Annotated in this window: 55 protein-coding genes and 1 other RNA gene (2 of these 56 cut by a window edge); 26 read left to right on the plus strand and 30 right to left on the minus strand. The window is 64.6% G+C overall.

Features of this window, described 5'->3' with window-relative positions; genetic code table 11:
- Together WCJ41_RS02345 and WCJ41_RS02350 are read left to right on the plus strand one after the other, a co-directional pair.
- Positions 1-65 carry the end of an L-serine ammonia-lyase gene (locus WCJ41_RS02345; RefSeq protein ID WP_336904287.1) on the plus strand. Its footprint begins 1,324 nt before the window's first position, so 65 of the gene's 1,389 nt are visible here — the last part of the coding sequence; its start codon lies off the left edge, out of view; its stop codon occupies positions 63-65.
- 10 nt (positions 66-75) lie between these two features.
- Positions 76-1,845, plus strand: a complete 1,770-nt coding sequence (locus tag WCJ41_RS02350) for an acyl-CoA dehydrogenase C-terminal domain-containing protein (protein WP_336904214.1) — start codon at positions 76-78, stop codon at positions 1,843-1,845.
- A gap of 112 nt (positions 1,846-1,957) precedes the next feature.
- Here WCJ41_RS02350 and pgi read toward each other — a convergent pair whose 3' ends face one another.
- The 11 genes from pgi to WCJ41_RS02405 all read right to left on the minus strand — a co-directional run bounded on the left by pgi (position 1,958) and on the right by WCJ41_RS02405 (position 14,240).
- Positions 1,958-3,574, minus strand: a complete 1,617-nt coding sequence (gene pgi / locus WCJ41_RS02355; RefSeq protein ID WP_336904215.1) for a glucose-6-phosphate isomerase — start codon at positions 3,572-3,574, stop codon at positions 1,958-1,960.
- A gap of 4 nt (positions 3,575-3,578) precedes the next feature.
- Complete coding sequence (pheT, locus tag WCJ41_RS02360) at positions 3,579-5,972, minus strand: phenylalanine--tRNA ligase subunit beta (protein WP_336904216.1); 2,394 nt, start codon at positions 5,970-5,972, stop codon at positions 3,579-3,581.
- Positions 5,969-6,391 carry a DUF559 domain-containing protein gene (locus WCJ41_RS02365; RefSeq protein WP_336904217.1) on the minus strand — a complete coding sequence of 141 codons (423 nt, stop codon included), beginning with the start codon at positions 6,389-6,391 and terminating at the stop codon, positions 5,969-5,971. The genes pheT and WCJ41_RS02365 overlap by 4 nt, the downstream gene beginning before the upstream one ends.
- 135 nt (positions 6,392-6,526) lie before the next feature.
- Positions 6,527-7,597: a phenylalanine--tRNA ligase subunit alpha gene (gene pheS / locus WCJ41_RS02370; RefSeq protein WP_336904218.1), complete on the minus strand. Its 1,071-nt coding sequence runs from the start codon at positions 7,595-7,597 to the stop codon at positions 6,527-6,529.
- Between the two features lie 105 nt (positions 7,598-7,702).
- The gene (gene rplT, locus WCJ41_RS02375) at positions 7,703-8,059 is read right to left on the minus strand and encodes a 50S ribosomal protein L20 (protein ID WP_336904219.1); all 357 of its coding nucleotides are present in this window, start codon (positions 8,057-8,059) and stop codon (positions 7,703-7,705) included.
- Between the two features lie 18 nt (positions 8,060-8,077).
- Positions 8,078-8,281 (minus strand): 50S ribosomal protein L35, encoded by a 204-nt coding sequence (gene rpmI, locus WCJ41_RS02380; protein WP_336904220.1) that lies wholly within the window; start codon positions 8,279-8,281, stop codon positions 8,078-8,080.
- Between the two features lie 182 nt (positions 8,282-8,463).
- Positions 8,464-9,204, minus strand: a complete 741-nt coding sequence (locus WCJ41_RS02385; RefSeq protein ID WP_336904221.1) for a hypothetical protein — start codon at positions 9,202-9,204, stop codon at positions 8,464-8,466.
- A gap of 684 nt (positions 9,205-9,888) precedes the next feature.
- On the minus strand, positions 9,889-10,443 hold the full coding sequence (gene infC / locus WCJ41_RS02390; RefSeq protein WP_336904222.1) for a translation initiation factor IF-3: 555 nt from the start codon (positions 10,441-10,443) through the stop codon (positions 9,889-9,891).
- A 121-nt stretch (positions 10,444-10,564) separates the two neighbouring features.
- A complete protein-coding gene (locus WCJ41_RS02395; RefSeq protein WP_336904223.1) occupies positions 10,565-12,034 on the minus strand; it encodes a HAMP domain-containing sensor histidine kinase in 1,470 nt (489 codons plus the stop codon).
- Positions 12,031-13,440, minus strand: a complete 1,410-nt coding sequence (locus tag WCJ41_RS02400; RefSeq protein ID WP_336904224.1) for an FAD-dependent oxidoreductase — start codon at positions 13,438-13,440, stop codon at positions 12,031-12,033. Before WCJ41_RS02400 ends, WCJ41_RS02395 begins: the two co-directional genes overlap by 4 nt.
- Positions 13,437-14,240, minus strand: coding sequence for a VTT domain-containing protein (locus WCJ41_RS02405; RefSeq protein ID WP_336904225.1), 804 nt, complete (start codon positions 14,238-14,240; stop codon positions 13,437-13,439). Before WCJ41_RS02405 ends, WCJ41_RS02400 begins: the two co-directional genes overlap by 4 nt.
- A 241-nt stretch (positions 14,241-14,481) precedes the next feature.
- On the opposite strand from WCJ41_RS02405, the gene rpmH reads away from it, so the two are divergent.
- The 9 genes from rpmH to dapE all read left to right on the plus strand — a co-directional run bounded on the left by rpmH (position 14,482) and on the right by dapE (position 21,737).
- Positions 14,482-14,616 (plus strand): 50S ribosomal protein L34, encoded by a 135-nt coding sequence (gene rpmH, locus WCJ41_RS02410; RefSeq protein WP_111198758.1) that lies wholly within the window; start codon positions 14,482-14,484, stop codon positions 14,614-14,616.
- A 19-nt stretch (positions 14,617-14,635) separates the two neighbouring features.
- Positions 14,636-14,992, plus strand: a complete 357-nt coding sequence (rnpA, locus tag WCJ41_RS02415; protein WP_336904226.1) for a ribonuclease P protein component — start codon at positions 14,636-14,638, stop codon at positions 14,990-14,992.
- Positions 14,989-16,776: a membrane protein insertase YidC gene (yidC, locus tag WCJ41_RS02420; RefSeq protein ID WP_336904227.1), complete on the plus strand. Its 1,788-nt coding sequence runs from the start codon at positions 14,989-14,991 to the stop codon at positions 16,774-16,776. Before rnpA ends, yidC begins: the two co-directional genes overlap by 4 nt.
- Complete coding sequence (gene yihA / locus WCJ41_RS02425) at positions 16,773-17,405, plus strand: ribosome biogenesis GTP-binding protein YihA/YsxC (RefSeq protein ID WP_336904228.1); 633 nt, start codon at positions 16,773-16,775, stop codon at positions 17,403-17,405. Before yidC ends, yihA begins: the two co-directional genes overlap by 4 nt.
- Before the next feature lie 59 nt (positions 17,406-17,464).
- A complete protein-coding gene (gene argB, locus WCJ41_RS02430; RefSeq protein WP_336904229.1) occupies positions 17,465-18,355 on the plus strand; it encodes an acetylglutamate kinase in 891 nt (296 codons plus the stop codon).
- On the plus strand, positions 18,352-19,068 hold the full coding sequence (locus WCJ41_RS02435; protein ID WP_336904230.1) for a pyrimidine 5'-nucleotidase: 717 nt from the start codon (positions 18,352-18,354) through the stop codon (positions 19,066-19,068). The genes argB and WCJ41_RS02435 overlap by 4 nt, the downstream gene beginning before the upstream one ends.
- A 52-nt stretch (positions 19,069-19,120) precedes the next feature.
- Positions 19,121-19,957, plus strand: coding sequence for a 2,3,4,5-tetrahydropyridine-2,6-dicarboxylate N-succinyltransferase (gene dapD / locus WCJ41_RS02440; RefSeq protein WP_336904231.1), 837 nt, complete (start codon positions 19,121-19,123; stop codon positions 19,955-19,957).
- An 86-nt stretch (positions 19,958-20,043) separates the two neighbouring features.
- Entirely contained in the window at positions 20,044-20,397 is a 354-nt protein-coding gene (locus WCJ41_RS02445) for a DUF805 domain-containing protein (protein WP_336904232.1), read from the plus strand.
- 167 nt (positions 20,398-20,564) lie between these two features.
- Positions 20,565-21,737 (plus strand): succinyl-diaminopimelate desuccinylase, encoded by a 1,173-nt coding sequence (dapE, locus tag WCJ41_RS02450; RefSeq protein ID WP_336904233.1) that lies wholly within the window; start codon positions 20,565-20,567, stop codon positions 21,735-21,737.
- Here the strand turns inward: dapE and truA are convergent.
- The 4 genes from truA to WCJ41_RS02470 are packed head-to-tail and all read right to left on the minus strand — an operon-like array spanning position 21,716 to position 24,338.
- Entirely contained in the window at positions 21,716-22,468 is a 753-nt protein-coding gene (gene truA / locus WCJ41_RS02455) for a tRNA pseudouridine(38-40) synthase TruA (RefSeq protein WP_336904234.1), read from the minus strand. The genes dapE and truA overlap by 22 nt on opposite strands.
- Positions 22,468-23,379, minus strand: a complete 912-nt coding sequence (fmt, locus tag WCJ41_RS02460) for a methionyl-tRNA formyltransferase (protein ID WP_336904288.1) — start codon at positions 23,377-23,379, stop codon at positions 22,468-22,470. The genes truA and fmt overlap by 1 nt, the downstream gene beginning before the upstream one ends.
- Positions 23,376-23,894: a peptide deformylase gene (gene def, locus WCJ41_RS02465; RefSeq protein ID WP_336904235.1), complete on the minus strand. Its 519-nt coding sequence runs from the start codon at positions 23,892-23,894 to the stop codon at positions 23,376-23,378. The genes fmt and def overlap by 4 nt, the downstream gene beginning before the upstream one ends.
- Before the next feature lie 42 nt (positions 23,895-23,936).
- Positions 23,937-24,338 carry a BA14K family protein gene (locus tag WCJ41_RS02470; protein WP_336904236.1) on the minus strand — a complete coding sequence of 134 codons (402 nt, stop codon included), beginning with the start codon at positions 24,336-24,338 and terminating at the stop codon, positions 23,937-23,939.
- Positions 24,339-24,467: 129 nt separating this feature from the next.
- Between WCJ41_RS02470 and ffs the strand changes: the two genes are divergently transcribed.
- The 4 genes from ffs (at position 24,468) to recR (ending at position 27,212) form a co-directional block, all read left to right on the plus strand.
- An RNA gene (gene ffs, locus WCJ41_RS02475) (signal recognition particle sRNA small type) lies at positions 24,468-24,564 on the plus strand.
- A 29-nt stretch (positions 24,565-24,593) separates the two neighbouring features.
- Positions 24,594-26,300: a DNA polymerase III subunit gamma/tau gene (locus WCJ41_RS02480; protein ID WP_336904237.1), complete on the plus strand. Its 1,707-nt coding sequence runs from the start codon at positions 24,594-24,596 to the stop codon at positions 26,298-26,300.
- Positions 26,284-26,607 carry a YbaB/EbfC family nucleoid-associated protein gene (locus WCJ41_RS02485; protein WP_336904238.1) on the plus strand — a complete coding sequence of 108 codons (324 nt, stop codon included), beginning with the start codon at positions 26,284-26,286 and terminating at the stop codon, positions 26,605-26,607. Before WCJ41_RS02480 ends, WCJ41_RS02485 begins: the two co-directional genes overlap by 17 nt.
- On the plus strand, positions 26,607-27,212 hold the full coding sequence (gene recR, locus WCJ41_RS02490; protein WP_336904239.1) for a recombination mediator RecR: 606 nt from the start codon (positions 26,607-26,609) through the stop codon (positions 27,210-27,212). The genes WCJ41_RS02485 and recR overlap by 1 nt, the downstream gene beginning before the upstream one ends.
- 178 nt (positions 27,213-27,390) lie before the next feature.
- On the opposite strand, the gene rmuC is transcribed toward recR, so the two are convergent.
- The 3 genes from rmuC to pip form a co-directional block, all read right to left on the minus strand.
- Positions 27,391-28,515 carry a DNA recombination protein RmuC gene (rmuC, locus tag WCJ41_RS02495; protein ID WP_336904240.1) on the minus strand — a complete coding sequence of 375 codons (1,125 nt, stop codon included), beginning with the start codon at positions 28,513-28,515 and terminating at the stop codon, positions 27,391-27,393.
- Positions 28,516-28,817: 302 nt separating this feature from the next.
- Complete coding sequence (locus WCJ41_RS02500; protein WP_336904241.1) at positions 28,818-28,955, minus strand: hypothetical protein; 138 nt, start codon at positions 28,953-28,955, stop codon at positions 28,818-28,820.
- A gap of 116 nt (positions 28,956-29,071) precedes the next feature.
- Positions 29,072-30,025, minus strand: a complete 954-nt coding sequence (gene pip / locus WCJ41_RS02505; protein WP_336904289.1) for a prolyl aminopeptidase — start codon at positions 30,023-30,025, stop codon at positions 29,072-29,074.
- A gap of 114 nt (positions 30,026-30,139) precedes the next feature.
- Here pip and mscL point away from each other — a divergent pair, with 114 nt between their 5' ends.
- The 4 genes from mscL to WCJ41_RS02525 all read left to right on the plus strand — a co-directional run bounded on the left by mscL (position 30,140) and on the right by WCJ41_RS02525 (position 33,204).
- Positions 30,140-30,595: a large conductance mechanosensitive channel protein MscL gene (mscL, locus tag WCJ41_RS02510; protein WP_336904242.1), complete on the plus strand. Its 456-nt coding sequence runs from the start codon at positions 30,140-30,142 to the stop codon at positions 30,593-30,595.
- A 93-nt stretch (positions 30,596-30,688) separates the two neighbouring features.
- Positions 30,689-31,882: a pyridoxal phosphate-dependent aminotransferase gene (locus WCJ41_RS02515; RefSeq protein ID WP_336904243.1), complete on the plus strand. Its 1,194-nt coding sequence runs from the start codon at positions 30,689-30,691 to the stop codon at positions 31,880-31,882.
- 657 nt (positions 31,883-32,539) lie between these two features.
- Positions 32,540-32,911: a DUF4112 domain-containing protein gene (locus WCJ41_RS02520; protein WP_336904244.1), complete on the plus strand. Its 372-nt coding sequence runs from the start codon at positions 32,540-32,542 to the stop codon at positions 32,909-32,911.
- Positions 32,908-33,204: a hypothetical protein gene (locus tag WCJ41_RS02525; RefSeq protein WP_336904245.1), complete on the plus strand. Its 297-nt coding sequence runs from the start codon at positions 32,908-32,910 to the stop codon at positions 33,202-33,204. The genes WCJ41_RS02520 and WCJ41_RS02525 overlap by 4 nt, the downstream gene beginning before the upstream one ends.
- On the opposite strand, the gene WCJ41_RS02530 is transcribed toward WCJ41_RS02525, so the two are convergent.
- From WCJ41_RS02530 to WCJ41_RS02540, 3 genes are all read right to left on the minus strand, one after another.
- Positions 33,179-33,820 (minus strand): MarC family protein, encoded by a 642-nt coding sequence (locus WCJ41_RS02530; RefSeq protein WP_336904246.1) that lies wholly within the window; start codon positions 33,818-33,820, stop codon positions 33,179-33,181. The two genes, WCJ41_RS02525 and WCJ41_RS02530, sit on opposite strands and share 26 nt — an antisense overlap.
- 41 nt (positions 33,821-33,861) lie before the next feature.
- Positions 33,862-35,415 carry a trimethylamine methyltransferase family protein gene (locus WCJ41_RS02535; RefSeq protein WP_336904247.1) on the minus strand — a complete coding sequence of 518 codons (1,554 nt, stop codon included), beginning with the start codon at positions 35,413-35,415 and terminating at the stop codon, positions 33,862-33,864.
- An 87-nt stretch (positions 35,416-35,502) separates the two neighbouring features.
- Positions 35,503-36,399 (minus strand): LysR substrate-binding domain-containing protein, encoded by an 897-nt coding sequence (locus tag WCJ41_RS02540; RefSeq protein WP_336904248.1) that lies wholly within the window; start codon positions 36,397-36,399, stop codon positions 35,503-35,505.
- A 236-nt stretch (positions 36,400-36,635) separates the two neighbouring features.
- On the opposite strand from WCJ41_RS02540, the gene WCJ41_RS02545 reads away from it, so the two are divergent.
- From WCJ41_RS02545 to WCJ41_RS02565, 5 genes are all read left to right on the plus strand, one after another.
- Positions 36,636-38,276: an amino acid permease gene (locus tag WCJ41_RS02545; protein ID WP_336904249.1), complete on the plus strand. Its 1,641-nt coding sequence runs from the start codon at positions 36,636-36,638 to the stop codon at positions 38,274-38,276.
- Complete coding sequence (locus tag WCJ41_RS02550; RefSeq protein WP_336904290.1) at positions 38,276-39,043, plus strand: SDR family oxidoreductase; 768 nt, start codon at positions 38,276-38,278, stop codon at positions 39,041-39,043. Before WCJ41_RS02545 ends, WCJ41_RS02550 begins: the two co-directional genes overlap by 1 nt.
- Positions 39,044-39,114: 71 nt before the next feature.
- Positions 39,115-40,470, plus strand: coding sequence for an NAD(P)/FAD-dependent oxidoreductase (locus tag WCJ41_RS02555; protein WP_336904250.1), 1,356 nt, complete (start codon positions 39,115-39,117; stop codon positions 40,468-40,470).
- Complete coding sequence (locus WCJ41_RS02560) at positions 40,457-41,323, plus strand: FAD/NAD(P)-binding oxidoreductase (RefSeq protein WP_336904251.1); 867 nt, start codon at positions 40,457-40,459, stop codon at positions 41,321-41,323. Before WCJ41_RS02555 ends, WCJ41_RS02560 begins: the two co-directional genes overlap by 14 nt.
- A complete protein-coding gene (locus tag WCJ41_RS02565) occupies positions 41,320-42,741 on the plus strand; it encodes an FGGY family carbohydrate kinase (protein WP_336904252.1) in 1,422 nt (473 codons plus the stop codon). The genes WCJ41_RS02560 and WCJ41_RS02565 overlap by 4 nt, the downstream gene beginning before the upstream one ends.
- 30 nt (positions 42,742-42,771) lie before the next feature.
- On the opposite strand, the gene WCJ41_RS02570 is transcribed toward WCJ41_RS02565, so the two are convergent.
- The 9 genes from WCJ41_RS02570 to WCJ41_RS02610 form a co-directional block, all read right to left on the minus strand.
- Positions 42,772-43,296: an N-acetyltransferase gene (locus WCJ41_RS02570; RefSeq protein WP_336904253.1), complete on the minus strand. Its 525-nt coding sequence runs from the start codon at positions 43,294-43,296 to the stop codon at positions 42,772-42,774.
- 100 nt (positions 43,297-43,396) lie between these two features.
- A complete protein-coding gene (locus tag WCJ41_RS02575) occupies positions 43,397-44,533 on the minus strand; it encodes a type III PLP-dependent enzyme (RefSeq protein ID WP_336904254.1) in 1,137 nt (378 codons plus the stop codon).
- A 319-nt stretch (positions 44,534-44,852) separates the two neighbouring features.
- Positions 44,853-45,458, minus strand: a complete 606-nt coding sequence (locus tag WCJ41_RS02580; RefSeq protein ID WP_336904255.1) for a CDP-alcohol phosphatidyltransferase family protein — start codon at positions 45,456-45,458, stop codon at positions 44,853-44,855.
- Positions 45,451-46,095 (minus strand): ATP-binding cassette domain-containing protein, encoded by a 645-nt coding sequence (locus WCJ41_RS02585; RefSeq protein ID WP_336904256.1) that lies wholly within the window; start codon positions 46,093-46,095, stop codon positions 45,451-45,453. Before WCJ41_RS02585 ends, WCJ41_RS02580 begins: the two co-directional genes overlap by 8 nt.
- Positions 46,086-47,684 (minus strand): hypothetical protein, encoded by a 1,599-nt coding sequence (locus tag WCJ41_RS02590; protein ID WP_336904257.1) that lies wholly within the window; start codon positions 47,682-47,684, stop codon positions 46,086-46,088. The genes WCJ41_RS02585 and WCJ41_RS02590 overlap by 10 nt, the downstream gene beginning before the upstream one ends.
- Entirely contained in the window at positions 47,681-48,874 is a 1,194-nt protein-coding gene (locus tag WCJ41_RS02595; RefSeq protein WP_336904258.1) for an ABC transporter substrate-binding protein, read from the minus strand. The genes WCJ41_RS02590 and WCJ41_RS02595 overlap by 4 nt, the downstream gene beginning before the upstream one ends.
- Before the next feature lie 165 nt (positions 48,875-49,039).
- Positions 49,040-50,641, minus strand: a complete 1,602-nt coding sequence (locus tag WCJ41_RS02600) for a CRTAC1 family protein (RefSeq protein WP_336904259.1) — start codon at positions 50,639-50,641, stop codon at positions 49,040-49,042.
- The gene (locus WCJ41_RS02605) at positions 50,638-51,960 is read right to left on the minus strand and encodes a vanadium-dependent haloperoxidase (RefSeq protein ID WP_336904260.1); all 1,323 of its coding nucleotides are present in this window, start codon (positions 51,958-51,960) and stop codon (positions 50,638-50,640) included. Before WCJ41_RS02605 ends, WCJ41_RS02600 begins: the two co-directional genes overlap by 4 nt.
- On the minus strand, positions 51,957-53,216 hold the full coding sequence (locus tag WCJ41_RS02610; RefSeq protein ID WP_336904261.1) for an ROK family protein: 1,260 nt from the start codon (positions 53,214-53,216) through the stop codon (positions 51,957-51,959). Before WCJ41_RS02610 ends, WCJ41_RS02605 begins: the two co-directional genes overlap by 4 nt.
- Positions 53,217-53,510: 294 nt before the next feature.
- Here WCJ41_RS02610 and WCJ41_RS02615 point away from each other — a divergent pair, with 294 nt between their 5' ends.
- A complete protein-coding gene (locus WCJ41_RS02615) occupies positions 53,511-54,488 on the plus strand; it encodes a substrate-binding domain-containing protein (RefSeq protein WP_336904291.1) in 978 nt (325 codons plus the stop codon).
- A gap of 128 nt (positions 54,489-54,616) precedes the next feature.
- Positions 54,617-55,811: the 5' portion of a sugar ABC transporter permease gene (locus WCJ41_RS02620; protein ID WP_336904262.1), read on the plus strand. 209 nt of this gene lie beyond the right edge of the window; the window shows 1,195 of its 1,404 coding nt (coding positions 1-1,195); it begins with the start codon at positions 54,617-54,619; the stop codon falls past the right edge of the window.

Consider the following 55,811-nt stretch of genomic DNA (forward strand, 5'->3'; position numbering starts at 1 on the left):
ACATGAGCGAGCGCTACAAGGAAACCTCCACCGGCGGCCTTGCAGTGAACGTGGTGGAGTGCTGAACTCCGGGCCATGCCAGTCTTTGCCCCGCCGATCGCCGACCACCTCTTCACCCTCTACGACCTTCTCGGTTTCGAGAGCCATGCCAAGCTGCCCGGCTTCGAGCATTGCACGCGTGACGTGATCGAGGCGGTGCTGGCGCAATCCGCACGCTTCTCGTCGGAAGTGCTCTATCCCCTGCACCGCAGTGCCGACGAGGAGGGCGTGCATTTCGACAAGGGGGTGGTGAGGACGCCCAAGGGCTTCCGCGAAGCCTACGCGCAGCTGGTGGAAGGTGGATGGCCGGCACTCACGGCAGCGCCTGAGCATGGCGGGCAGGGCATGCCGCACATGGTGAACGTCCTGTTCGAGGAAATGGTCAATGGCGCCAACCTCTCCTTCGGCCTGTTCCCCGGCCTGACGCGCGGCGCTTATGTGGCGCTGGCCCAGCATGGCTCCGAAGCGCAGAAGGCACTCTATGCTGCGAAGCTCGCGAGTGGTGAATGGGCGGGCTCGATGTGCTTGACGGAAGCGCATTGCGGCACCGACCTCGGGCTCTTGAAGACGCAGGCGATGGCGAATCCCGATGGCAGTTATGCGCTCACCGGCACCAAGATCTTCATCTCGGCGGGCGAGCATGACCTGACGCCGAACATCATCTACCTCGTGCTGGCGAGATTGCCCGATGCGCCGACGGGTTCGAAGGGCATCAGCCTGTTCCTGGTGCCCAAGGTGCTGGTGAATGCCGATGGTTCGCTGGGTGCGCGCAATGGCGTCGCCTGCGGGTCAGTCGAGCACAAGATGGGCATCCACGGCTGCCCCACCTGTGTCATGAATTTCGACGGTGCCACTGGCTGGCTGATGGGCGAGCCCAACCAGGGCCTCAAGGCCATGTTCGCCATGATGAACACCGAGCGCATCGCGGTGGGCATCCACGGCCTCGCCATCGCCGAGGCCTCCTACCAGAATTCCGTGGCCTATGCGCGCGAGCGGCTGCAGGGGCGCTCGCCTGCGGGCGCGCGCGATGCGGTGAAGCTCGCCGACCCGATCATCGTCCACCCCGACGTGCGCCGCATGCTGATGACGCAGCGCGCCTTGACCGAAGGCTGCCGCATGCTGGCGCTGTGGACCGCGCAGGCGCTGGATATGTCCGAGCGGCACGGCGATCCGGCTGTGAGGAAGCAGGCCGATGACATGGTGGCGCTGATGACGCCGGTGGTGAAGGCCTTCCTCACCGACAGCGGGGTGGAGGTGGCCAACATCGGCGTGCAGGTGCTGGGCGGCCATGGCTTCATCCGCGCCAATGGCCAGGAGCAATATCTGCGCGACGTGCGCATCACGCCGATCTACGAGGGCACCAACGGCATCCAGTCGATGGACCTGCTGGGCCGCAAGGTGCTGCACCTCAACCTGTTCGACAGCTTTGGCCTGCCGGTGCAGCATTTCGTGGAAACCCATGAAGGTGACGAGCGGCTGGCGGAATTCGTGGAGCCACTGGCTGCGAGCTTCGACCTGCTGGAGGATGCAACCCGCGTGATCGGCGAGCGGGCAGGCACGCATCCCGATGAGACGGGAGCGGCGGCGGTGGACTACATGCGCCTCTTCGCGCTCACCGCCGTGGGCTTCCTCTTCGCGCGGGCGGCGGAGGTGGCTCTGCCCAAGAGCAACGATGATTTCCACCGCGCCAAACTGGCCACCGCGCGGTTCTACATGCAGCGGGTCTTGCCGGACTCGGCCGCACTGCATGCCAAGATCCTCGCTGGCGCCGGGCCGGTGATGGAGATGGACGAGGCGATGTTCTGATCTGCGCTCCATCCCACCATGTTTCATCATCGCCGGGCTTGTCCCGGCGATCCTTTTTGGTGGCCGCAAAGAGGATGCCCGGGTCGAGCCCGGGCATGATGACCGAGAGAGATTACTGCAGCTTCTGCAGGAACTTCACCAGCCCGGCCGTCGATGAATCCAGCCCCGCGGTGCTCTTCTTGCCCTCGATGACGGGCTGCAGGCCGGTGGCCAGTTCCTTGCCGAGTTCCACGCCCCACTGGTCGAAGGCGTTGATGTTCCAGATCGCGGCCTCCACGAACACGCGGTGTTCATAGAGCGCGATCAACCGGCCCAGTGTGAACGGGTCGAGCCGCTTGTAGGCGAGCGTCACCGAGGGGCGGTTGCCGGTGAAGACGCGGTGCGGCGCCAGCGCCCTGGCCTCTGCCTTTGTCTTGCCCATGGCGAGAAGCTGCGCCATCGCTTCCTTCTCGGTACGGCCGCGCATCAGCGCCTGGCTCTGGGCGAGGCAGTTGGCCTCGAGCAGCGCGTGGTGCTCACGCATGTCCGCGCTCTCATGCGGGTCCGCCGCGATGAGGAATTCAACGGGGATGATGCCGGTGCCCTGGTGCAGCAGCTGGAAGAAGGCGTGCTGGCCATTGGTGCCAGGCTCGCCCCAGACGATTGCGCCCGTATCGCCCTTCACCGCCTTGCCGGATTTCGTGACGCGCTTGCCGTTCGACTCCATGTCGAGTTGCTGGAGATAGGCGGGGAAGCGCGACAGGCGCTGGTCGTATGGGATGATGGCGCGCGAGGGGTAGCCACAGATGTTCCGGTGCCAGACGCCGAGCAGGCCCATGAGCACGGGCAGGTTCTGCAGCACCGGCGCCTCGCGGAAGTGGCGGTCCATGGCATGGCCGCCCTCGAGGAATTCGATGAAGCGCTCGGGGCCGATGGCGATCATCAGGGGCAGGCCGATGGCCGACCAGATCGAGTAGCGCCCGCCCACCCAGTCCCAGAAGCCGAAGATGCGGTCTTCCGATATGCCGAAGGCCTTGACCTTGGGAATGGCGGTGGAGATGGCTGCGAAATGCTCACCAACGTGGGACTCGCCCAGCTTCTCCGCGATCCATTTCCGCGCCGTCTGGGCGTTGGTCATGGTCTCGATCGTCGTGAAGGTCTTGGACGCGATGAGGAACAGCGTCGTCTCGGGCTTCAGCAGCCTGAGCGTGTCGGCGATGTGGGCGCCGTCGACGTTGGAGACGTAATGCAGCCGCGGACCGTCGTGATAGGGGGCGAGTGCCAGCGTGGTCATGGCGGGCCCCAGGTCGGAGCCGCCAATGCCGATGTTGACGACGTCGGTGATCGCCGACTTCCTCACCTTGCGGGCGAAATTGGCCATGGCGGCGAGCACGGCGTTGATGTCCGGCATCACGTCCTTGCCAGCGACCAGCACCGGCGTGTTGGCGCGGTTGCGGAGCGCGGTGTGCAGCACGGCGCGCTGCTCGGTGGTATTGATGATGGCGCCTGCGAACATGTCGTCGCGCCTGGCTTCCACGTCACATGCCTTGGCCAGTGCTGCCAGCAGCTTCATGGTGCGGCTGTTCACCGCGCATTTGGAATAGTCGAGCAGCATGGCGTCCGCCATGGCGGAAAACTCCGCGAAACGGTTGGGATCGCGCTCGAAAGCGCGCCGCATGTCGGTGGTCGCGCCCTTTTTGTGGTGGGCCTTCAGGTCAGCAAGCACTTTGCGGCTGTCGGCCTTTGCCATGTCTCTAGCTCCTCAGGGTTCCGCCGGTGGCCTTGGTCACGGCCTGCACGATCTTCTGCGACACCGCGTCGATCTCTGCCTCGGCGAGTGTCTTGTCCTTGGGTTGCAACGTCACCTCGATGGCGAGGGACTTTTTGCCGCCTTCGAGCTTGTAGAGGTCGAAGACGGTGACGTCCGAGACGAGCGCCTTGTCTGCGCCCTTGGCGGCCTTCACCAGCTTGTCGGCCTCCACCGCGTCATCGACCACGAAGGCGAAATCGCGCGACAGCGGCATGAGGTCGGAGATGACCAGTGCCGCGCGCGTGGCGCCCTTGGACTTGGAGCCGGGGATGGCGTTGAGGATGAGCTCGAAGGCGACGAGCGGGCCCTTCACGTCCATGGCGGACAGCACGCGCGGATGGATTTCGCCGAAGTAGCCGAGCTTGTTCTGCGGGCCCATCTGGATGGTGCCGGAGCGGCCAGGGTGGAACCAGGCGGGAGCACCTGCGACGACCTGCAGCGCGGCGACGGGTGCGCCCGCAGCTTCCAGCACGGCGAGCGCATCACCCTTGGCATCAAACGCGTCAACTGCACGCGCGCCACCTTGCACGTTGCGCCCCGTGAAGGCACCGCGGCGGATGCCGGCGGCGCGCAGCGTCTCGTCCTGCGGGCGGTCACCGGCATAGGCGTGGCCCACTTCGGACAGCATCATGTCGGCGAAGCCCCTATCCATGTTGCGGCCTGCGGCGGCAATCAGGTTCGCCAGCAGCGAGGGGCGCATGTCGGAGAGTTCCGACGAGATCGGGTTGGCGAGCTTCAGCTCCGGCTGGCCGCCGCCGAAGAGCTTGGCGTGCTCTTCCGGAAGGAAGGCCCAGGTGATGGCCTCGTTAAAGCCGCGCGATGCGAGCGCGCGCCGCGCACCGAGCATGCGCTTCTGCAGCGCATTGAGCACCGGCCTGGCAATGGCGCTGGAGCGCGACATCGGCTGGGCCGGAATATTGTCGAGGCCCCAGATGCGGCAGACTTCCTCGACGAGATCGGCTTCGCCGTTGACGTCCGGCCGCCATGTGGGAACCGCGCAGGTGAGTGCGTCCGCCGTTTCGGTGACGGCATATCCCAACGCCACGAGAATTTCCTTCTGGCGCGCGACGGGAATGTCGACGCCGGCCAGCGAGGCGACGCGGGACTTGCGCAGCGCGAAGCTGCGCGACGTATCCGGAACCGCACCGGCGGTGATCACATGCGAGGCCTCGCCGCCGCAGAGCTCGAGGATCATGCGCGTGGCGATCTCGGCACCGACGGGTGTGAAGGCCGGATCGACGCCGCGCTCGAAGCGATAGCGCGCGTCCGACGTGATGCCGAGCTTGCGGCCCGTGGCAGCGGTGCGCAGCGGATCGAACCAGGCGGACTCGAGGAAGACGTTCACGGTCTCGTCCGTGCAGCTCGACGGAATCCCGCCGATGATGCCCGCGATGGCCTCAGGCCCAGCATCGTCGGCAATCACCGTCATGTCGGACGACAGCGTGTAGGTCTTGTTGTCCAAGGCCTCCAGCGTCTCGCCGTCCCTGGCGAGGCGGGCGCGGACATTGCCCTTCACCTTGTCGGCGTCGAAAACGTGCAGCGGGCGGCCATAGGCGAAGGTGATGTAGTTGGTGACGTCGACGAGCTTCGAGATCGGGCGCAGGCCAATGGCGCGCAGCTGGCGCTGCAGCCATTCGGGCGACGGGCCGTTCTTGACACCCCTGATATAGCGCCCGACGAAGAGCGGGCAGGGCTTCGTATCACCATCGGGGAAGTCGAGCGACACCTTGATGGGCGAGTCGAAGCTGCCCTCGACCTTCTTGGCGTCGAGCGGCTTCAGCGTGCCGAGGCCCTTGGCGGCCAAATCGCGGGCGATGCCATAGATGCCGAGCGCATCGGGGCGGTTGGGCGTGACCTTGACGTAGATCATCGGGTCATCGAGGCCGAGTGCCGTGGCGGCGGGCGTGCCCACCGGCCAGTCGCCTTCGACTTCGATAATGCCGTTGTGCTCGTCCGAAATCAGCAGCTCGCGCTCCGAGCACAGCATGGCCTGGGATTCGACGCCACGGATCGTGGCGGGCGCGAACACCGTGCCCGTTGCGGGAATGGTGACGCCGGGCAATGCGATGATCGCCTTGATGCCGGTGCGCGCATTGGGAGCACCGCAGACAACCTGCTTGGTGCCGTCCTTTGTTTCCACCACGCACTGGCGCAGCTTGTCGGCATTCGGGTGCTTCTCGGCAAGCCGGACATGCGCCACGGTGAAGTCGGCAAGCAACTTGGTCTTGTCCGTGACTTCTTCCACTTCGAGGCCGACGCCGATCAGGCCCTCGCAGATCTCGTCCAGCGTGGCGTTGGTGTCGAGATATTCCTTGAGCCAGGAGAGCGTGAATTTCATGGGTGTACTCCGTCGTCATCCTCTCCCGCGTGCGGGAGAGGACGCTCCGCGGCACGCGGAGCAGGTGAGGGGAAGTGTTGAAGCGCTTCGCGGATGACCGTGACGGCCAGGTCCATGGCATGGAGCACTTCTCTGTTCTGGAGGCGGATCACCTTGTAGCCGAGGTGGCCGAGATGCGCGGTTCGCCGCTTGTCGGAGAGAATGTCGGTATCAGACGAGTGTGTTGCGCCATCAACCTCGACGATCAGCTTGCTGTCGCGGCACAAGAAGTCGGCAATGTAGGGGCCCACCGTCGCCTGACGCACGAACTTGCAGCCGTCGAGCTTGCGGTTGCGGAGTTCTTGCCACAGCCGCTTTTCGGCGAGTGTCTCGCTGCGTCGTAGTTGGCGGGTGAGTGTGGTTTTTGCGCCATCACGCATGCTTTGACTTCCCCTCACCGGCCCGCCTGCGGCGGGCGTCCTCTCCCGCTTTGCGGGAGAGGTTGAAAACGAGCCGTTCAATCTCTCCCGCGTAGCGGGAGAGAACGCTCCGCTTGCGGAGCAAGTGAGGGGAAGTCACGACAGCCCCCCCGCCAGTGTCGGCACCTGAAGCGCCTTGAATCCATAGTGGCGAAGCCAGCGCAGGTCGGCTTCGAAGAAGGCGCGGAGATCGGGGATGCCGTATTTCAGCATGGCGATGCGGTCGAGGCCCACGCCGAAGGCCCAGCCCTGGACTTGTGTAGGGTCCATGCCGCCGCTGCGGATGACATTCGGGTGCACCATGCCGGAGCCGAGGATTTCAAGCCACTTGTCGCCGGTGCCGATCTTCAGCTGGCCGCCTTCGCGCGAATACTGGATGTCGACTTCCATCGACGGTTCGGTGAAGGGGAAGTGCGAGGCGCGGAAGCGCATCTTCACGTCATCCACCTCGAAGAAGGCCTTGCAGAATTCGGTGAGCACCCACTTGAGGTTGGCGAGCGTCGTCGTCTCGTCGATGACGAGGCCCTCGACCTGGTTGAACATCGGCGTGTGCGTCATGTCCGAGTCGCAGCGGAAGGTGCGCCCCGGTGCGATGATGCGGATCGGCGGCTTCGAGGCCAGCATGGTGCGGATCTGCACCGGGCTCGTGTGGGTGCGCAGCAGCATGCGCGAGCCGTCGGGCTTCTCGTTGAAGAAGAAGGTGTCATGCTCCTGCCGGGCGGGATGCTCCGGCGGAATGTTCAGCGCATCGAAATTGTGGAAGTCGTCCTCGATGTGCGGGCCCTCGGCCACCGAGAAGCCGAGGTCGCCGAAAATCTGCACCACTTCTTCCCAGACCTGGGACACCGGATGCACGGTGCCCGAAGCTTGAGGGCGCGCCGGCAGCGTGACGTCGATCTTCTCGGCGGCGAGGCGTGCTTCGAGGGCCGCTTCCTGCAGCATTGCCTTGCGGGCGGAGAGCGCGTCGGCAACCTTGTCCTTCAGCACGTTCAAGGCCGCGCCTGCATCCTTGCGCTCCTCGGGGCTCATGCTCCCCAAGCCCTTCATGCGTTCGGAGATCGAGCCCTTCTTGCCGAGCACGGAGACGCGCACGGCTTCGAGCGTTGCCTCATCGGTTGCGGCGTCGATCTCGGCCAGGATCGACTGTTCGAGGTTCACGAGACTCATGGAAGATGTTCCTCTGGAAACGACATGACCGGGCACAGGGTGCCGCAAAGACACACTGTAGCCCGGTCAAGGCAATCGGAATTCGACGTACGCGATAGAGGCCGATTAGGCCTGCGCAGCCTTTGCCTTCTCGACGAGAGCGGCGAAGGCGGCCTGATCATGCACGGCGAGATCGGCGAGGACCTTGCGGTCGACTTCGATCCCGGCCTTGTCCAGGCCATAGATAAATCGGCCATATGTCAGGCCGAGTTCGCGCGTCGCGGCGTTGATGCGCTGGATCCACAGGGCGCGGAAATTGCGCTTCTTGGTGCGGCGATCTCGATAGGCATACTGCTCGGCCTTCTCGACGGCCTGAACAGCGACGCGGAAGATGTTCTTGCGGCGGGAGAAGTAACCCTTCGCCTGCTTGATGATCTTCTTGTGAGACTTGCGGGCGACTGTGCCGCCTTTTGAACGTGGCATTGGTCTGTTTCCTCGGGTCTACTTGGCCAGATAGGGCATGTGGATCTTGACAAGCCGTTCGTCACCCGGCGCCAGCACCATGGTGCCACGCTGGTTGCGGATCTGCTTGTTGGTCCGCTTGATCATGCCGTGGCGTTTGCCGGCCTGACCGGCCTTGATCTTGCCGGAAGCGGTCACCTTGAACCGCTTCTTGGCCGAGGACTTGGTCTTCATCTTGGGCATTTTGCTTAATCCTTTCAAAGCGATATAAAGCCGCCATGGCATGCCCTTTACAGGCCAGGCGGCTAGAACGGGCGGGTTTAAGCAAAAACGGCCCGAAATAGCAAGGGTAGTGGGGGCGGGCGTCATTTTGAGTTGCTAAAGGGGGCGGGAGACTTGAGAGCAACTGGACTTGCTCGTCTGCCTCAGGCGGCCCGTCTAAGAAAATATGTATCCTCAGCGTCCAGTTGTAGAACTTCGGACACATCTTGAAGCATCGCTGCCTTGTTGCCCATACCAGCGAGACTGCTTACGACCGATGTCAGAATGTACTTGTCTTCAAGCTTTGAAAGATCCGAGAACATCATAAACTTAGATGCAATTGAGTTCTGGTTTGCTGATACAAACTCAAAAATCCCGAATTTACCGCGAGTGAACGTCACTACATTGTGAGCTTCCCAAGACGCATTCTCACCGGCGATTTCGGTATGTCGCGCCACATGAGTTGCGCCAAAAAGCCTCGCGACCTTCTCATACACCGCATCGTTCTTCTTCCGCTCTTTGTCTTCAACTGACTTGTAGATCGCACTAGTTGCGGCAAAGACAGACGCGTTTGAAACACTGAGAATAGCGCTTTCGATGTTATCCAGAGATGCCCACGTCGCAAAAACGCTCAGGCCATCATATCCCACATGATAGCGCGACGCGGCCTTCCTTGCTGCCGCGTCATAATAACCATCGGCGCCGTGCATTTCAGCTTCCATCTGGCCAAGTGCCAGATCTGAAACAAAACATTTTCCCGCATTGATCATGATTTCGACCGACGCGCTGGAACCACTAGGATACAGGATCGGAACAGCAATTCTTGTCCTGTCACCACTACCTGAGAGCGGCATCAGTCTTGAGATGGCCTGTTCTAGGCGCGCTCTATATTGGATGTCAGACACACTAGCCATCTTAGACCAATTGCCTTTGCAGTGGCACAGGCGGGATTTGTGCCCCATTTTGAATATTCAGTATACCACAAACATGTACGACTGCTGAATCGAAATTTGTAGGCGGATTCAATGTGATAGCGGCCATGGGGTCAGCGCCCGGGATCAGTGGGTCGTTAGGCATCTCTGCGTAATGCAAGAAGGAATGTTCATGGGTGACGCCCACGTCGAAAAACATTCCACCTAAGTCTGGGGGACCCCACCCCGTGTTCAGGTGAGTGCCGAAAGGTTCCATCTCTAAGCGGTAGAGTACGATGTGTGAGCGAGTGTTTGGAAAGTCGCATTCGAGCTGAAACACAGCCTTGCTCGGATAGTTGACCCAAGTTTCAATTCGGAACCACAACCCGCGTGGCATGGACGCGACTGTCCTAGAGCGCGCCTTAAGTTTCCAGATGTAGTTTGCCTTAGATTTTTCGGCTCGGTCCATATGCGACGACCATTCAACGCCATCGAGAACGAGCCACTTGGGCTCCGTAAGCATCTGCAGTGCGTCATTCAACGTGAGCGCCATTGCCTCGAATTCAGCACAAAATCTGACGCAACGCTAGTTGGGCCTACCCAGTGGAATTGATTTCAAACGAAAAATGCCCGGGACGAGCCCGGGCATGATGAATGGGGTGAGGGGATATCTGCCCCTTACTTCGGCGCCAGGACCATGACGATCTGGCGGCCTTCGAAGCGGGGTTCGGATTCGACCTTGGCGATTTCGAGGGTGTCTTTCTTGACGCGGTCGAGGAGCTGCTGGCCGAGTTCCTGGTGGGCCATTTCGCGGCCGCGGAAGCGGAGCGTGATCTTGACCTTGTCGCCTTCTTCGAAGAAGCGCTTGATCGCCTTCATCTTCACGTCGTAGTCGTGATCGTCGATCATCGGGCGCATCTTGATCTCCTTGATCTCGATGACCTTCTGCTTCTTGCGGGCCTCGGCGGCCTTCTTCTGTTCCTGGAACTTGAACTTGCCGTAGTCGAGGATCTTGCAGACCGGGGGCTTCGCATCGGGCGAAATCTCGACGAGGTCGAGGCTGGCCTCTTCGGCCATCATGATGGCCTGGCGGATCGGCACCACGCCGACATTCTCGCCGGCGGCATCGATCAGGCGCACTTCGCGTGCGTCAATGCGGTTGTTGATCCTGTGTCCTTCTTCCTTTTGCGGGGGGGCGGCTCCGCGGCTTATCGACGGCCTCCTGGGTGGCATTGGCAAGTGGTCTTCAGCTCCTGTGTGAGGGGGTCTTTCTCAAAGCACCCCCTTGGGTTTGGTTGCGACCGCTATAGACATTGAATGGGGCACCCCAGTCAAGCCTTGAAACACAAGGCTTTCAGGCCCGGTTGCGGGCCCCGCGGCGGCCCGGACGGAGTTCCACCACGGCATCCGGCACCACGACATGGAACACCGTGCCCTCGGGCCCGGTTCCATGGAGCCTGATCTCGCCGCCATGGGAGCGGATCAGCTCCGCCGCGATGGCAAGCCCCAGTCCCACGCCGCCGGGCTTGGCGGCACTCTGGAAGGCCTCGAACAGCTTCGGGCGCACCCGCTCCGGAATGCCGGGGCCATTGTCCTTGACCTCGATCACCACCACCGCACCCTCGCGCCAGGAGGAAATCACAACACGGCCGTCCTGCTCGCCCCCCTGCTGTTCCAGCGCCTGGATGGCATTGCGCAGAAGGTTGGTGAGCACGCGGTTCAGGTGCTCGCGGTCGGCATCGATCTGGAGGCCGGGCGGCACGTGGTTGAACAGCACGACGCGCGAGGATGCCTGCAGCACGGCGGTATCGATCACGTCATCCGCGAGGTCCTTCAGCAGCAGCCGCTCGCGCATCGGCGGCGCTTCCTCGGCGCGGCCGAACTTCAGCGTCTCGGTGAGAAACGAGATGGCGCGGTCGAGGCTGATGATGAGCTTCGGCGCGAAGCGCTTCACCGTCGGGTCCTCCACCATCGCAAGGCGGTCGGAGATCACGTTGGCGGAGGACAGCATGTTCCTGAGATCGTGGCTGACCTTGGAAACGGCAAGACCCAGCGCCGCAAGCCTGCTCTTCTGCTGCAGCATCGCGGCGAGGTCCGACTGCATGTCGTGCAGCTCGCGCTCGGCGAGGCCGATCTCGTCCTTGCGGTTCGACGGCACGATGATCCGCGAGTGGTCCTCCGGATCTTGCGCAAAAGACATCATGTTGCGGGTCAGCCGCTTCATCGGCCGGATCAGCACGATGTTGAGCGCGAGATAGACGAGGCCCGCCACGATGACGGAGAGCACGACGGAGAGCAGGAAGATGTTGAAGCCGAAGCGCAGCATCGCCTCGCGCAGGGGTTTTTCGAACAGCGCCACCTCGATCATGTCGCCCGACATGTTGGGCGGCTTGTCGATGACGCCGATGACGCGGTCGGAGGGCTCGAGCATCACCGCGAAGGCGTCGGCCACGGCGGTGGGCCAGGATACGTTGCGCAGGTCATAGGAGGCATCGATCATGTGATCCTCCTCGCTCCGCAGCATCAGCTTGCGGGTCTCGCCGCGGGTGAGCGAGACCACGAGCACGCCCGCACCCTTCAGGATCTCGGTGCGGAGGTCGTGCGACAGGATGCGGTCCGGGGCGGCTTCGGCAGCAAGTGCCGCGATCTCCGCCTGGGCGATGCGGCCCTTCAGCCACTGGATGCGGAAATTGGCGATAGAGGGCAGGAAGATCAGGATTTCACCCAGCATGACGAACAGGATGGTCATGACCAGCACCTTGCCGGACAGCCCCTGGAAGGGGCCCGGACCCTCGCGCCGGCCTGAATCCGTGCTGCCTGTCATGGCCTGAGCCTGCCCATGAGCCCTATTACGCGCTGGACGAGGGGTTTGGATGAAAAATCGGCAAAATATCCGATGGCCGCCCGGCGGGAGGCCTCGCCGCGGGTGGGATAGGGCAACACGGCGCCCGCCATGGTGGAGATCTTCAGGCCACGTTCCAGCGCCAGCACCCAGGGCTGGATGAGGTCGCCCGCGTTTTCGCCCACAATGCCGGCGCCGAGGATGCGGCCGCGCCGGGTGGTGATGATCTTGACGAGGCCTTGCGGCTGGCCCTCGGCCACCGCCCGGTCATTGCCGCTGAAGGGGCTGCGCAGAACGCGGATGGCCTCGCCATGGGCGGCCCGCGCCTGTGCCTCGGTGAGGCCCAGCTGCGCGAGCTCGGGGTCGGTGTAGGTGACATGCGGGATGAGCGCGGTGGCCTTGGCCGGCAGGCCGAAGAGCGCGTTGCGGATGACGATGCCCGCCTGGTAGCCCGCCTCATGGGTGAAGCGCCCGCCCGCCACGTCGCCGATGGCGTAGACCTTCCGGTTGCTGGTCTTGAGGCCTGCATCGACGGTAATGCCCCTGGGCGTGAAGGCGATGCCTGCAGCCGTGAGGTTCAGCGCCTCAACATTGGGCCTGCGCCCCGTGGCAAGAAGCAGGTGCGATCCGGAAATGATGCGGCCACCCGCCTCGAGGCCGATGCCGCCCTCATGCCGGAACACGCGGCTGACGGCGGTGCCGGACAGGATCTCGACCCCTTCCGCCGCGAACTGGGCTTGCACCACGGCAGTAAGCTCCGGATCATCCTGCGCGAGTGGCGATGCCGCCTCGATGACGGTGACCTTGCTGCCAAGGCGGCGATGGGCCTGCGCCATTTCGAGGCCGATCGGGCCGCCGCCAATGATGACGAGATGCGTTGGCAGTGTGGTGTTGGTGAACAGTGTCTCGTTGGTGAGGTCGGGCACCTCGCCAAGGCCGGGAATGGGCGGCACGGCGGGGCGCGAGCCGGTGGCAATCACGATGCGCCGCGCGGTGAAGCGCTGGCCTGCGGCTTCGAGCGTGCGCGCATCCATGAAGTGCGCCGCAGCGCGGATCACGGTGACGCCGAGCGTCTCGAAGCGCTGCTGGCTGTCATGCGGCGCGATCGCTGCGATGGCGCGCTGCACATGGGCGCACACTGCGGCGTAGTCGACGTCAGGTTCCACGGCGGCGATGCCGAGTGCTGCGCCCGAGCGCAGCGCATGTGCCTGCTTCGCCGCCGCGAGCAGCGCCTTCGATGGCACGCAGCCGGTGTTGAGGCAGTCGCCGCCCATCTCGCCCTTCTCGAACAGCACCACCCTCTGCCCGAACTGTGCAGCCGCCGCCGCAACCGACAGCCCGCCAGAGCCCGCGCCGATCACCGCGATGTCGAAGTGTCCGGCGCTCATGTGGGACGGCCCTTCCACAGCCGCGCCAGCAGCGGCAGCAGGGCCACTGCGCCCAGGGCAGTGAGGCCCCACAGCAGTTCCGGCGAGATCAGCATCGCCGGGCTGAGCGAGAGGTGGCAGTTTGCTTCGCCATTTTGCGCGGCGCAGATCTTGAAGGCCATGGCCTGGTCGTCGATTACCCCGTCAAGGCCGGCGCCGATCAGCGCGAAGGCGATGGAACCTGGAATGATGCCGACCGTGGTGGTCAGCACGAAGGTGCGCAGCGGCACGCGGCACAGGCCTGCCACGGCATTCACCGCCCAGAAGGGAAACACCGGCGTCAACCGCAGGAACAGCATGAGGCTCACCGCATTCTCCGCAAAGCCGCGTGACAGGCGCTGCACCAAGGGCCCGGAGCGCGCCGCCAGCGCCGCGCCGAAGGAGGTCTTGACGATTTCGAAGACGATGACGGCCCCGATGGTCGCCGCGATAGCGCTGAGCGTCGCACTGAGCGGCCAGCCGAACAGGAAGCCGCCGGCAATGGAAAGCGCTGCGGCGACCGGGATCGAGAAGGCCACCACCAGCACGTAGAGAAGCCCATAGCCAGCCAGCGCCAGCAGCAGGTGCCCGTCGACCCAGCCCTTGATGGCATCACGGTGCTCCACAAGGGCGGAAAGCGACAGCTGGCGTTGCACGCCCAGCCCGATCGCAAGGGCCGCAACCACGATCAGCAGCAGCACCGGCAGCCAGCGCCAGGCTCCGTCGCCGGCGGCAGGCGCGGGCGGCGCTTCGGGGGGTGGCTGGTGGCTGGGCTTGCTCATCTTGATGGTTCCATGCTTGGACCATTGCGGGCGGGCGCGAAAGGGGGCTCACGGCCACGTGAGCAGAGTTCAGGCTGCGGTGTTCATGGTCATTCCGGCGCTCGTTGACTTCTCCCGGCTTTTCCCCCATAAGCCCCGTCCAAATTCCTGAAGCCGCTGAGACGTCTGTCAGGGCATGCCCGGGCCCGCCCGCCATGTAATTGGTATCATTGGCTGAAAAGCCCAATTCGGAGTTACGAACGTGAAGCGCACCTACCAGCCGTCCAAGCTCGTCCGCAAGCGCCGCCATGGCTTCCGCGCCCGCATGGCGACAGTCGGCGGCCGCAACGTCCTCGCCCGCCGCCGCGCCAAGGGCCGCAAGCGCCTCTCGGCCTAAGCGCCGGACCCGTCCGACAATGGAGCGCCTGAAGCGTCGGCAGGATTTCGTTGCCGCCGCCCGGGCGCTTTATGCCGCCATGCCCGGCATGGTCGTGCAGATGCGCTCCCGGGGCGATGAGGCTCCGCCGCGCGTCGGCTTCACCGCCACCAAGAAGATCGGCAATGCCGTGGTGAGAAACCGCGTGAAACGCCGGCTCCGCGAACTGGCAAGGCTCCAGCTCGCAGGGCAAGCCCGCCCGGGCCATGACTATGTTCTGATCGGCCGCGCGCCGACCTTCGCGCGCGATTATTCCGATCTCGAGAAAGATCTCGTCTCCGCCTTGAAAAGGCTGCACCGCACCGCCCAAGCTGGGGCGGACAAGGGAACACCATGAACTTCGAGAACAAGAATTTCATCGCGGCCATCCTGCTGTCGATGGCGATCATCTTCGGCTGGCAGTATTTCTATGCCGCGCCCCTGCAGAAGAAGCTGACCGCCGAGACCCAGACGGCGCAGACCCAGCAGGGCACGACCGCGCCGAGCGCCCCCGCCGCGGGCGGTGCTGTTCCCAACATCACGCCGGAGGCGCTTGCCGCCGATCGCGCGGCAGCGATCGCCGCATCGCCACGCCTGGCCTTCAAGACCGACTTCATCGAGGGCTCGATCAATCTCAAGGGTGCGATGATCGACGATCTGCACCTGCTGCGCTATCGCGAGACGATTGACCCGAAGAGCCCGACCATCACCTTCCTCTCGCCGTCGGGAACGCCGGGCGCGCTGTTCGCCGAACAGGGTGTGGTTCCGGCCACCGGCACCACCGCCAAGCTCCCCGACACCAACACGGTGTGGACGGCACCCGCCGGCGCGGTGCTGAGCGAGGACAACCCGGTAACGCTCACCTGGGACAATGGCGCGGGCCTCAAGTTCAGCCGCAAGATCCAGATCAGCGACGAGTATCTTTTCACCGTCGAACAGGTGGTCGAGAACACCACCGCCGCCCCCGTGGCGATGATCCCCTATGCCCGCATCCAGCGCCAGGACACGCCGGTGGTGTCGGGCTACTGGGTGTTCTTCGAAGGCATGCTGGGCTGGCTCGACGGCAGCCTGCACGAGATCCACTACAAGGACGTGAACGGCCAGACCGAGCCTGACCGCCGCGACACCACGGGCGGCTGGGTTGGCTTCACCGACAAGTACTGGGCCGCCGCCGTGATCCCGGACCAGGCCGCACCCGTCACCGCGAGCTTCATCCACACCAAGCTCGACACCCGCGATGTCTACCAGACCGACTATCTCGCCAAGGATGCGATGGTGGTGCAGCCGGGACAGACCGCCTCGACGACGGGCCTCCTCTTCGCGGGCGCCAAGGTGGTCAGCACCATCAATGCGATCGAGCGGCTCCACCAGGTCCAGGGCTTCAGCTACATCATCGACTGGGGCTGGTTCTACTTCCTGACCAAGCCGCTGTTCTATCTTCTCGCCTGGCTGAAGAGCATCGTCGGCAACTTCGGCATCGCCATCCTGCTCGCCACGGTTCTCGTCAAGGCGGCGGTGTTCCCGCTGGCCAACAAGTCCTATGCCTCGATGAGCAAGATGAAGAAGCTGCAGCCCGAGATGGAGCGGCTCAAGAAGGAATATCCCGAAGACAAGATGAAGCAGCAGCAGGAGATGATGGCCCTCTACAAGCGCGAGAAGGTCTCGCCGTTGTCGGGCTGTCTCCCCGTCGTCGTGCAGATCCCGATCTTCTTCTCGCTCTACAAGGTCATCCTCACCTCGATCGAGCTGCGCCACGCGCCGTTCTTCGGCTGGATCCATGACCTTTCCGCGCCCGATCCGACGAGCCTGTTCAACCTCTTCGGCCTCATTCCCTGGACGCCGCCCCACATGCTGATGATCGGCGTGTGGCCGATCATCATGGGCATCACCATGTGGCTGCAGATGCGCCTCAACCCGGCCCCGCCGGACCCGGTGCAGGCGAGCCTGTTCAACTGGATGCCGGTGATGTTCACCTTCATGCTGGGATCCTTCCCGGTGGGCCTCGTCATCTACTGGGCGTGGAGCAACACGCTCTCCGTCCTGCAGCAGTCCTTCATCATGAAGCGCCACGGCGTCGACATCGACTTCTTCGGCAATGTGAAGAAGAGCCTGCCCTTCCTGAAGAAGAAGGCCGCAAGTTGAGCGAGGCCTTCACCGAGGACCAGATCGACGCGGGCCGCCGTTTGTTCGGCGGCCCGTCGCGCTTCCTGCTCGGCGTCGCCAAGCTCGAGCAGCTGCCGCCGTCGGACGGCGTGGAGATTGCGTTTGCCGGCCGTTCCAACGTCGGCAAGTCGTCGCTGATCAATGCGCTGACCAACGTCAACGGCCTGGCGCGTGCGTCGAACACGCCGGGCCGCACCCGCGAGCTCAATTTCTTCAACGTGAACGAGGCCCTCACCCTCGTTGACATGCCGGGCTATGGCTATGCCAAGGCGCCCAAGCATGAGGTGAAGGCCTGGCAGTCGGTGCTGCGCGGCTATCTGCGCGGGCGGCCTGGCCTTACCCGCGCCTTCGTGCTGATCGACAGCCGCCACGGCATTCTCAAGGCCGACGAGGAGATGTTCGACCTTCTCGACGAAGCCGCCGTCACCTACCAGGTGGTGCTGACCAAGACTGACAAGATCAAGCCCCCCGAGCTTGAGAAGGTGCGCGAGGCGGTGACCGCGGTCATCAAGAAGCACCCCGCAGCCTTCCCGCAGATCCACGCCACCTCCAGTGACAAGGGCCTTGGCATCCCCGAACTCCGGGCGGAGATCGCCGGGCTGCTTTAGACCCTTTGAATCCGTAACAATTGTCCTGTAGGACGCTTCTGGACTGACGGGGAATCTCCATGGACGAAATCGCCACGACGGCCCGAATCCTTTCCGAGGCGCTGCCCTTCCTGCAGCGCTATGACGACCAGATCATCGTGGTGAAATACGGCGGTCACGCCATGGTGGACCCGAAGCTGGCGCATCAGTTCGCGCGCGACATGGTGATGCTGAAGGTGTGCGGCCTGAACCCCATCGTGGTCCACGGCGGCGGCCCGCAGATCAACAAGATGCTCGACAAGCTGGAAGTGCAGCCGGAGTTCCGCGAGGGCCTGCGCGTCACCGATGAGGCCACCATGTCGGTGGTCGAGATGGTGCTGTCGGGTTCGATCAACAAGTCGATCGTCGCCTCGATCCAGCAGGCAGGCGGACGTGCGGTGGGCATCTCCGGCAAGGACGGCAATCTGATGATTGCCGAGCGGCTGACCAAGAAGAAGACCGACCCCGCCACCGGCAAGGTGGTGGAGATCGACTTCGGCTTCGTCGGCGAACCGGTGAAGGTCAACATCGAGATCCTCGAGACCATCATGAAGAGCGATGCCATTCCGGTGATCGCGCCGGTGGGCGTGGGCGTCAATGGCGAGACCTTCAACGTCAACGCCGATACGGCGGCGGGCGCCATTGCCACGGCGACGAGGGCCAAGCGCCTGCTGCTGCTGACCGATGTCGCCGGCGTGCTCGACAAGGACAAGAACCTGATCAGCGAACTGGCCGTCGAGGAACTGCCGAATCTTGTCGAGAACGGCACCATCACCGGCGGCATGATCCCCAAGGTGGAAAGTGCCGCAGCGGTGGTCGAATCCGGCGTCGAAGGCGTCATCATCCTCGATGGCCGCGTGCCGCATTCGGTGCTGCTCGAACTTCTGACGCCACATGGTGTTGGCACGCGCATCTCGCGGGCCGGGGCATGAAGGATTTTTCCCACGTTGATGGTTTTTCTCATGTAGATACTTGGGTCTTCGACCTCGACAACACGCTCTATCCGGCCTCCTGCCGGCTCTTTGACCAGATCGACGTGAAGATGGGCAACTTCGTCTCGAAGCTCCTCAACGTCGACTACCCGGAGGCCAAGCGCCGCCAGAAGGAGATGTTCTACAAGTATGGAACAACGCTCCGTGGGCTGATGACTGAGCACGGCATCACGCCGGATGACTTTCTCGACGATGTGCATGACATCGACCATTCGCCGGTGCCGCCCAACAAGGCGCTGGATGAGGCGCTCCATGCGCTGCCTGGCCGCAAGCTGATCTTCACCAACGGCACCGTGGCCCATGCCGAGAAGGTGCTGGCCCGCATCGGCATCACGCATCACTTCGGCGACATCTTCGACATCGTGCATTCGGACTTCATCCCCAAGCCCGAGATGGAGCCCTACCGGAAATTCGTGGCGCAGACCGGCATCAAGCCTGAGACCTCCGCCATGTTCGAGGACATCGCCCGCAACCTCGAGGCGCCGCATGCGCTGGGCATGGTGACGGTGCTGGTGGTGAGCCCCGAGAACAAGGACGCCGAGCACCTGAACAGGCAGACCGGCGGCACGGCGCAGGAGCACATTCATTACGTGACCGACGACCTCGCCAGCTTTTTGGCGGGATTGACGAGGGACCTCAGAACCCGGTCTTGACCGAACCTGCCTTTTTCGCGAAAGCGACCGCGACAACACCGAGGGAACAGCCATGACCGATCTTCAGAGCACCATCGAACAGGCCTGGGAGGCCAGAGACAAGGTCAACCTCGAGACCAAGGGTGCGGTGCGCGATGCCGTGATGGCCGCCCTCGACCTGCTGGATTCGGGCAAGGTCCGCGTCGCCGAGAAGCGTGACGGCGAATGGCACGTCAACCAGTGGCTCAAGAAGGCGGTGCTTTTGTCGTTCCGCCTCAATGACATGGCTATGATCTCGGGCGGCCCCGGCGGGTCCAGCTGGTGGGACAAGGTGCCCTCCAAGTTCGACGGCTGGGCCGAGAAGGACTTTCGTGCGGCAGGCTTCCGCGCGGTGCCCAACTGCATCGTCCGCAAGTCGGCCTATGTGGCGCCGGGCGCCATCCTCATGCCGTCCTTCGTCAACCTCGGCGCCTATGTCGACACCGGCACCATGGTCGATACCTGGGTGACGGTCGGCTCCTGCGCCCAGATCGGCAAGAACGTGCATCTTTCGGGCGGCGTGGGCATCGGTGGCGTGCTGGAGCCGATGCAGGCCGGCCCCACCATCATCGAGGACAACTGCTTCATCGGCGCCCGCTCGGAAGTGGTCGAAGGCGTCATCGTGGGCGAGGGCTCGGTCATCTCCATGGGCGTATTCATCGGCCAGTCCACCAAGATCATCGAGCGCGACACCGGCAAGGTGCACATGGGCAAGGTGCCGCCCTATTCGGTGGTGGTCTCGGGCTCGCTGCCGCAGAAGCCCTATGCCGATGGCTCGCCCGCGCCGTCGCTCTACTGCGCGGTGATCGTCAAGCGGGTGGACGAGAAGACCCGCTCCAAGACCTCGATCAACGAGTTGCTGCGCGACTGACAAGGCGGCTTCCGCGAATCCCGCTTCTGTTTCATAGTGCAACCTCGCTGGTGCCTCATGCGCCAGCGCAAAGGGGGGGGTTGAAGATGGACTGGAAGTATCTGTTCACGAGCCTCGAGGGCCGCATCGGCCGCCAGAGCTACTGGATGGGGGTGATCGCGCTCTATGGCATCACCTTCGTCGCGGTCCTGCTGGATAACCTGATCGGGATGGCCGGCGAGAACGGCTATGGCATCCTGACCATTCTGGTCACGCTCGCGCTGATCTATCCGCAGATCGTCCTTCTCGCCAAGCGCTGGCACGACCGTGACAAGTCCGGCTGGTGGACGCTGATCGGCCTCGTGCCGGTGATCGGCGGTTTGTGGATGCTGATCGAGCTTGGCTTCCTCAAGGGCACCGATGGCCCCAACCGCTTCGGGCCCGACCCGCTGAGGTACTAGGCCACCCAGTCGTGGCGTCACCCCGGCGAGGGCCGGGGTCCCGCTTTGGGCGACAACCGCATGGAAACAAAGCTGGATCCCGGCCTTCGCCGGGATGACGGCCTTTAAACATCGTCGATTGCGCTGGGCGATTCCCTCCCGTGCGGCGATGCTCTACACTCGCTCCCATGAAAAACACCCCGACCGATCCCGTTCCGCTGCTGCAGGACCTGATCCGCTGCAAGTCCGTCACCCCTGCCGAAGGCGGCGCGTTGACCTATCTCGAGAATCTGCTGTCCACCCACGGCTTCGTCTGCAAGCGGCTGATCTTCCGGCAGGAGGGAACCCCCGATGTCGAAAACCTCTTCGCCCGCATCGGCTCCGGTTCTCCCCATCTCTGCTTTGCGGGCCACACTGACGTGGTGCCGGAAGGGATCGTCGAGAGCTGGACGCATGCACCCTTCGCGGCCGACATCGCGGATGGCTTCGTCTATGGCCGCGGCGCCACCGACATGAAGGGCTCGGTCGCGGCCTTCGCGGGAGCCGCCATCGACTTCGTGCGCACGGCAGGCAAGTTCAAGGGCTCGATCTCCTTCCTCATCACCGGCGACGAGGAAGGCCCCGCCATCAACGGCACGGTGAAGGTGCTGCAGTGGATGGCCGAGAACGGCCACATCCCCGACCACTGCCTGGTCGGCGAGCCGAGCTGCGTCGACACGCTGGGTGACACCATCAAGATCGGTCGTCGCGGCTCGCTGAGCTTCACCGTTTCGGTGGAAGGCAAGCAGGGCCACGCCGCCTATCCGCACAAGGCCGACAACCCCATCCCCAAGCTTGCCCGCTTCATCGACCGCATTTCGGCGGCAAAACTCGACGAGGGCAATGACCACTTCGACCCCTCGACGCTGGCGGTGACCACCTTCGATGTCGGCAACCCCGCAGGCAACGTCATCCCGTCGCGCGCCACGGCCAAGTTCAATATCCGCTTCTCGCCTGAGCATGGCTTCGCCTCACTGAAGCAATGGGTGGATGAGCAGATCGCGGTGGTGAAGTCCGAAATGGGTGGTGCGTGGACGGTGTCGGCCACCGAAGGGGCGGATGCCTTCATCACCGAACCCGGCCGCTTCGTCGGCATGGTGCAGGATGCAGTGGTGCATGAGACGGGCGTATTCCCGAAGCTTTCCACCAGCGGCGGCACGTCGGATGCGCGCTTCGTGAAGGATTATTGCCCGGTGCTGGAATTCGGCCCCACCAACGCGACCATCCACCAGACCGATGAGCGCATCGCCATCGATGAACTGCGTGCAACGCAGAACATCTATGGCCGCATCATCGCGGATTATTTCTCGACGGAATTGTAGCCGACGCGCAGAAGATAGAGTCCGTACGGCGGCGCCACCGGCCCGCAGGCGGTGCGGTCAGCTGCGTCCAGCGCGCGCTTCATGTCACGCGGGCTCCACTTGCCTTCACCCACGAGGCGCAGCGAGCCCACCATGCTCCGCACCTGGTTGTGCAGGAAGGAACGCGCATCGGCCCGCACCTCGATCAGCTCGCCGTAGCGCGCCACCTCGAAATGGTCGAGCGTCTTCACTGGCGAATTGGCCTGGCACTGCGCGGCGCGGAAGGTGGTGAAGTCATGCTTGCCGACGAGGTGCTGGGCCGCCTCGTGCATCCCATCAGAGTCGAGGTCGACGGGCAGCCACCACACCTTGCCGCGGTCGAGTGCAGGGGGGCTGCGGCGGTTGAGGATGCGGTAGAGATAATAGCGGCGCGTTGCCGAGAAGCGGGCGTGGAAATCATCCGGCACCTCTTCCACCTCCAGCACGCTCACCGGACGCTCGCGCATATTGCCGTTCAGCGCGTTGCGGAGCTTGAACGGGTCCCAGCTTTTCGCAAGATCGACATGCGCCACCTGCGCCAGCGCATGCACGCCCGCATCGGTGCGGCCCGCGCCATAGACCATGGAAGGCGCACCGTTGATGATGGCGACGGCGCGTTCCAGCAGGTCCTGCACCGAGGTGCCGCCAGCCTGGGATTGCCAGCCGGTGAAGGGTCCGCCGTCATATTCGATGGTGAGGCGATAGCGCGGCATCAGGCGGCCTCCGTTCCTGCGGCGATGGGAAAGCCGCGCAGGAAGTCGGTGGCCACCATCGCACCCTTGCCCTCGCGCTGGAGTTTCAACAGGCGGATGGCGCCGGAGCCGCAGGCGATGGTGAGTGCGTCGTCGATGAAGGTTCCGGCTGTGCCGTGACCTTGCACGACCTCGCACAACAAGGCCTTGATGCGTGTGCCGTTGACCGGGAACCACGCGCCAGGGAAGGGCGACAGGCCGTGGATGTGGTTCCTCACCTCTTCGGCAGTCTTGCTGAAGTCGATGCGCGCCTCGGCCTTGTCGATCTTCTTCGCGTAGGTCACGCCATCTGATGGCTGCGGCGTGCAGGTGATCTTGTCCTGTGCCAGTACCTCGACCATCAGCCGCGCGCCAAGGGCTGCGAGTTCATCATGCAGCGATTGCGCGGTTGTCGTCGGCGTGATGGCGATCCGGCCGACCTTGCACATCGGCCCGGTGTCGAGGCCTTCCTCCATGCGCATGATGGTGACGCCGGATTGCTCGTCACCCGACATGATGGCGCGCTGGATGGGGGCTGCACCCCGCCAGCGCGGCAGCAGCGAGGCATGGACGTTGAAGCAGCCCAGCCGCGGCGCATCGAGCACGGGCTTCGGCAGCAGCAGGCCATAGGCGACGACCACCGCGGCATCGGCCTTGAGTGCGGTGAAGCGGGCCTGCTCGTCCGCGGATTTCAGCGATGTGGGGGTGCGCACCTTGATGCCCAGTGGGGCCGCGAAGGCATGGACGGGCGAGGGCCGCTCCGCCAGCCCACGGCCGGCGGGGCGCGGCGGCTGGGAGTAGACGCAAGCGATCTCGTGCCCGGCCCCGGTCAGAGCCTTCAGCGTCTCGACCGCGAAGTCCGGCGTGCCCATGAAGACGAGGCGCATGCTCAGAGCTTTCCGAGCTTCAGGGCCTTCTGGAATTTCTTGATCACGCGTTCGCGCTTCAGCCGCGAGATGTGGTCGATGAACAGGATGCCGTTGAGGTGGTCGATCTCGTGCTGCAGGCAGGTGGCCATCAGCCCCGAGGCCTGCATTTCCTTGGTCTCGCCCTGGCGGTCGGTGTAGCTGAGCCTGATTTCGGCGGGCCGCGTGACCATCTCGTAATATTCGGGGATCGACAGGCAGCCTTCCTCGTAGTCGCTCTGCTGCTCGCTTGCCCAGGTGACTTCCGGATTGGCGACGAAGAGCGGGGTCTTCGGCTCGCCGTCCTTGGCGAGGTCGATGACGAGGAGGCGCTGCGGCACGCCGATCTGGATGGCGGCAAGCCCGATGCCGGGGGCGCGGTACATGGTCTCCAGCATGTCGTCCCACAGTTTTTTCACGTGGGAATCGATCGCGGCGACGGGCTTCGAGACCTCGCGCAGGGTCTTCTCGTCGGGGAGGGTTATGATGGGCAGCAACGACATGGCTGTCCCATAATCAAGCCGCGACCGCCGGTCAATCAGGCCTCAGGGGCTGATGCAGCGGTGACGCTTGTAACCGTTGCCCACGAAGGTATCGGTGGCAGGGTCATAGGTGCGGTAACGCGCACTGCACCAGGCTTCGTGGTCGGTGGACTGGTCGTTCCAGGCGGCGCGCCGCGGCTTGAAATCACCATAGCGGTAGACCTGAAAGGGCTTCTGGTACCAGTAGCTGCCCGGACGGACCACCATGGAGCGCTGGAAGGGCGCATAATCCATGCGCACCGTGCACTCATAAAGACCATCACTGCAGGTCTTCTCGATGACATAGGGCTTCCAGATCTTGATCCCGTCACGGTCCGTGCCATAGGCATCCGAGGCCATTGCCCCGCTGGACAGCGCCGCAAGGCCGAGAAGGCCCAGAAGGGGGGTGAGGATTTTCCTGAACATGGTGGAAACGCTCCCTGAAAGCCCCCGCCTGGCGGGGAATCTGCCGAGGCGGCAGAATGCAGCCACCAAGGTCTGTTTGCAAGCCGTGGTGCTTGCCTTTTGTTGCCGTTCCCCCCATATAGCCCCCCGGGAGGTTGGCGGCGGACGTGCCGCTCGCCAACCGGGTCAGGTCCGGAAGGAAGCAGCCCCAACGAGACCGGAACGGGTTGCCCGTCCAGCCTCCCACCCTCTATGCTCCCCCGCGGAAGCCCGCCCATGGATGACACGCAGAGCGGCGCGAACGCCACGGGGTATCGCGTTCTTGCCCGGAAATACCGCCCCCGCACATTTCCTGACCTCATTGGCCAGGAAGCGATGGTGCGCACCCTCACCAATGGCTTCGCCTCGGGCCGCATCGCGCAAGGCTTCATGCTCACCGGTGTGCGCGGCGTGGGCAAGACGACCACCGCCCGGCTGATTGCCCGCGCGCTCAACTATGGCGACAAGCCGACGATCGACATGGCCGATATGGGCCCGCACTGCGAGGCCATCCTCGAATCCCGCCACATGGACGTGATCGAGATGGACGCCGCCTCGAACACCGGCGTCGACAACATGCGCGAGATCATCGACAGCGTGCGCTATGCGCCCGTCCAGGCGCGCTACAAGGTCTATATCATCGACGAAGTGCACATGCTCTCGAAGAGCGCCTTCAACGCCTTGCTCAAGACGCTGGAAGAGCCGCCGCCGCATGTGAAGTTCATCTTCGCCACGACCGAGATCAACAAGGTTCCCGTCACCATCCTGTCGCGCTGCCAGCGCTTTGACCTGAAGCGGCTGGATGCCGCACTGCTTGCCGCGCACTACGGCGGCATTGCGGTGAAGGAGGGCGTTGAGGCCGAGGCCGATGCACTCGCCATGATCGCGCGCGCCGCCGAAGGTTCGGTGCGTGACGGCTTGTCGCTTCTCGACCAGGCCATCGCTTACGGTGAGGACAAGGTGAGGGCGGCGGACGTCGCCGCCATGCTGGGCCTCATGGATCGCTCGCGCATCATCGACCTGTTCGAGAAGGTGATGGCGGGCGATGCCAAGGCTGCCATCGAGGAAATCGAAGCCCAGTATCAGGGTGGCGGCGATCCGGCGACGATCCTCAGCGACCTGGCCGATTACGTTCATTGGGTGACGCGCTTGAAGGTCGTCAAGGAAGGCGCACTCGCTGATCCCTCGCGCACCGAAGCCGAGAAGACGCATGGCGCCGAGCAAGCGCAGAAAAGCGGCATTGCGCACTTGACGCGTGCCTGGTCGATGCTGCTGAAGGGCATCCGCGAGACGGAGCTTCATTCCGATCCGCTGATGGCGGCCGAAATGGTGCTGATCCGCCTGTGCCATGCCGCCGATCTGCCCGGCGGCGAAGAACTGGCGAAGATCGTCAAGCAGGCGCAGGGCTCGGAGCGCGTCGTGCCGATGAGTGCCCGCGAGCTGCTGCGCAACAATTCCGATGCGCCGGTCGATGCCCAGTCCAACCTCGCGGTGAAGCCGCAGGCCGCGATCCCCGCATCGCCCACCGAGACGCGCGCCTTCTCGAGCCTGAAGGACCTGATTGCGATCGCCACCGAGAAGCGCGACATCAAGCTGAAGACCGATCTCGAAAGCCTGATCCGCCCCATTCGCGTGGCGCCCGGGCAGTTCGAGATTGCCCTTGAACCCGGCGCGCATGCCGGTCTTCCCGGCGAGATCGCCCGCAAGCTCGAGGCCTTTACCGGCATGCGCTGGATGGTGATGGTGGCCAAGGATGGCGGCGACAAGCCCGTCTCCCACCAGCGCCAGGAGGCCAAGGACAATCTCTATCTCGCCGCGCGCGAACATCCGGACGTGCAGGCGGTGCTGAAGCGTTTCCCCGGTGCGGAGATCATCGACGTCAAGGTGCCCGATGACAGCCTTCCGCCCCCCAACATGAGTGAGAGCGATGAAGAATCTCGGTGACATGATGAAACAGGTCCAGGCCATGCAGTCGCGCATGGCCGAGATGCAGGCCAAGCTGGAGCAGGCGACCGTCACCGGCCAGTCCGGCGGCGGCCTCGTCAAGGTCACGCTCTCCGGCAAGGGCGTGATGACCGCGCTGGCGATCGATTCCTCGCTGATGAATCCCGACGAGAAGGACATCCTCGAGGACCTGATCCTCGCCGCCCACACCGACGCCAAGAACAAGTCGGAAGCGATGATGGCCGAGGAAATGAAGTCGGTGACCGGCGGGTTGCCGCTGCCGCCCGGGTTCAAGCTGCCCTTCTGATGTCCAGGCCCACGACCGGACCCGAAATCGAGAGGCTGATCCAGCTCCTGGCAAAACTGCCGGGGCTCGGCCCCCGCTCGGCCCGGCGCGCCGCCCTGTTCCTGATCAAGAACCGCGAGCGGCTGCTGGCGCCAATGGCCAGCGCCATGGCGGAGGCGCATGAAAAGGTGACGATCTGCACCGAGTGCGGCAACGTCGATACGGTGGACCCCTGCACGCTGTGCACCGACCCGCGGCGTGACCGCACGCTGGTTTGCGTGGTGGAAGAGGTGGGTGATCTGTGGGCGCTGGAGCGCGCTGGCGCGTGGAGCGGCCTCTATCATGTGCTTGGCGGCACGCTGTCAGCGATCGAGGGTGTGCGACCCGAGGACCTGAGCATCGGCGCGCTGATGGAGCGGTCCGGGCGGCTGCAGGTGAAGGAAGTGGTGCTGGCGCTCAACGCGACGGTCGAAGGGCAGACCACGGCCCACTACGTCACCGAGCGGTTGAAGGCGATGGGCATTGCGGCTTCGCGCCTGGCACATGGCGTGCCGGTTGGCGGCGAGCTGGATTACCTCGACGAAGGCACTCTGACTCAGGCGATCAGGGCACGGCGGCCGCTGTAGGGCCGCTTTTTCGTCCGCCTCGTAGCGCAGTTCGTAACGATTGCTTTTGGGCGATGTATTTGGAGACTACCCCCCTAGCCACCCACAGCAAAAACCCGCTCAGCCTCCCTGGAAACCCATCCTTGATGCCGTCGCCCCGGCAAGAGGAGGCAGCCGGGATGACGAGACGAGAGAAGAACTAGTTCCGCTCCACCAGCTTCGGTCGGACGATCTCGACGCCGCCTTCGGGTTCCTGCAGTTCGAGGCTTTCGATTCTTGCGCCACGGCGGATGACCTTGTCGGCGGACACGTTGAGCTTCTCGAGGTCGCCCGCCGCTGCGCCGAAATGCTTTTGCAGGTCGCCGACGCGCTCCTTGAGGCGGCCCACGTCGTCGAGCAGCTTCGTCACCTCCACCTTGATCAATCCCGCCTGCTCGCGCATGCGGGCATCGCGGAAGATCGCTTGCAGCGTCTGCACCAGCAGCATCAGCACGTTGGGCGATGCGATGATGACGCGGGCGCGGTGAGCCTTCTGGATCACGTCCTCGAATTTCTCGTAGAGCTCGGCATAGACCGACTCCGACGGCACGAACATGATCGCCGTCTCATGCGTCTCGCCTGCAATCAGGTATTTTTCCGCGATGTCCTTCACGTGCTTCAACACGTCGCCGCGCAGCCGTGCCTCGGCATTGCGCAGTTCGTTCTCGCCCGTTGCCGCCTTGAGCGCGTTGAAGGCCTCGAGCGGGAATTTGGCATCGATCACCAGCCGGATGTCGGAGTCGGGCAGCGACACGAGGCAGTCAGGCCTGGTGTTGTTGCTTAAAGACCCCTGGAAGGCATAGGCGCTCGATGGCAGCCCATCGCGGATGATCGCCTCCATGCGCGCCTGGCCATAAGCGCCGCGCGCCTGCTTGTTGGAGAGGATGTCCTTGAGGCTCAGCATCTCGCTCGACAGCGCCGCGATGTTCTTCTGCGCGGCGTCGATCACCGCGAGGCGCTCGTGCAATTGCTTCAGCGACTGGCCGGTGCGCTCTGCCTGGTCGGTGAGGCGTTCGTCGAGGGTGGAGACGAGCTGGAACTGCGAGCCCTGTGACTGGTCCACGAGGCTCTTCAGCGCGCCCGAGAGTTCGGCGATGCGGTATTCGAGTTCGGCGGCGCGGCGCTGTGCGGCGATGCCCTCGCCCTGGCGGCTGGCCTGCGCCCGCCACGACAGGATGACGGCGGCAATGAGCAGCAGCAGTGCGAAGAGGCCCGCCACGAGCAGGAGGTGGAGCAGGGTGACGGGGGAGCCGCCGATCTCAAGCAGGGTGCGGTCGAGGTCCATGACCTGAGCCTAGCGTGATTCGGTTCCCGGAATGTAAGTGGCCCGCCCATACCGGCAGGGTATGGACGGGCCGATGGCCCTCATGACTCGGGACGGCGACAGGAGCCACGCGGGCCAAACTGGCAAGCGGGTCGTGACCTTAAACGCAGCACGCTTGAGGACGGTTCCGGGAACACCGGAAAATCGAACCATCGTCCCGCTGAAAACGACAATGTCCTCCAAACCGGGCCAGAGCGGGGAGGGCAGGTGTCATTCTGGTGGTGGAATTGCGCTCCCGCCACGTCACTGGTGGGTTTTGAAACTTAAGCGCGCTTGGTGCCGCGCTTCACGGGCGTCGGGTTGATGCCGCGGGCGGTGGTGTCCTGGCGCTCGGTCAGGAACAGGCCAAGGCCGCGGGTCAGGCCGTCGGCCAGGTCGCGCATGGCGGAGAAAACGATCATGGGTTGCCTCGAAGAGTTGAAACGGGTTGGTTTCTTCTGTTGGAACCCATATGGCGATCAATTGTGAACAGATTGCAGCAATCGTGCTGCAACGCACACAAGCTCAGCCATGCGATTTACGCATGGCGAAAGCGGTCCGTGGCCCGCACCAGGGCATCGGCAATTCCGGACTCCGTGGCGGTGTGGCCGGCGTCCGGCACCATGATGAACTGGGCCGCGGGCCATGCCTTGTGCAGCTCCCAGGCGGTGACGGCCGGTGTGACCACGTCATAGCGGCCCTGGATGATGACGCCGGGGATGCCGGAAAGCTTGTGGGCATCAGCGATCAGCTGGTCGTCCTGGCGGAAGAATCCGTGATTGACGAAGTAGTGGCACTCGATGCGGGCGAAGGCGATGGCAAAATGGTCGGAGCCGAATTCCGCCACGCGTTTCGGGTCCGGCAGAAGCGAGATGGTGGCGCCCTCCCACTGGCTCCAGGCACGGGCGCAGGCGATCTGCTCCGCCTTGTCGGAGCCCGTCAGGCGGCGGTGATAGGCCGAGAGCAGGTCGTGGCGCTCGGCTGGCGGAATGGGGGCGATGAAGCCCTCCCACAGGTCGGGGAACAATTGGTCCGCCCCCTCCTGGTAGAACCAGCGGATCTCGCTCCTTCTCAGCGTGAAGATGCCGCGGACGATGAGTTCCGTCACCCGCTCCGGATGGGTTTCGGCATAGGCCAGCGCCAGCGTCGATCCCCAGGAGCCACCCACCACCTGCCAGCGCTCGATTTTCAGGTGCTGGCGGAGCACCTCCATGTCGGAGACCAGGTCCCATGTGGTGTTCTCTGCCAGCTCCGCATGCGGCGTCGACTGGCCGCAGCCGCGCTGGTCGAACAGGATGATGCGATAGGCCACAGGATCATGTGTCTGGCGCAGGAAGGGCGAGATGCCGCCGCCCGGCCCGCCATGCAGCACCACGGCGGGCTTGCCCTGCGGGTTTCCGCATTCCTCGAAATGGATTTCATGGAGTGGCGAGACACGCAGCCTGCCGCGGTTGAAGGGCGGGAGGTCGGGATAGAATGTGTGGCGGTCCATCATCTGATTCGCGATCCTGCAATATAAGGTCTTTAATTCTGCCAGCATCGGCAAGATAATGGCAGCGAGAGTAGTTCAACGCCGGGATGAAAATCCGGCAGACAGGGGGAACATATGGCAACTGAAGTGGCAACCGAAACGGTGCGCAAGGAATGGAACGAATTCAAGTCCTTTGCCTTCAAGGGCAATGCCTTCGACCTCGCGGTCGGTGTCATCGTCGGCGCAGCCTTCAGCCGCATCGTCGATGGCATCGTCAACCTGCTCATCATGCCGATCATCGGCGCGCTGACCGGTGGGCTCAACTTCGATGAGTACTTTCTGCCGCTGTCCGGCAACGTGACCTCGACCGTGCTGGGCGAGGCGCAGAAGCAGGGCGCGGTTCTGGCCTATGGCGCCTTCATCACGGTCGTCATCAACTTCCTGCTCGTGGCCTTCGTACTGTTCCAGCTCGTCAAGATCTCGAACCGCATGAAGAAGAACGAGCCCGCGCCGCCGCCGGCTGCCCCCACCAAGTCGGAAGAACTGCTCGCCGAAATCCGCGACGCGCTGAAGGCCAAGTCCTCGACGTGAGCGACAAGAGCCCCGCCTGATGCAGGGCAGAATTGCAGTGAAACGACAGCGCGCCGGGGTGGACACTCCGGCGCGTTTGCTTAAGATTCGGGCATGAACCCAGATAAGCTTCTCGCCGCACTCACCCCACAGGCCCGCAACGAACCCGACAGCGGCATCGTCAAGGCGGCCATGTATGGCTTCACCGTGCCCGGCGTCATTCCGCTGTGGGCGGGCGAGGGCAACCAGCCCACGCCCGAGGCCTTCGCGCGCCCCGCGGCGGAAGCGCTGCTCAATGGCGAGACCTTCTACACCTGGCAGCGCGGCCTACCCGAACTGCGTGAGGCGCTGGCGCGCTATCACACGCGCAGCTTTGGCCGCGCCTTCGATCCCGAAAATTTCTTCGTCACCTCGGGCGGCATGCACGCCATCCAGACCATCGTGCAGCTGATCGCCGGCGATGGCGACGAGATCATCGTGCCCACGCCCGCCTGGCCCAACTACGCAGGCGTGCTGCGCATCTCAGGGGCCAAGCCCGTCGAGGTGCCGATGCAGTTCGGCAATGGCAAGTGGACGCTCGATCTCGAGAGGCTGTTCGATGCGGTGACGCCGCGCACCAGGGCCATCGCACTCAACTCGCCGTCGAACCCCGTCGGCTGGACCGCCACCCGCGACGAGCTGATCGCGATTCGCGATTTCTGCCGCAAGCGCGGATTGTGGATTTTGGGCGACGAGGTCTACACGCGCTTCTTCTATGGCGAGAATGGCGAGACCCGCGCGCCCTCCTTCCTCGATGTCTGCGAGGACGAGGAGCAGCTGCTGCTCGCCAACACCTTCTCCAAGAACTGGGCGATGACAGGCTGGCGCGTCGGCTGGCTGCAGGCGCCGAGGGCGCTGGGCCCGGCGATCGAGCGCATCATCCAGGTGTCATCCTCCGGCACGCCCGCCTTCCTGCAGCGCGGCTGCGTGGCGGCGCTGGACGAGGGCGATGACTTTATCGAACGCCAGGTGCTGATGGCGCGGCATCGCCGCGACCTGGCCGTGCTGATGCTGAAGGAACTGCCGGGCCTGACCTTCGAGGTGCCGCCGGGTGCCTTCTATTTGTTCTTCGGCATCGAGGGCATGACGGATTCGGCCGCCACGGTGCGCCGCCTGATCGACGAGGCCAAGGTGGGCTTCGCGCCCGGCAGCACCTTCGGCCTCGGCGGCGAGGGCCATTTGCGCATGTGCTACCTCAAGGACCTCGGCCCGCTTGAAGAGGCGCTTGGTCGCTTTGTCGACTGGATGAAAAGGAACAAGCCGGTCTGATCTGCCTCAAAATCTGGCGGTGGGATGCCGAAGCCGCGGGCAGCCGGTGGAGCTGCAATCACGTTGACTGAGCGGTTTCAATGGCTTGCCTGTCTGGCACGCGACTTGCGAAGCCCTGATCAACGCACACGTCTTACTGGGTCCTCCCATTCTCAGCCAAGAGCACTCGTGTCGTCTGACGGATCGTCAGCTGGGGTGGGCGGCACTGCTGCTCACCCCTCTTTTTTGCCTGATTGCCGAAAGGTTTTGCGCTGCATTGCACAATGGATGGGCAGGCAACCCCGTCGCCCTTTATAATTAAAGAGTCTTTATCTATAAATTACCACTCTATTACAGACTATGAGTTCATTTTTGCAGCATGTCAGCGGACTGGCATTATGTTTGCATCGCACAAATCGGCGCACACGTCTTTCTTGGGTCCTCCCATTCTCAAGCGAAGAGTACTCGGAGCGTCCCGGCTTGAGGCCGGCTCGGGGGTGAGCGGTTGTTGGTTGCTGCCGTTCACCCCTCTTTTTTGCGCGGACTCCTTGTCCCCGCGCGGCGCGTCTCCACATGATGATGCGATGGGTCCGGGCCCCTCTGGCAGCCTTCAGGCTGCGATGTCGGACTCTTCCACCTTGGAGGCGCGTTGCGCCGCAATCTGGGAGATGAACGCGAATGACCAGCCCCTCGATCACAATAGACCTCACACCACAGGGCACCCTGGAGCGCCTCGAATGGCTCGCCTGGTTTTCCGACTCGGCTTTGCGCATTCCCGGCACCTCGCGCAGCGTGGGAGCCGACGGCGTGCTGAGCCTCGTGCCCGGTGTTGGCACGCTCGTCGGCACCGGCATGTCCCTCTATGTGATCGGCGAAGCCGTGCGCCATGGCGTTCCCAAGCGCCTGCTCACCCGCATGGGCCTCAACATCGCAGCCGACACCGCCGTTGGCGCAATCCCCGTGGTCGGCTTCCTGTTCGACATGGCCTTCAAGGCCAACACGCGCAACCTCAACCTGCTGCGGCAGCACCTCGCGGAGACACATCGATGAAGACGCTCGTCTGGGGCCTCACCGGCCTTGTCCTTGCCCTCTGGTCACTGGTCGCCTGGATCACCCATGGCCTCATCGGCGTGGCAGGCGGCATCGTCGCCAGCAATGCCGACATCGTGCCGGCAGACCCGCTGTTCATCGAATGGGCCTCATGGCTCGCCTCTGTCGGAACCGGAGTCGGTGAATGGCTGGTCGTTGCGGTGTGGGCTCTGGTCTCGCTGGTGCTGGTGGCGATGGGCTTCATCGCGACGAAACTGCTTCCCAGGCTCAGCCTGCCGCGTGCCACGGCGTGATGGCGGAGACGCCGTCGATCACGAACTGCACCGCGAGTGCCGCGAGGATGATGCCGAGAAGCCGCGTCAGCACCGCGCGGCCGGTGACGCCCATCAGCTGCGAGATGCGCTCGGCCATCAGGAAGGCCACGCAGCAGGCGGCCATGACCAGCGCCGCCACGCCGTAGAGCGAGACGAGCCACGTCACGCGGCCCTCGGCGCGGCCCGCCAGCAGGATCATGGCCGTGATGGCGCCAGGACCCGCCATCAGCGGAATGGCCAGCGGGAAGGCAGCGATGTTCTTCACGTGGTCGATGGTGATCGCCTGCTCGACCGTGGATTTGAGGCGCTCGCCGCGCCGGTCGAACACCATCTCCGCCGCCGCCGATAGCAGCAGCAGGCCTCCGGCAATGCGGAAGGCCGAGAGAGAAATGCCGAGAAGGTCGAGCAGCTTCGCGCCGCCCAGCCCCGCCGCCAGCAGGATGCAGAAGGCAATGATGGAGCCGCGGATCGCCACCTCGCGCCGGTGTTCCTTGGTCATGCCATGGGTGATGCCGAGGAACAGCGCACTCAGCAGCACCGGGTCGGCGACGATCAGCAGCGTGGCAATGGCGGAGGTGATGAAATCGGCAAGCATGATGCCGTGCTAGCACGCGGGCACCCGCCCCGCCAATGGCCTCAGCTGACGGTGTCGGGCAGCACTTCCTCACGCTTCGCGATGAAGTCGCGCAGGCCCTCGGCGATGCCTTCATCGAGCGTCGGCGGCTCGTAATTCTGCAGCATGAGGCGCGCTTTGTCGCGGCCGCGCGTGGCGTGGTCCTTCGCACCCTCGGCCGACCACTGCTCGAAGGAGTTGAAGTCCATGATGGAGGGGCTGAAGAAGGCCTTCTCGAAATGCTCCAGCGTGTGCTGCGTGCCGAGGAAGTGGCCCTGCGGCCCCACCTCGCGCACCGCCGCCATCGCCTCCTTGAAGTCGGTGAAGGACACGCCCCCGGCATATTTGTACCAGCCCACCAGCTGCTCGGCGTCCGTCACGAACTTGGAGTAATCGCAGCACAGTCCCGCTTCGAGCCAGCCCGCCACATGCCAGATGTAGTTGGCGCCCGAGAGGATCGCCGCATGCATCAGCATGTTCGATTCATAGCCCGCCTGCGCATCATTGAGCTTGGAGCCGACGTGGAAGCCCGAGGTGCGCCATGGCAGATTATACTTCCGCGCCAGCTGGCCCATCAGATACATCATCTGTGCGGCTTCGGGCGTGCCACCCATGGGTGCTCCCGACTTCATGTCCACCGCCACCATGAACTGGCCATAGATGACGGGCGAGCCTGCGCGGATCAGCTGGGTGAAGGCCACACCGGCGAGTGCTTCGGCATTGACCTGCGCCACGGCACCCACGGCAGAGGCGGGCGTCGAGGCGCCGCACAGCGCGAAGGGCGCGCAGATGACGGGCTGGTTGTGCGCGGCATAGACCTTCATCGCATCCAGCATGGTCGCGTCCCACACCAAAGGTGAATTGCAGTTGGTGATCGAGACGACCACCGTGTTGTCCTTCACATAGTCTTCGCCGAACACGATGCCCGACATCTTCATCACGTCTTCCGCGCGCTCCTTCGAGGTGACGATGCCCATGAAGGGCTTGTCGGAATAGGTCAGCGCGGAGTGGATGATGTGCAGGTGGCGCTTTGGCACGGGGATTTCCATCGGCTCGACGCAGATCGAGCTCGAGGAATGGAGTGCGGGAAGCATGTAGGCGAGCTTGTGGAAGTTGTTGAGGTCCTCGAGCGCGCCATAGCGGCGCACATTGTCGAGGTCGCGCACATAGGGCGCCCCATACATGGGCACGAAGACCTGGTTACGGCCACCCACCCTGACGGTGCGCTCCGGGTTGCGGGCATTGAGCGTGAACTCCGAAGGCGCCGTGGCGATGAGGCTCATCAACAGGCCGCGGTCGATCCGGACGCGCGTGCCGGTCACATTGGCGCCGGCTGCCTTCCACATGGCAATCGCCTCGTCGTCGCGGAACTCGCAGCCCACCTCCTCGAGGATATTCATCGATTCGTCGTGGATCAGTTCCACCGCTTCGTCGGGCACGAGGTTGTAGACCGGGATTTCCCGCACCAGCGTGGGGAAGGAGGCCATGGGTGTGGCCCGCAGCGCACGCCTGCCGTCGCGCCCGCCAGCACGGCGCGAAGGGGCGGCCTGGGGCGTGGCGGTGCTGGCGTCAGTCATCATGCGTCTCCTGATCGGAGGCGCCATAGAACGCTTCCGACGCGCGCCCTTCAAGCGAGGCTTTCGCGATGATCGGTTGAGATGAACTCAAGCAACCTGGGCCAGCAGCCAGTCCCGCAGGATTTCCGCCTCGGGCTTGAGCGGCTGGCGCGTGGGCCAGGTGAGATAGAAGGACTGTGGAGCCGCGACTTCAGCCGGGCTCGCCTTGGCCAGAAGTTTTTGTGCCAGCAGTGGCTTCACCAGGCTCATCCAGCCCAGCGCCACGCCCTGGCCCGCCTGTGCCGCCTGCAACGCGATCACATAGGAGTTGAAGCGCCGCACGTTGAGCTTGCGGTGCGGGGCGCCCGCCGCTTTCAGGAAATCTGCCCATGTCGTCCATGTCCAGTCGACGCCCTCGACCGAGAGCAGCGGCAAGGACGACAGGTCCTGCATGCTCTTCACCTTGTGGCGCGCGAGGAAGGAAGGCGCCGCCACCGCGATGATGCGGTCGCCGAACAGTAGCGTGGAGGTCTCGTCGGTGAAGTTGCCGTCGCCATAGCGCACGCGCAGGTCAACACCGGCACGGTTTGGCTCATTGGCGCGGTCGGAGATGATGTGGTCGAGCACGATGTCCTGGTGGCGTGTCCAGAAATCGCCGAGCCGCGGCATTAGCCAGAGCTGCGCAAAGGCCATGGTGGTGCCGATCGACACCGAGCGCGGGCTGCCCGATAGTCCCACCTGCCGAATGGTGGCGGAGACCCGCTCAAAGGCATCCTTCAGGCTCTGGTAGACGGCATGCCCCTCGGGCGTCAGCTCCAGCGCGCGGTGGAGCCTCAGGAACAGTGGCCGCCCGATCTGGTCCTCCAGCGCCTTCACCTGCTTGGAGACAGCCCCAGGCGTCACGCTGAGCTCTGTTGCGGCCCGTGTCAGGCTCAGGTGTCGCGCCGCCGACTCGAAGGCGGCGAGTGCATTGAGCGAGGGCAAATCATAGTGGCGGCGGACCATGGCGCGAGATTAGGCCCTTGCTTGACGTGAGGAAAGCTCATTCGAACGGCCGCCCCTGCCCGCCAAAAGGCACAGTTGCCCGCTTTGCGATCAGTTACGGCACGTTGACCGATTGTAATTTCCGTTACAGAATGACCAGTGGGGAAGAGGGGTTCGCTGGTTCAAGCCGGTGATTCCGCACATCACAAACAAGACAACGCGCCAAGTTGCCCCGATGGCGTGGGGGAGATGCCTTTATGGCCGAACATCATCATTTGACGGAGGACGAGAAGGTCCTCCACTCCATGGGCTATGCCCAGGAGTTGTCGCGACGCATGGGAACGTTCCAGAGCTTCGCCATTTCGTTTTCCATCATCTGCATCATTTCGGGCGGTCTCGCGTCCTTCCCGATCGCCATGTCGACGGTTGGCCCGTGGACGGCGACCATCTGCTGGATCCTCGGCGGCATCTATGCGCTGATCGTGGCCGCCTCGCTCGGCCAGATCGCCTCGGCCTATCCGACGGCGGGCTCCCTCTACCACTGGTCGTCGATCCTCGGCGGCAAGTTCTGGGGCTGGCTCACCGCCTATACCAATCTGCTGGGCCTGCTCTTCGTCATCCCGGCGGTGAACGTCATTCTCTATACCTTCATCCGCGATCTGTTCTTCAGCGGCATGCTGGGCTGGGACGTCTCGACCTGGACGAACACCACGATGTTCACCTGGATCGCCGCCATCACCATCGCCCAGTGCGCGCTGAACCACTTCGGCATCCGGCTCACCACGATCCTGACGGACTTCTCGGGCTATCTGATCCTCGTCATCACCGTCATTCTGGTCGGACTGCTGTTCATGCATGTGCCGAGCTGGGATTTCGGACACGCCTTCGCCTTCGTCAACAAGACGGGTGCGGCGGGCGGCGGCGTTGCGCCTGAAACCGGCATCTTCATCGCCGTGCTGATGGGCTTCCTCTATCCGCTCTTCACCATCACCGGCTTCGACGCCTCCGCGCATACCTCGGAAGAAACCAAGGATGCGCAGAACACCGTGCACAAGGGCATGCTCACCTCGGTGTTCTGGTCCCTCGTATTCGGCTTCGCGCTGGCGCTCGGCATGGTCATGGCACTGCCCGCCGTCTACACGACGCTGGCGGCCGACCCGAACCAGACGATGGTTTCGAAGGAGATCATGGACCAGCTTGCCGCCATCCCCGGAGGGCCGACGCCCGCCGACATGGCGATCCTTGGCTGGAGCTCCTTCGCGGTGCTGTTCAACACGCTGATCATGCCGAGCTTCCTCGGCAAGATCTGCGCCATCGGCATCATCCTCGCCAACTTCTTCTGTGCGCTGTCGGGCCTCACCTCGACCTCGCGCATGATCTATGCCTTCGCGCGTGACCGTGGCCTGCCGCACCAGCTCGCCCACGTCTCCAAGACCTACCGCACGCCCACGGCGGCGATCTGGTTCACCGGCATCGTCACCTTCCTGCTTGTGGTGATCACCACGCCGCTCAACGCCTTCGCGGCGCTGTCGACGGGTTGCGCCATGTATCTCTACATGTCCTACGGCATGCCGGTGGTTGCCGGCTTCTTCGCCGAAGGCAAGACCTGGACGACCTACGGCAAGTTCCGCCTCGGCGGACTGTCGAAGATCTTCGCCATCATCGTCGCGATCGGCACCATCGGCATCATCATCGGTGGCCACGCATTCGTGCCCTCGATCACCGGTGATACCTTCGTGCCCGGCCTGATCTACTACACGGTCGCCTTCTACGGTCTGCTGATCCTTGCCTGGGTTGCCTTCGAAGGCCGCCGCTTCAAGGGCCCGCCGATGGGTGACGAAATCGCCCGCCGCCAGGCGGAGATCGCCAAGATGGAAGCCAAGCTCGAGAGCCGCTGATCTTGGGCAGGCTTGACAACAAGGTGGCCCTGATATCCGGCGGGGCCACCGGCATGGGGGGCGCTGCCTCCCGTCTCTTCGCGGCGGAAGGCGCTCGTGTCGGCATTCTCGACATCAACGCCAAGGCCGGGCTCGAGGCGGTGGCGGACATTGAGCGCGCTGGCGGCAAGGCCTGCTTCGTTCAGGCCGACGTCTCCAGGGCCGACGAGGTGAAGAAGGCGGTGGATGAGGTGAGCGCCAGGCTCGGCCCCATCACCGTGCTGTTCAACCACGCAGGCTCGATCGTCATCAAGCCGTTCCTCGAGACCACCGAAGAGGAATGGGACAGGCTCACCGACATCAACGTCAAGAGCATGTTCCTCGTCACCAGGGCCGTCCTGCCGCAGATGATCGCGGCGGGCGGCGGTTCCATCGTCTGCACCTCGTCGATCTCGGCGGTGGCAGGAACTCCCATGGAAGTGCTCTACGACACGACCAAGGGCGCCTGCCACATGTTCGCCCGCGCCATTGCGGTGGAGTTCCGTGACAGGAACATCCGCTGCAACGCCGTGTGCCCGGGCTTCGTGAGGACGCCGCACGGACTTCGCGAAGTGGCGGAATTGCAGAAGCTTGGGGTCGACACCTCCGAGGCGGCACTCGCCGTACAGCAGGGCCGCATCTGCGAACCGGAAGAGGTGGCCCGCGCCGCACTCTTTCTGGCAAGCGACGATGCGAGCTTCGTCAACGGCACGCACCTCTTCGTGGACAACGGCTTCACCGCCGCCTGATCACGGCACGAGACACGAATATGAGGGCGGCCCATTGGCCGCCCTCTTCTTTTCACGCTAGGATCAGCATCATGCAGCGGAGCTTCGACATTGCGGTGATCGGCGGCGGCGTGGTGGGCCTCGCCATCCTGCGCCGCCTGTGCATGTCGGGCCTGTCCTGTGTTCTGCTGGAACGCGGCGCGGATATCCTGAACGGCGCCTCCAAAGGCAACAGCGCGCTGCTGCATACGGGCTTCGACGCGCCGACGGGCAGCACCGAGCTTGCCTGCATGCAGGCGGGCTATGCCGAGTATCTCGATATTCGTGACAAGCTGAACCTGCCGCTGGTGAAGAGCACGGCACTTGTCGTGGCGTGGAGTCCAGAGGAACAGGCGAAGCTCGACGGCATCGTGGCCAAGGCCCATGCCAATGGCGTTGCCGATGTGCGCCACGTGTCGCGCGAGGAGCTGCTGAGACTCGAACCGCAATTGTCGCCCGCAGCCAAGGCCGCCGTGCTGGTGCCGGGCGAACACATCATCGACGCATGGTCCGCCCCGCTCGCCTATGCGCATCAGGCGCTGGCCCATGGCGCTGTGATCCTGCGCAATGCGGAGGTGACGGGCGGCGACTATTCGAATGGCGCATGGACGCTCCACAGCACGGCAGGCGCCGTCACCGCGCGGGTCGTCATCAACGCAGCGGGAAACTTCGGCGACCTCGTGGAGGTGATCGCGCGGGTCTCGCCCTTCACCATCACGCCGCGCCGGGGCCAGTTCGTGGTGTTCGACAAGGAAGCCTCGAAGCTCGTGAATGCCATCATCCTGCCAGTGCCGACCGAGCGCACCAAGGGTGTCGTCCTGTTCCGCACCGCCTACGGCAACCTCGCCATCGGCCCCACGGCGGAAGACGTGACCGAGCGCGAGGTGGCGGCCACCGACACGGCCACGCTCGAACGCCTCAAGGCGCGCGCGCTGCAGATGGTGCCCGGGCTCGATGGGATCGGCGTCAATGCAACCTATGCCGGGCTCCGGCCCGCCACCGAACACAAGGATTATGTGATCGAGGCGCTGGCTGATCGCGGCTGGATCACCGTGGGCGGCATCCGCTCTACCGGCCTCACCGCCAGCCTCGGCATCGCGCAGCATGTGGCGGGGCTCTACGTCACGCATTTCGGCACGCTGCCAAATGCACCTGACCCGATCTGGACGCCGGTGCCCAACCTCACGGAGGAGCGGCCGCGTCCCTATATGGAAGGTGGTGAGATCGTCTGCCACTGCGAGCGCGTGACGCGCGGCGAAATCCTGGCCGCCCTAGAAGGTGCGCTTCCCGCCGGAGATCTCGGCGGCCTCAAGCGCCGCACGCGCGCCATGATGGGGCGCTGCCAGGGCTTCAACTGTTCCGGCCATGTCGAGGCGCTGTTCCGGGAGAAGACCCATGGAGCGGCGTGACGTCGTCATCATCGGTGGCGGGCCTGCAGGGCTTTCCGCCGCACGGCGGCTTTCCGAACTCGACATCGCCGCCACCGTGCTGGAGCGCGAGCAACAGGCTGGCGGCGTGCCGCGCCATTGCGGGCACCTGGGGTTTGGCTGGGAAAGCCACCGCCGCATCTGGACGGGCCCGGGCTTTGCCGCGCAATTGCGCGACGACTCGAAGGGCCTCGACCTCCGTACCGGCCACACGGTGCTCGGCATCGATGGTGACGTGCTGCGCGTGCAGAACCAGCACGGCATCAGCGAGATGGCGGCGGGCAGGATCATCCTTGCCACCGGCACGCGCGAGACGCCGCGCAGCGCCCGCCTCGTCGGCGGCGCACGTCCGCGCGGCGTGATGACCACGGGCGCGCTGCAGGCCAATGTCTATCTACAGAATTTCAAGCCATTCGATCGACCCGTCATCATCGGCAGTGAATTGGTGTCCTTCTCCGCCATTCTCACCTGCCGCCACATTGGCATCAGGCCAGTCGCGATGATCGAGGCGAAGGACCGAATCTCAGCACCGCGCCCGGGCGATCTCATCGCGAAGCTGGTCTATGGCGTTCCGGTGTGGACCCGCACCAGCCTCATCGCCATCGAAGGCCGCGGGCAGGTCGAGGCGGTGGAGATCGAGCGCAACGGCAAGCGTGAACATATCGCCTGCGACGGCGTGATCTTCACCGGTGAATGGGTGCCCGAGGCCGCGCTGTTGGTGAACCGGCCTCAGGTCACGCTCGCCGGTAATGTCCATGGTGACCTCAAGACGTCAGGCGCCTGCTGGCGCGAGGGCCGCGCCATCGCGGAGCAGGTTGCAAGGGGTTCGGCATGAAGGTCGTCGCGGTCGATCAGGGCACCACCGGCACCAAGTCCTATGTCTACGATGATGCAGGCCGCTTCGAGTCCATCGCCGCTTTCGAGCACGCGCAATTCTATCCGCAGCCGGGCTACGTCGAGCACGATCCGGAGGAACTGCTGCGCCACGTGACTGACGCCATCGCCGCGGCGGGCAAGGTCGATGCCATCGGCATCGACAACCAGGGCGAAACCGTCATTGCATGGGATGCGAGCACCGGGCGACCCATCCACAACGCCATCGTCTGGCAGGATGACCGCACCAAGCATGTGACGGAGCGGCTGAAGGCGGAAGGTGCCGAAGAACTGACGCAGTCGGTCGCGGGCCTGCCGCTCGACCCCTATTTCTCCGCCGCGAAACTCCGCTGGTTCATCGACCATGTGCCGGAGGCCAAGGAGCTGCTGAAGCAGAAGCGCCTCAGGCTCGGTACCTCGGAAGCCTTCTTCCTCGCGCGTCTCACCGGTGAATTCGTCACCGATGTCACCAATGCCTCGCGCACCAGCCTGATGTCGCTCGACAGCTTCCAGTGGGATGCGGGGCTCTGCGATCTCTTCGGCGTGCCCATGGAGTGCCTCCCCGAAATCAGGCCCTCGACCGGTCCCTTCGGTGAACACAAGGGCGTGCCGGTGACGGCGAGCCTCGTCGACCAGCAAGCAGCCCTCTTCGGCCATGGCTGCGCCAATGTCGGTGACGTGAAGATCACCTTCGGCACCGGCGCCTTTGCGCTGGCCATTGCAGGTGCGGAGCGGGTGAACGGCAGCCGCTTCGGCATCGTGCCCACGGTGGCGTGGCAACAGTTGCGTGACAGGCCTCACTTCGCACTCGAAGGCGGCGTCTACAACGCGGCCTCGGCGGTGAATTGGGCGAAGCAGCTTGGCCTGTTCGCGGACTATGCCGAGATCAGCGCCTTCGAGAAAGATCCCGCCATCCTGCGCGACCTCGCCTTCGTGCCGGCCCTCTCCGGACTCGCCTGTCCGCACTGGGACCGCTCGGCATCAGGACTATGGATCGGGCTGGGGTTGGATACGACGCGCGCCGACCTGATGCAGAGCCTGATCGAGGGCGTGGCGCTGCGTGCCGCAGAGGTCATCGCGGCGATGGGCGCGCTGCTGCCGCTGGGTGCTGCCGTCTCAGTCGACGGCGGCATGGCGCGGAACCCCTATCTGCTGCAGGTGCTGGCGGACGTGACGGGGCTGACGATCATCGTTCCGTCCGCCACCGACCTCACGGCGCTGGGAACCGCCCGCATGGCGATGCGGGGGCTGGGGGCGGCAACTCTTCCCGAATTGCCGACGCCCGTCAGCAGTGTGAGGCCGGTGGGGACTTATGGCCACGAGGCACGCAGCCGCTTCGCCACAGCGGTAACGCGCGCCCGGGGCTGGAAGGAAGCTTGACTTGCAGAAGCGAACGCCTTGCGGCGCGCGCTATGCAGCTTCCTGCTGAAGCGCCTCGAGCCGGCCGCAGCCGGCAACCAGGCCTTCCGCGCCATCAAGGGCGCCGGGGATCAGCTCGATCCCCAGGAAACGCGCCCGCTCGACGGGGCCCGGCAGATGCAGATCCGCCACGAGAGCACCATTGAAGCCGAAGCGCGCATAGTAAGGCGCATCACCCACCAGGATGATGGCCGCATGGCCGAGCATCTTCGCCTCCGCCAGGGTATGGCGCATCAGCGCCGCGCCAATGCCATTGCCCTGCTGCTTGCAGTCAACAGCCAAGGGTCCCAGCAGCAGCGCATGGCCGGCCGAGCCCGCCACCACGTCCCACAGGCGGATGGTGCCGAGGAGCTTGCCCTTGTCGTCCACCGCGGTGAAGGCGAGGCCTTCCGACGGAAGACGCCCCTCGCGGATGCGCTCGGAGGTCTTGCGGCGGCGCGTCTTGCCGAAGGCGCGGTCGAGCAGGCGCTCGCGGGCGGCGGCATCGGTGGCGGTCTCGGTGCGGATCATGGTCATGGGATAAGCCTTCCTGTCATCCCGGCGGATACGCGCCGGAAACCAAAGCAATTGGGAGGTCCCCCGGCACGTGCCGGGGGCGACTGGAGTGTGAGTTACGTCAGATGACGTAGGACTTGAGCGGCGCGAAGCCGTTGAAGGCGACGGCCGCATAGGTCGTCGTGTAGGCGCCGGTGGCCTCGATCAGAACCTCGTCACCCACCGAGAGCGTCACGGGAAGGTCGTAAGGCGTCTTCTCGTAGAGCACGTCGGCCGAGTCGCAGGTCGGGCCCGCGATCACGCAAGGAGTCTTCTCGTCACCGTCCTTCGCCGTCACGATCGGGTAGCGGATCGCCTCGTCCATCGTCTCGGCGAGGCCGCCGAACTTGCCGATGTCGAGGTAGACCCAGCGGATGTTGTCGTTGGCGTGCTTCTTCGAGATCAGCACGACCTCCGCCTTGACGACACCCGCATTGCCCACCATGCCGCGGCCCGGCTCGATGATGGTCTCGGGGATCGCGTTGCCGAAGTGCTTGGTCAGCGCCTCGTGGATGGCGTTGGCGTAGCTGCCCGTGCCCGGCACCTCTTTCAGGTACTTGGTCGGGAAACCGCCGCCGAGGTTCACCATCTTCAAGGTGATGCCGCGCGCCTGCATGGCATCGAAGATCGCCTTCGACTCTTCGAGTGCGGAGTCCCAGGCGGCCAGACGCGTCTGCTGCGAGCCGACGTGGAAGGAGATGCCATAGGCCTCGAGGCCAAGGGCATGGGCGTGCATCAGCACGTCCACCGCCATGGCGGGCTCACAGCCGAACTTCCGCGACAGCGGCCACTCGGCGCCGGCACCATCGGTGAGGATGCGGCAGAACACGCTCGCAGCAGGCGCTGCGCGGGCGACCTTCTCCACTTCCTCACCTGAATCGACGGCGAAGAGCTTGACGCCAAGGGCGTGGGCGCGCGCGATGTCGCGCTCCTTCTTGATGGTATTGCCGAACGAGATGCGGTCCGGGGTGGCGCCGGCAGCCAGCGCCATCTCGACCTCGGCCACCGAAGCGGTGTCGAAGCACGAGCCCATGTCGGCCAGCATCTTCAGGACCTCGGGCGCCGGGTTGGCCTTCACCGCGTAGAAGATGCGGGTGTCCGGCATGGCGCGGCGGAAGGCGCGGAAGTTGTCGGCAATGACTTCGAGATCGACCACGAGGCACGGGCCTTCGGGACGTTGGTCACGCAGGAAGTCGAGAATGCGGGCGGTGGCAGCCATGTGGGTATCTCCCCGAATCAAAGTTAAGCGTTGCCTGCGCCAGAATGATCACGGTCGCCCCGCGCTGTGGAGACGCGGAAACGCTCAGATCAGACTGACGTTCGCCTTGGCTTGATCGGGACAGTCCCAATCGCACATGGGGCAAGGAAAGTGGTGCCTCTCAGTAACCCCGGCCTTTTGAGGAGCCGGCAGAGACCAAAAAGCCCGCACCGTCGTTGCTTTGGGGAAATCCTTGGGGCACGTGCGACTTTGGGCGAAAGCGATATGTGCTCGTTCGCTGTCACATGCAAGGATTTTTTGACCCGCAGGCCAATTTTTTTCAGCCGAAGGCCTTCCAGCCGGCGTGAAGGCGCGTCGCGGACGTCAGTACACAGAGCATGGCGTAGAAATAGGCAAGCCCGGTGAAGTGCTCAGGCCACAGGCACATGGCGAGGAAGCAGAGGATCGTCTCCGTGCCTTCCGTCAATCCGCCGAGATAATAGAAGGCCTTCGACGGATAGGTTGCACTCTTCAGCCCGCGCTTCTCGGCCAGCACCGCGAAGGCGAGGAAGCTCGTGCCCGTCACCACGAAGGCGGCGAGCAGTGCTGCGGCGGCGAGCGCATTCTGCTCCGGCGCAGCGAAGCCGAAGGCCAGCGGGATCGCCGCGTAGAAGACGAAGTCGAGCGAGATGTCCAGGAAAGCACCGCGCTCCGAGGTGGTCGAGAGCCGCGCCAGCGCACCGTCGATGCCGTCCAGCGCCCGGTTGGCAAGAAGCGGGATGACGGCGAGCAGGCTGTGGCCGGAGGCGACCAGCACCGCCGCCAGCAGGCCCAGCGCAAAGCCCGCCAGCGTCACCTGGTCGGCGGTGAAGCCGCGTTTTGAAAGCCACTGCGCGGCAGCGTCCACGGCAGGCTTCACGAGGCTTAGCGTCAGGCGGTCAAGCATGGGTCACCGTGGCGTGTTTTAGCAGCAGAAGGCGGCCATTTGCGGGCACGTCGGCCATGTCATGCGTCACCATCAGGCAGGGAATGCGTCGCGCCGCGATGTGCTCGAACACGAAGCTGCGCAGGCTTTGCCGCAGCTCGGCGTCCAGCTTGTTGAAGGGCTCGTCCAGCAGCATGGCATGAGGCTCCGCCACCAGTGCCCGCATCAGCGACACCCGCGCCCGCTGCCCGCCCGAGAGCGTGTGTGGCGGACGGTCGCCGAAGCCCGATAGCTCCGCTTCGGCAAGCGCAGCTTCCACCTTCGCCAGCCGCTCCGGACGCGGCCCGCGCGGCATACCGAACAGCAGGTTCTCCGCCACGGTGAGATGCGGGAAGAGAAGGTCGTCCTGGAACAGCCGCCCGATGCGCCGCGTCTCCGGCGGCAGTCCGTCGAGCGAATTGCCGTCGAGGCTCACATTGCCCGAGGTCGTGAAGGGGCTCGTGAGATCGCCCGCGATGAAGGAGAGGAGCGTCGACTTGCCCGACCCGCTCGCCCCCATCAGCGTCACCGTCTCGCCCGGCGCGACGATGAGCGAGACGGGTGCGATGAGCGGCTGCCCGCCAATCCTGATGGATACAGTCTCCAGTCTCAGCGCCATCTGGGCCTCCCTAGCAGGGCCGCGGCGAGGAAGGCGACGAGCGGCGGCACCGTGAGTGCCAGCGCGAAGGCGGCGGTGAGCGGACGGTTACCGCCCGAAGCCAGCGTCACCGCCTCCATCGGCAGTGTGCTGAAACGCCCCGCGGCAATGAGCTGTGCCGGCACGAATTGCGCGATCGACACCGCGAAGCCGATGGCTGCCGCGATGAGCAGCGGCGCCTTCAGCAACGGCAGCTTCACGCGTGCCCACGCCGAGAGTTGCGAGGCGGCGAGAGCGCGGGCCGCCGCGATGTAGCGCCCGTCAAAGGCGCGGTAGGGCCCGGCGAGCACGATCAGCACATAGGCCGCGACTGGTGTCAGATGGGCGAGGAACAGCCCGAACAGCGTGCCGGTGAGGCCGAGCGGCAGGAGCAGCCGGTATTGCCCTCCGGCACTGGCAAGCTGCGGCAATGCCAGCGCCACAAGCGCAAGCCCGATCACCCAGCGGTCTCGATTGCGGTCTTGCGTTTCGAACCACAGCACCGTACTCGCCACCGCCACTGCGGTTGCGGCCAGCGCCAGCAACAGGCTCAGCCACAGGGGTGCAGGCGATACCGCCATCCAGGCAGAGGCATCCACGGCGGCCGGCAGCAGGGCCGGGTAGGGCCACCGTGGCGCAAGGGAGAGCAGCACGAGGACGAGCAGCGCCAGCGCGAGCATCGCTGTTACGGCCAGCCCGATGACAAGGGCCGTGGCGCGCGGACGCTGCAGCAGCGAGGGACCTGCCGTCAGCATGCGGTGGGTGGCATTGCGTCCGGCACGCTTCAGCAGCGCGACGGCGGCGAGCACGATTGCCAAAGCCCCCGTCAGCAGCAGGGTCATGACGAGGCCCATGCCGTTCGTCATCGGCTCGGCATTGTTGAGCGCATGCCAGATGACCACGGCAAGAGTCGGCGGCTGGGTGGGCCCCAGCACCAGCGCCATGTCGACGACCGTCGCGCCATAGACGAAGACGATGACCAGCGGCCAGCGCAGCTCCTTCATCAGCGGCGGCAGCACGACGCGCAGGAAGGCGGAACCCGGCGCATGGCCGAGGCTCGCCGCCGTGCGGGCTTCGGCCCTGAGCCGTGCCGCCGCATCGCCACGTGACAACACCGCGAAACCGGCGGTGAGCAGGAAGGGTACCTCCTTCAGCGCCAGCGCCAGCGTGAGTGCCACACCCCACGGGTCCTGCACGCTCACCCAGTACGGCGGCGCATCACCACCCACGAACAGCCGCGCGATGAGGCCCGACGGCATGATCAGGAAGCCGAAGCCGATGGCGAAGGCGAGATGCGGAATGGCAAGTCCCGTCGCCGCCACGGCCTGCAGCCTGTTCCACATGGCGCTGCGGGAAAGTCCGCCGATCAGCAACAGGCTGATCGCCAGGGCGATGAGCGTGGAGACGGCACCCGTCGCAAGCGACAGCGCCAGTGCCGGCCACAATTGCGGATGCGCGAGCGCCATGTGCCAGGCTGCGCCGTCGCTTGCCGCAGGCAGAAGCATGGCGAGTGACAACAGCAGCGGCAACGCCCACAGCAGCGCCAGCGGTGCCGCGCCGAGCCTGTTCATGCGCCGTAGCGTTCGAGCCATGCCGCCTCGAGCAGCGGCACCCAGCTGCCATGCGGCTCGGGGATGGTGCGGGCGGGTTTCTTCACTGAGCCCGCCACCTTGGCATGGTTGAAGAGGGCGCGCTGGGAGGGGTTGAGCTTGTCCATGTCCAGCACGGTGGGATCGCCCCACAATTTGAGGTCGGCCTTGCGGGCCTGCGCCTCCGGCGAGAGCAGGAAGTTCGCCGTCACCTGTGCTGCGGCCGTCGATGTCGAGTTGATCGGAATCGCCACGAAATGCGTGTTGCCGATGCTGCCGTCGCGGTTCTGCCAGGCGATGGTGGTGTCGGGCAATGTTCCCGCCATCACCAGGTTCGCGGGTTCATTGGGGTTGAAGGTAAGGCCCATCAGCAACTCGCCATCGGCCAGCATCTGCGTCACCTGCGCCTGCGATTGCGGGAACTGCTTGCCCTCGCGCCACAGGCTGGGGTGCAGCTGGTCGAGGTATTCGAACAGCGGCTTTGATGCTTCGGTGAATATCGCCTTGTCGATCGACACGGGCAGCAGCGTGCGGTCCTCGATGGTTTCGGCCAGCGCCTGCTTGATGAAGGTGTTCCCGTGGAAGTCGGGAGGTGCCGGATAGATGATGCGGCCCGGCTCTTCCTTCGCGAGGTCGAGGAGTTCCATCATCGACATCGGCGGCGTGTCGAGCTTGGCGCCATCGGCGAAGAAGGTCAGCTGTGCCATGCCCCAGGGCGATTCGAGCCCCTCGGTGCCCTCCGCGAAGTCGACGCGCGTCGTCGGCTTGCCGTCGATGTCGACCAAGGCGAAATTGGGCAGATCCTCGGTGAAGGGGCCGAAGAGCAACTGCTCTTCCTTCATCACGTGAAAATTCTCGCCGTTGATCCAGATGAGGTCGGCGCTGCCATCTTTTCCGGCCCTCACTTCGTCCCGCACGCGGCGCACCGCCTCCGCCGTGTCGGTGAGCTTCACATGCGTGAGCGCGATGCCGTAACGCGTGTTCAGCTCGTCTGCCACCCAGGCGATATAGGCATTGACCTGCGGCGAGCCGGCCCAGGCGTTGAAATAGACGGTCTGGCCCCTGGCCTTTGCCTCGATGTCAGCCCAGCTTTCTTCGGCGCGTGCGGTCGAGAGGAAGGGTGTCAGGCCCAGAAGGCCCGCAAAGCTGCGGCGCGTGAGTTTCAGGTGCATCGATCCGTCTCCGTCTCCACCCCTCTTAGGCGGGCAGAGCGCAAATGAAAATCAGCTTGCCGTGAATGGCTCGGCCAAGTGCCTGATCTCACATCCTGCTCGGTCGTCATCCCGGCGAAAGCCGGGATGACGTCAATGCCAGGTGTGGCTCCGTGCCAGCAGTGGTCAACGCGGCGGCGTCCAGGCGGTTGCGGTGGCGGCCGTCTTGTCGAGAATGGCAAAGCCATTGGCGTCCACCGCATAGGTCGTGCCCCAGTCCTCGCCCGGCCAGCGCACGCGGACCTGCGCTGCCGTGGCCTCGCCGATGCCGAAATGCACCCATCCCGACTGGCCGGAGACGTGGCCGCCGCCCGAGGTAACCTCGCGGGTCTGGGTGCCCAGATCGGTCTTCACCTCGACCATGGCGCCGATGGCGTTGACGTTGGAGCCCGGTGCCTCGAGCGTCACCTCTATCCAGTTGCCTGCCCCTGACGTGACATTGCGCCAGATCTGCGACGGCGAATTGCGGTTGACGACGAGCAGGTCGACGAGGCCATCGAGGTTGAAGTCGACGAGTGCCCCGCCCCGCGCGGTCTCGGTTGAGGCGACGCCCGCCTTCTCGGCCATCTCGATGAACTTGCCATCCTTGCCCTGGACGAGAAGATTGTTCGGATCCTTCATGGCGAAGTCCGGCATCGCGGAGACATTGCCCTTGGCGATGAACAGGTCGGCCAGCCCATCATTGTTCACGTCCTGGAAGTCGACGTGCCATGCGGTCGATGGCTTGAGGTCGTTGCCCATGAAGGGCCGGTGCGCAGTCACCCCCTTGGGCCAGGCCACGTCCTTGAAGGTGGGCTTCGGCGCCGCGCCGTCCTTGGGCGGCTCCTTCAGTGTCTGCAGCTTGTTGTCGGCCATCGAGGTGATGGCATATTCCTGGTAGCCGTCGCCATCGAGGTCATAGCCGGCGAGCCCCATGCCCCAGATGCGCAGGTAGGCCCAGCCATCTTCCTTGGCATAGAGCTTCGGCGGCTGGCCCGGCCGCACCTGCCACATCTGCTCTTGCCCGCCCTCGTAATATTCGCGGTCATTGGCGAGACGCAGGTCCGCCGTGCCGGAGTTGTTCCAGTCGGTGAACAGCATGGAGAGCGGGCAATAGCTGGGCGTCAGTTCGATGGGCGTGTCGAAGCCTTTCGCACCGGGCTTCGGCCGCTGCAGCACGTTGGGCGTGCAGGAGCCCCAGGGTTCCAGCTCCTGCTTGCGGTCGATGTAGTTGCCGATGGCGATGGTGGGCCAGTCATTGCCCTTCTCCCATTCGGCTGAATAGGCGGTGGACCAGCCATCGCCGCCCGCGAAGCTCCAGTCCTCGTTGGCGCGGGTGAACTGGCAATCGCCCTTGCCCTTCATCACGATGTTCTCGCCGACGCGGAGAACCACCACGTCCATGATGCCATCGCCATCGACATCGAGCGGATAGGCGCCGGTCATGGCGTCGAACTCGAGGCCACTCGTCTGCTTCTCGAACGTCAGCGCGCCACCGCGCGTGCTCTTGTTCACGTAGAAGGTGGCAGGCTTCTCGCCGCCGGCAATCAGCACGTCCTCGAAACCGTCGCCATTGCAGTCGAAGGCGGCAGCACCGCCGCCCACCATGTATTGCCACTCGCCCGTGTAGACACTGTCGATGCCGGAGGTCTTGGTCTCCTCCACGAACGCCGGAACCACCGGGCCTTCGGCGGCAAGTGCATGGCCTGCGCAGGCGAGGATCGCGGCAGCAGCGAAGCGCAGCCTCATGTCGAACTCCTGGTGCGCAAGCCAATGGCGAACTGGGCAATGCAGCGGCCCTGTTCGAGGCCCTGCTCGATGGCCGGCCGGAAGTGGATGCCGCCATACATGCGCGAGATGCCGGCCTCGTTCGCCGCCGCCGTGAAGCTGGGGAAATTGCGCGCGCCCAGCCCGTCGCGCTCATGGCTGCGGTCGGCGAAAGCAAAGTTCTCGCCATAGATCGAGGTCAGCACCGCAGCGGCGGCCCCTGACTCGGTCGAGTGTCCGCTCGGATATTCCGGGAAGGGCGGCGTGATCAGCAGCGGCTCCCATTTGGCGTCGATCAGCTTCTTGATCACGCTCACGGGCCGCACATAGTCAAACTGGTACTTGGCGTTCCAGCAGCCGATGAAGCCATCCGCCATGGCCACGCCGAGGCGCATCATCACCTCGGCCGAGCGGTCGAGGCCGGCCTTCTCCTGCGCCAGCAGGTCATGCGCGATGGCGATCCAGTGCCCGGGTGGCGTGAAGGACAGCATCGGGTCGTCCGACCAGAAGCGCGCAATCGCCACCTGTTCCGGCGTCAGGTGCGTGGTGACGTCATAGACGTCCCTGGCCTGCTTGTAGAACGCCGAGGATGGGTCCTCGCTGAAGGGGATCGGCGGCGGCAACCCGCAGCTCGCACCCGAAGGCATGGCGAAGGTCCGGTTCTGGCCCCACTTCGGCAGCAGCGGAAACTGCTGCTGGCGGATGGCGCTGGTCGGGTTCCAGTGTCCAGGCTCCTTCGACACCTCGTAAGCCATGGGGAATCCCATGTTCTCGATGACGGCACCACCATCAGTGGCAGACCAGTCGATGATCGCCGCCTTCAGCGCCTCACCATAGGAGAGGCTTGCTTCCACGACGTCGGGGGCCAGGCCCTGCAGCGCATCGCCCTTCAGCTTCTTCTCTGCCGCCGCCATCACGCGCTGGCCGGTGGGGCCGGTATTGCCGAAGAAGCTCTTCACGGCAGACGCCATCACGCAGTGGGTGATCACTGCGTCCGAATAGGTCTTCGCCGGATCGCGCGGCGGCAGCGCCTTCAACCCGTTGAGCTGGCCTGCGAGCGAGACCAGCGAGGTCGAACCCGAGGCCACCGCCTGGTAGGCGGCAACACCGAGATAGGCGAAGGCGCGGCTCGCCACAGGCGGTGAATAGGTGGCCGTATGGCGCACCAGCATCAGCACCACCTTGTACCACTGCCGCAGGATTTCCCCGCCATTGTCCGCGGCGCGAGCCGTTGCGGGCAAGAGTCCCAACAGGGCAGTGGCGGCCCCAAGCTGCAAGGCACGGCGGCGTGTGATGCTCATGAAATGTCCTCCAGTTCGCGCACCCGCTTTGCCAGCGGACCAAGCGCAAAGATCTCCCGGTCGACGTGGCGCAGCGCGCGGTCGATCGTTCCCTTGATGATCATGTCGGTGGCGATCGGCACCACCTCGATCTCGACGTTGCGGCGAAGTTCGTCGACGACGCCTGCTTCCAGCGCGCGGTCGAGGTGCGGGCGGATCAGCGCCATGGCCCTGGTGCCCGGCCCCGCCAGCACGATGCGCGACGGCGTCAGGATGGCGATGAGGCGGGCGAGCCCGAAGCCCAGCGCCTCGCCCGCCTTGGCATAGGCCGAGACGGCGGCCTCCTCGCCGCGGTGTGCGGCAGCTTCCAGCGCCAGCATGTCCTCATGCGGAATGGCGTTCGATGACGGCGCCTGTGTCATGGCCTGGCCCGAGGCCCAGCGCAGCAGGCTGTAGTCGGCCACATAGGCCTCGACACAGCCGCGCCGACCACATCGGCACAAGGGGCCGTCGGGCAGATGGTTCATGTGCCCGAACTCGGCCGCAGCGCCGGTGGGGCCGTGATAGACCCGGCCGTTGATGATCAGCCCCATGCCCACGCCATAGCCCATGAAGATGACGGCCGCCGTGCCGCCATAGCGTTCGCGGTCACTGCCGATCAGTCCTTCGGCGATCATGTTGGCGTCGTTCGCCACGCGGCAGGGAATGCCAAGCCGATCCTCGATGGCGGCAGACACCGAAATGTTCCGTCCACGGAAGGCCGGGCTCCACACCAAGGTGCCGGCCTGCGAGTCCGCCACGCCCTGCACTGCGATGCCGACGCGCGCCACGCGGCTGGAGGGCACGCGCGCCTTGGCGAGCAGCGCGGTGATCTCGTCCGCTACCAGCTTGCCGAAGACAGCGGGATCGGCGTCATAGGTGGTGGTGCGCGAGGTGCGGCGGGCCAGAATGGCGCCACGCCCGTCGGCCAATGCGAGTTCGAGACCGTCGATCGACACCTTCACGGCCACCACATTGGCGCTCTTCGGGTTGAAGTCGATCTGCGTGGTGGGCCGCCCGCGCCGCTGCGGCCCCTCGGCGGGCGCATGCGTCGCACTCGCCTCCTCGAGGATGCCGTCGGTGATCAGTTGCGAGGAGATCGTGGTGATCGAGGCGGGGGAGAGCCCGGTGTGGCGGCCCATGTCGACCCGCGCCATGGCGCCGTGCTGGCGCAGCGCCTCCATCAGCAGGAGGCGGTTCTGCCGGCGCACAAGATCGCTGTCGGCCTTCTCCCGCATGACTCTCCCATTTCGCATGTGCAACATTCTTTTTGCGTTGCACTATTTTGTTTTGCTTATTTTGCATGTTGACTCCGAAGGAGGTTTGTCGCAACATTTTTTTGGACGCCGAAATAAAACAACAGATCGTCCATGGCCCAGGAACCCCGTGTGGTGGCGTGACAGCTGCTTTCAGGGAGGCGTCCCACGGGGACCATACGGCTTGGAGGAGGACCCAAAATGTATCGCAAGTTCCTGACACTGGCGGCCGGCGCTGTTGCGCTCACCGCGGCCAGCCTTTCGACCTCGCCGGCCATGGCCGCCGGCAAGAACATCTGCGTGTCCTGGAAGACCTTCCAGGAAGAGCGCTGGAAGACCGACCAGGCGGCAATCAAGGCCGTGGTCGAGGCTGCCGGCGACAAGTACATCGACGCTGACGCCCAGGGCTCCGCCCAGAAGCAGGCTGCCGACATCGAAAGCCTGATCACCCAGGGCTGCAACGTCATCATGGTCGTCGCCTTCGACTCGGACGCCATCCTGCCGTCCTTCAAGGCCGCGTCTGACGCTGGCATCAAGATGCTCTCCTACGACGTGCTCGTGGAAGATCCGAACGCCCTCTACGTCACCTTCGACAACGTCGGCGTCGGACGTCTGATGGCCACCGAGATCCAGAAGGCCAAGCCCGAGGGCAACTATGCCTTCATCAAAGGCGACAAGGGCGATCCGAACGCCACCTTCCTCTTCCAGGGCATCATGGAAGTTCTGCAGGCCGGCATCGACGGCGGCAAGATCAAGAACGTCTGTGAAACCTTCACCGACGGCTGGAAGCCCGACAATGCCCAGAAGAACATGGAACAGTGCCTGACCTCGACCAACAACAAGGTCGATGCGGTGGTGTCCGAGAACGACGGCATGGCTTCGGGCGTCGTCGCCGCTCTCGATGCACAGGGCCTCGCCGGCTCGGTTCCGGTCTCCGGCCAGGACGGCGACAAGGCCGCTCTGAACCGCGTGGCACTCGGCACCCAGACCGTCTCGGTCTGGAAGGACTCGCGCGTCCTCGGCAAGGCAGCGGCTGAAGCCGCCGTCGCCATCGCCGATGGCAAGGATCCGACCACGCTGGCTGGCATTTCCAAGTTCAACAAGGGCGCCAAGGGCGTCGAGGTGAACTCCATCCTGCTGACGCCGAACCCGATCACCACGGGCAACCTGGCCGACGTGATCACGGCGGGCTGGGTGACCAAGGACGAAGTCTGCGCCGGCGTGAAGGCTGGCTCGGTCGCGGCCTGCAACTAAGCAATGACGGGGCTTTCGCCCTGACATGACACTGGGGCCGCGCCGCCTGGCAACACGGGTGGTGCGGCCTTTCCATAAGTGAAAAGCCGCGGCGACACGCGGCGGCAAACGAAAATGGGGGAAAGCCGATGTCGGCCACAACGGGCGGTTCGCAAAGTCCGGCCATGATGGAAGAGGGCCTGATCGGGCGCTTCCTCAGGGCCACCGAGATCGACACGCGCATGCTCGGCATGCTCGCTGCATTGTTCCTGATCTGGGCGGGCTTCGATCTCTATGGCCTGTTCTTCAAGCCGGGCGACGGCCTGCTCGGCGGCCAGTTCCTCACCCCGCGCAATCTCTGGACGCTGCTCGTCCAGACGTCCTCGATCGCCGTCATGGCCACCGGTATGGTGCTGGTCATCGTCATGCGGCAGATCGATCTTTCCGTGGGCTCGGTGCTCACGACGATCGCTGTCGCCATCGGTGCACTGCAGGTCTACAAGCTGGGGCCGCTGCTGGGTGTCGGCAATCCCTCGATCTGGATCATCGCCGTCGTGGCCGGCCTCGCGCTCGGCGCCATCATCGGCGCGCTCAACGGTGCGCTCACCGCCTATGCGCAAATCCCCTCCTTCATCGTCACGCTGGGCGGCCTTATCGCCTATCGCGGCCTCGCCTTCCTGCTCGCCTCCGGTGTCACCATCGCGCCGATGGACAACACCTACGTGCTGATCGGCGGCTATGGCCCTGCCGGGTCCATCGGCCCCGTGTGGAGCTGGGTGCTGGGCCTTCTCGCCTGCGCGGGCATCGTGCTCGGCATCCTGCGCGGCCGCCAGCAGAGGAAGAAGTTCGGCTTTCCCCTGCGCCCCGTCTGGGCAGAGGTGACGCTGGGCGCCATCGGCAGCGCCATGGTGCTGGGCATCACCGCCGTGGTGAATGCCTACCCCTGGGCGCCCAAGGTCATCGAGAACTACGCCAAGGAACACAACATCACCATTCCGCCCGGCACGCTTGATGCTTCGGGCTCCGCCCTGTGCATGGACGGCGACAAGGTGGTGCGCTGCGTGAGCGGCCTCATCTTCTACAACGGCTTCGCCATTCCGGTGCTGATCGCCATCGTGGTTGGCCTGGTGATGACCTTCCTCGCCACCCGCACCCGCTTCGGCCGCTACGTCTATGCTGCGGGCGGCAATCCGGAAGCCGTCGAGCTCGCCGGCATCAACTCACGCAAGCTCACCGTTCTGGTGTTCACGCTGATGGGCGTGCTGGTCGGCGTCTCGGCCATCATCTCGTCGGCCCGCCTCAACGCCGCCACCATTTCGCTCGGCCAGTCGAACGAGCTCTACG

This window comes from Aestuariivirga sp., from assembly GCF_037139295.1.
In the GTDB taxonomy this organism is placed as follows: Bacteria; Pseudomonadota; Alphaproteobacteria; order Rhizobiales; family Aestuariivirgaceae; genus Aestuariivirga.

Coding starts and splice junctions, on each gene's coding strand:
- WCJ41_RS02350 (WP_336904214.1), top strand. CDS start 76: ATGCCAGTCTTTGCCCCGCCGATCGCCGACCACCTCTTCACCCTCTAC.
- pgi (WP_336904215.1), bottom strand. CDS start 3,574: ATGGCAAAGGCCGACAGCCGCAAAGTGCTTGCTGACCTGAAGGCCCAC.
- pheT (WP_336904216.1), bottom strand. CDS start 5,972: ATGAAATTCACGCTCTCCTGGCTCAAGGAATATCTCGACACCAACGCC.
- WCJ41_RS02365 (WP_336904217.1), bottom strand. CDS start 6,391: ATGCGTGATGGCGCAAAAACCACACTCACCCGCCAACTACGACGCAGC.
- pheS (WP_336904218.1), bottom strand. CDS start 7,597: ATGAGTCTCGTGAACCTCGAACAGTCGATCCTGGCCGAGATCGACGCC.
- rplT (WP_336904219.1), bottom strand. CDS start 8,059: ATGCCACGTTCAAAAGGCGGCACAGTCGCCCGCAAGTCTCACAAGAAG.
- rpmI (WP_336904220.1), bottom strand. CDS start 8,281: ATGCCCAAGATGAAGACCAAGTCCTCGGCCAAGAAGCGGTTCAAGGTG.
- infC (WP_336904222.1), bottom strand. CDS start 10,443: ATGCCACCCAGGAGGCCGTCGATAAGCCGCGGAGCCGCCCCCCCGCAA.
- WCJ41_RS02395 (WP_336904223.1), bottom strand. CDS start 12,034: ATGACAGGCAGCACGGATTCAGGCCGGCGCGAGGGTCCGGGCCCCTTC.
- WCJ41_RS02400 (WP_336904224.1), bottom strand. CDS start 13,440: ATGAGCGCCGGACACTTCGACATCGCGGTGATCGGCGCGGGCTCTGGC.
- WCJ41_RS02405 (WP_336904225.1), bottom strand. CDS start 14,240: ATGAGCAAGCCCAGCCACCAGCCACCCCCCGAAGCGCCGCCCGCGCCT.
- rnpA (WP_336904226.1), top strand. CDS start 14,636: ATGGAGCGCCTGAAGCGTCGGCAGGATTTCGTTGCCGCCGCCCGGGCG.
- yidC (WP_336904227.1), top strand. CDS start 14,989: ATGAACTTCGAGAACAAGAATTTCATCGCGGCCATCCTGCTGTCGATG.
- argB (WP_336904229.1), top strand. CDS start 17,465: ATGGACGAAATCGCCACGACGGCCCGAATCCTTTCCGAGGCGCTGCCC.
- WCJ41_RS02435 (WP_336904230.1), top strand. CDS start 18,352: ATGAAGGATTTTTCCCACGTTGATGGTTTTTCTCATGTAGATACTTGG.
- dapD (WP_336904231.1), top strand. CDS start 19,121: ATGACCGATCTTCAGAGCACCATCGAACAGGCCTGGGAGGCCAGAGAC.
- WCJ41_RS02445 (WP_336904232.1), top strand. CDS start 20,044: ATGGACTGGAAGTATCTGTTCACGAGCCTCGAGGGCCGCATCGGCCGC.
- dapE (WP_336904233.1), top strand. CDS start 20,565: ATGAAAAACACCCCGACCGATCCCGTTCCGCTGCTGCAGGACCTGATC.
- truA (WP_336904234.1), bottom strand. CDS start 22,468: ATGCCGCGCTATCGCCTCACCATCGAATATGACGGCGGACCCTTCACC.
- def (WP_336904235.1), bottom strand. CDS start 23,894: ATGTCGTTGCTGCCCATCATAACCCTCCCCGACGAGAAGACCCTGCGC.
- WCJ41_RS02470 (WP_336904236.1), bottom strand. CDS start 24,338: ATGTTCAGGAAAATCCTCACCCCCCTTCTGGGCCTTCTCGGCCTTGCG.
- WCJ41_RS02480 (WP_336904237.1), top strand. CDS start 24,594: ATGGATGACACGCAGAGCGGCGCGAACGCCACGGGGTATCGCGTTCTT.
- WCJ41_RS02485 (WP_336904238.1), top strand. CDS start 26,284: ATGAAGAATCTCGGTGACATGATGAAACAGGTCCAGGCCATGCAGTCG.
- recR (WP_336904239.1), top strand. CDS start 26,607: ATGTCCAGGCCCACGACCGGACCCGAAATCGAGAGGCTGATCCAGCTC.
- rmuC (WP_336904240.1), bottom strand. CDS start 28,515: ATGGACCTCGACCGCACCCTGCTTGAGATCGGCGGCTCCCCCGTCACC.
- WCJ41_RS02500 (WP_336904241.1), bottom strand. CDS start 28,955: ATGATCGTTTTCTCCGCCATGCGCGACCTGGCCGACGGCCTGACCCGC.
- pip (WP_336904289.1), bottom strand. CDS start 30,025: ATGGACCGCCACACATTCTATCCCGACCTCCCGCCCTTCAACCGCGGC.
- mscL (WP_336904242.1), top strand. CDS start 30,140: ATGGCAACTGAAGTGGCAACCGAAACGGTGCGCAAGGAATGGAACGAA.
- WCJ41_RS02515 (WP_336904243.1), top strand. CDS start 30,689: ATGAACCCAGATAAGCTTCTCGCCGCACTCACCCCACAGGCCCGCAAC.
- WCJ41_RS02520 (WP_336904244.1), top strand. CDS start 32,540: ATGACCAGCCCCTCGATCACAATAGACCTCACACCACAGGGCACCCTG.
- WCJ41_RS02525 (WP_336904245.1), top strand. CDS start 32,908: ATGAAGACGCTCGTCTGGGGCCTCACCGGCCTTGTCCTTGCCCTCTGG.
- WCJ41_RS02530 (WP_336904246.1), bottom strand. CDS start 33,820: ATGCTTGCCGATTTCATCACCTCCGCCATTGCCACGCTGCTGATCGTC.
- WCJ41_RS02535 (WP_336904247.1), bottom strand. CDS start 35,415: ATGACTGACGCCAGCACCGCCACGCCCCAGGCCGCCCCTTCGCGCCGT.
- WCJ41_RS02540 (WP_336904248.1), bottom strand. CDS start 36,399: ATGGTCCGCCGCCACTATGATTTGCCCTCGCTCAATGCACTCGCCGCC.
- WCJ41_RS02545 (WP_336904249.1), top strand. CDS start 36,636: ATGGCCGAACATCATCATTTGACGGAGGACGAGAAGGTCCTCCACTCC.
- WCJ41_RS02555 (WP_336904250.1), top strand. CDS start 39,115: ATGCAGCGGAGCTTCGACATTGCGGTGATCGGCGGCGGCGTGGTGGGC.
- WCJ41_RS02560 (WP_336904251.1), top strand. CDS start 40,457: ATGGAGCGGCGTGACGTCGTCATCATCGGTGGCGGGCCTGCAGGGCTT.
- WCJ41_RS02565 (WP_336904252.1), top strand. CDS start 41,320: ATGAAGGTCGTCGCGGTCGATCAGGGCACCACCGGCACCAAGTCCTAT.
- WCJ41_RS02570 (WP_336904253.1), bottom strand. CDS start 43,296: ATGACCATGATCCGCACCGAGACCGCCACCGATGCCGCCGCCCGCGAG.
- WCJ41_RS02575 (WP_336904254.1), bottom strand. CDS start 44,533: ATGGCTGCCACCGCCCGCATTCTCGACTTCCTGCGTGACCAACGTCCC.
- WCJ41_RS02580 (WP_336904255.1), bottom strand. CDS start 45,458: ATGCTTGACCGCCTGACGCTAAGCCTCGTGAAGCCTGCCGTGGACGCT.
- WCJ41_RS02585 (WP_336904256.1), bottom strand. CDS start 46,095: ATGGCGCTGAGACTGGAGACTGTATCCATCAGGATTGGCGGGCAGCCG.
- WCJ41_RS02590 (WP_336904257.1), bottom strand. CDS start 47,684: ATGAACAGGCTCGGCGCGGCACCGCTGGCGCTGCTGTGGGCGTTGCCG.
- WCJ41_RS02595 (WP_336904258.1), bottom strand. CDS start 48,874: ATGCACCTGAAACTCACGCGCCGCAGCTTTGCGGGCCTTCTGGGCCTG.
- WCJ41_RS02600 (WP_336904259.1), bottom strand. CDS start 50,641: ATGAGGCTGCGCTTCGCTGCTGCCGCGATCCTCGCCTGCGCAGGCCAT.
- WCJ41_RS02605 (WP_336904260.1), bottom strand. CDS start 51,960: ATGAGCATCACACGCCGCCGTGCCTTGCAGCTTGGGGCCGCCACTGCC.
- WCJ41_RS02610 (WP_336904261.1), bottom strand. CDS start 53,216: ATGCGGGAGAAGGCCGACAGCGATCTTGTGCGCCGGCAGAACCGCCTC.
- WCJ41_RS02615 (WP_336904291.1), top strand. CDS start 53,511: ATGGCCGCCGGCAAGAACATCTGCGTGTCCTGGAAGACCTTCCAGGAA.